General features: G+C 32.6%; 52 protein-coding genes and 3 tRNA genes (1 of these 55 only partly in view). 20 read left to right on the forward strand and 35 right to left on the reverse strand.

Annotated features, from left to right (window positions below):
* Nucleotides 1–25 precede the first annotated feature (25 nt).
* Both B0A81_RS00630 and B0A81_RS00635 read right to left on the reverse strand, forming a co-directional pair.
* Complete coding sequence (locus tag B0A81_RS00630) at nt 26–883, reverse strand: SdiA-regulated domain-containing protein (RefSeq protein ID WP_089056211.1); 858 nt, start codon at nt 881–883, stop codon at nt 26–28.
* Between the two features lie 78 nt (nt 884–961).
* Nucleotides 962–2,014, reverse strand: coding sequence for a hypothetical protein (locus B0A81_RS00635; protein ID WP_089056212.1), 1,053 nt, complete (start codon nt 2,012–2,014; stop codon nt 962–964).
* 108 nt (nt 2,015–2,122) lie between these two features.
* On the opposite strand from B0A81_RS00635, the gene B0A81_RS00640 reads away from it, so the two are divergent.
* From B0A81_RS00640 to B0A81_RS00650, 3 genes are read left to right on the forward strand one after another with little or no spacing between them, the layout of a single operon-like run.
* A complete protein-coding gene (locus B0A81_RS00640; protein ID WP_089056213.1) occupies nt 2,123–3,034 on the forward strand; it encodes an ABC transporter ATP-binding protein in 912 nt (303 codons plus the stop codon).
* Nucleotides 3,035–3,037: 3 nt separating this feature from the next.
* Entirely contained in the window at nt 3,038–3,874 is an 837-nt protein-coding gene (locus B0A81_RS00645; RefSeq protein WP_089056214.1) for an ABC transporter permease, read from the forward strand.
* A 15-nt stretch (nt 3,875–3,889) separates the two neighbouring features.
* Entirely contained in the window at nt 3,890–6,235 is a 2,346-nt protein-coding gene (locus B0A81_RS00650) for a T9SS type B sorting domain-containing protein (protein WP_089056215.1), read from the forward strand.
* A 122-nt stretch (nt 6,236–6,357) separates the two neighbouring features.
* Here the strand turns inward: B0A81_RS00650 and typA are convergent, their stop codons facing one another.
* Nucleotides 6,358–8,154: a translational GTPase TypA gene (gene typA, locus B0A81_RS00655; protein WP_089056216.1), complete on the reverse strand. Its 1,797-nt coding sequence runs from the start codon at nt 8,152–8,154 to the stop codon at nt 6,358–6,360.
* A gap of 168 nt (nt 8,155–8,322) precedes the next feature.
* On the opposite strand from typA, the gene B0A81_RS00660 reads away from it, so the two are divergent.
* Nucleotides 8,323–10,032: a PAS domain-containing sensor histidine kinase gene (locus B0A81_RS00660; protein ID WP_089056217.1), complete on the forward strand. Its 1,710-nt coding sequence runs from the start codon at nt 8,323–8,325 to the stop codon at nt 10,030–10,032.
* 6 nt (nt 10,033–10,038) lie between these two features.
* Complete coding sequence (locus tag B0A81_RS00665; protein ID WP_089056218.1) at nt 10,039–10,455, forward strand: response regulator; 417 nt, start codon at nt 10,039–10,041, stop codon at nt 10,453–10,455.
* Between the two features lie 166 nt (nt 10,456–10,621).
* Here the strand turns inward: B0A81_RS00665 and rpsT are convergent, their stop codons facing one another.
* From rpsT to proS, 5 genes are all read right to left on the reverse strand, one after another.
* The gene (gene rpsT / locus B0A81_RS00670) at nt 10,622–10,873 is read right to left on the reverse strand and encodes a 30S ribosomal protein S20 (RefSeq protein WP_089052957.1); all 252 of its coding nucleotides are present in this window, start codon (nt 10,871–10,873) and stop codon (nt 10,622–10,624) included.
* A 153-nt stretch (nt 10,874–11,026) separates the two neighbouring features.
* Nucleotides 11,027–11,098 (reverse strand) — tRNA-Glu (locus B0A81_RS00675).
* Between the two features lie 44 nt (nt 11,099–11,142).
* Nucleotides 11,143–11,214, reverse strand: a tRNA-Glu gene (locus B0A81_RS00680).
* Between the two features lie 39 nt (nt 11,215–11,253).
* A tRNA-Glu gene (locus B0A81_RS00685) sits at nt 11,254–11,325 on the reverse strand.
* Nucleotides 11,326–11,405: 80 nt separating this feature from the next.
* The gene (gene proS / locus B0A81_RS00690) at nt 11,406–12,884 is read right to left on the reverse strand and encodes a proline--tRNA ligase (protein WP_089056219.1); all 1,479 of its coding nucleotides are present in this window, start codon (nt 12,882–12,884) and stop codon (nt 11,406–11,408) included.
* Between the two features lie 101 nt (nt 12,885–12,985).
* Here proS and B0A81_RS00695 point away from each other — a divergent pair, with 101 nt between their 5' ends.
* The 5 genes from B0A81_RS00695 (at nt 12,986) to B0A81_RS00715 (ending at nt 18,603) form a co-directional block, all read left to right on the forward strand.
* Nucleotides 12,986–13,990 carry a hypothetical protein gene (locus B0A81_RS00695; protein ID WP_089056220.1) on the forward strand — a complete coding sequence of 335 codons (1,005 nt, stop codon included), beginning with the start codon at nt 12,986–12,988 and terminating at the stop codon, nt 13,988–13,990.
* A gap of 47 nt (nt 13,991–14,037) precedes the next feature.
* A complete protein-coding gene (locus tag B0A81_RS00700) occupies nt 14,038–15,543 on the forward strand; it encodes an OmpP1/FadL family transporter (protein WP_089056221.1) in 1,506 nt (501 codons plus the stop codon).
* A 201-nt stretch (nt 15,544–15,744) separates the two neighbouring features.
* Nucleotides 15,745–17,055 (forward strand): 30S ribosomal protein S12 methylthiotransferase RimO, encoded by a 1,311-nt coding sequence (gene rimO, locus B0A81_RS00705; RefSeq protein WP_089056222.1) that lies wholly within the window; start codon nt 15,745–15,747, stop codon nt 17,053–17,055.
* Nucleotides 17,056–17,097: 42 nt separating this feature from the next.
* A complete protein-coding gene (locus B0A81_RS00710; protein WP_089056223.1) occupies nt 17,098–17,664 on the forward strand; it encodes a hypothetical protein in 567 nt (188 codons plus the stop codon).
* A gap of 33 nt (nt 17,665–17,697) precedes the next feature.
* On the forward strand, nt 17,698–18,603 hold the full coding sequence (locus B0A81_RS00715) for an N-acetylmuramoyl-L-alanine amidase (protein WP_089056224.1): 906 nt from the start codon (nt 17,698–17,700) through the stop codon (nt 18,601–18,603).
* 329 nt (nt 18,604–18,932) lie between these two features.
* Here the strand turns inward: B0A81_RS00715 and B0A81_RS00720 are convergent, their stop codons facing one another.
* The 4 genes from B0A81_RS00720 to B0A81_RS00735 all read right to left on the reverse strand — a co-directional run bounded on the left by B0A81_RS00720 (nt 18,933) and on the right by B0A81_RS00735 (nt 24,059).
* Nucleotides 18,933–20,003: an outer membrane beta-barrel protein gene (locus tag B0A81_RS00720; protein WP_089056225.1), complete on the reverse strand. Its 1,071-nt coding sequence runs from the start codon at nt 20,001–20,003 to the stop codon at nt 18,933–18,935.
* Nucleotides 20,004–20,803: 800 nt separating this feature from the next.
* On the reverse strand, nt 20,804–21,760 hold the full coding sequence (locus tag B0A81_RS00725) for an aldo/keto reductase (RefSeq protein WP_089056226.1): 957 nt from the start codon (nt 21,758–21,760) through the stop codon (nt 20,804–20,806).
* Between the two features lie 170 nt (nt 21,761–21,930).
* Entirely contained in the window at nt 21,931–22,497 is a 567-nt protein-coding gene (locus B0A81_RS00730; protein ID WP_089052948.1) for an HdeD family acid-resistance protein, read from the reverse strand.
* 233 nt (nt 22,498–22,730) lie between these two features.
* Entirely contained in the window at nt 22,731–24,059 is a 1,329-nt protein-coding gene (locus tag B0A81_RS00735; RefSeq protein ID WP_089056227.1) for a sialate O-acetylesterase, read from the reverse strand.
* A 139-nt stretch (nt 24,060–24,198) separates the two neighbouring features.
* Between B0A81_RS00735 and B0A81_RS00740 the strand changes: the two genes are divergently transcribed.
* Complete coding sequence (locus tag B0A81_RS00740; RefSeq protein ID WP_089056228.1) at nt 24,199–24,708, forward strand: C40 family peptidase; 510 nt, start codon at nt 24,199–24,201, stop codon at nt 24,706–24,708.
* 84 nt (nt 24,709–24,792) lie between these two features.
* On the opposite strand, the gene B0A81_RS00745 is transcribed toward B0A81_RS00740, so the two are convergent.
* Together B0A81_RS00745 and B0A81_RS00750 are read right to left on the reverse strand one after the other, a co-directional pair.
* On the reverse strand, nt 24,793–26,373 hold the full coding sequence (locus B0A81_RS00745) for a L,D-transpeptidase family protein (RefSeq protein WP_089056229.1): 1,581 nt from the start codon (nt 26,371–26,373) through the stop codon (nt 24,793–24,795).
* 186 nt (nt 26,374–26,559) lie between these two features.
* Nucleotides 26,560–26,973 carry a DUF1573 domain-containing protein gene (locus B0A81_RS00750; protein WP_089052944.1) on the reverse strand — a complete coding sequence of 138 codons (414 nt, stop codon included), beginning with the start codon at nt 26,971–26,973 and terminating at the stop codon, nt 26,560–26,562.
* A gap of 165 nt (nt 26,974–27,138) precedes the next feature.
* On the opposite strand from B0A81_RS00750, the gene B0A81_RS00755 reads away from it, so the two are divergent.
* The 3 genes from B0A81_RS00755 (at nt 27,139) to B0A81_RS00765 (ending at nt 29,958) form a co-directional block, all read left to right on the forward strand.
* Nucleotides 27,139–28,401, forward strand: a complete 1,263-nt coding sequence (locus B0A81_RS00755) for a sensor histidine kinase (RefSeq protein WP_089056230.1) — start codon at nt 27,139–27,141, stop codon at nt 28,399–28,401.
* Nucleotides 28,398–29,084: a response regulator transcription factor gene (locus B0A81_RS00760; protein ID WP_089056231.1), complete on the forward strand. Its 687-nt coding sequence runs from the start codon at nt 28,398–28,400 to the stop codon at nt 29,082–29,084. Before B0A81_RS00755 ends, B0A81_RS00760 begins: the two co-directional genes overlap by 4 nt.
* Before the next feature lie 109 nt (nt 29,085–29,193).
* Nucleotides 29,194–29,958, forward strand: a complete 765-nt coding sequence (locus B0A81_RS00765) for an MBL fold metallo-hydrolase (RefSeq protein ID WP_089056232.1) — start codon at nt 29,194–29,196, stop codon at nt 29,956–29,958.
* Nucleotide 29,959: 1 nt separating this feature from the next.
* Here B0A81_RS00765 and B0A81_RS00770 read toward each other — a convergent pair whose 3' ends face one another.
* Entirely contained in the window at nt 29,960–32,176 is a 2,217-nt protein-coding gene (locus B0A81_RS00770; protein ID WP_089056233.1) for a B12-binding domain-containing radical SAM protein, read from the reverse strand.
* A 135-nt stretch (nt 32,177–32,311) separates the two neighbouring features.
* Between B0A81_RS00770 and B0A81_RS00775 the strand changes: the two genes are divergently transcribed.
* Complete coding sequence (locus B0A81_RS00775) at nt 32,312–36,379, forward strand: DUF7948 domain-containing protein (protein ID WP_089056234.1); 4,068 nt, start codon at nt 32,312–32,314, stop codon at nt 36,377–36,379.
* A gap of 89 nt (nt 36,380–36,468) precedes the next feature.
* On the opposite strand, the gene B0A81_RS00780 is transcribed toward B0A81_RS00775, so the two are convergent.
* From B0A81_RS00780 to B0A81_RS00795, 4 genes are all read right to left on the reverse strand, one after another.
* A complete protein-coding gene (locus tag B0A81_RS00780; protein ID WP_089056235.1) occupies nt 36,469–37,833 on the reverse strand; it encodes an alpha/beta hydrolase family protein in 1,365 nt (454 codons plus the stop codon).
* A 41-nt stretch (nt 37,834–37,874) separates the two neighbouring features.
* Nucleotides 37,875–38,537 (reverse strand): SdpI family protein, encoded by a 663-nt coding sequence (locus B0A81_RS00785; RefSeq protein ID WP_089056236.1) that lies wholly within the window; start codon nt 38,535–38,537, stop codon nt 37,875–37,877.
* Between the two features lie 3 nt (nt 38,538–38,540).
* The gene (locus B0A81_RS00790) at nt 38,541–38,795 is read right to left on the reverse strand and encodes an autorepressor SdpR family transcription factor (RefSeq protein ID WP_089056237.1); all 255 of its coding nucleotides are present in this window, start codon (nt 38,793–38,795) and stop codon (nt 38,541–38,543) included.
* A 100-nt stretch (nt 38,796–38,895) separates the two neighbouring features.
* Complete coding sequence (locus B0A81_RS00795) at nt 38,896–40,173, reverse strand: MFS transporter (RefSeq protein WP_089056238.1); 1,278 nt, start codon at nt 40,171–40,173, stop codon at nt 38,896–38,898.
* 269 nt (nt 40,174–40,442) lie between these two features.
* On the opposite strand from B0A81_RS00795, the gene bshC reads away from it, so the two are divergent.
* From bshC to B0A81_RS00810, 3 genes are all read left to right on the forward strand, one after another.
* A complete protein-coding gene (gene bshC, locus B0A81_RS00800; RefSeq protein ID WP_089056239.1) occupies nt 40,443–42,032 on the forward strand; it encodes a bacillithiol biosynthesis cysteine-adding enzyme BshC in 1,590 nt (529 codons plus the stop codon).
* A 210-nt stretch (nt 42,033–42,242) separates the two neighbouring features.
* Nucleotides 42,243–43,514: an acyltransferase family protein gene (locus tag B0A81_RS00805; RefSeq protein WP_089056240.1), complete on the forward strand. Its 1,272-nt coding sequence runs from the start codon at nt 42,243–42,245 to the stop codon at nt 43,512–43,514.
* A 222-nt stretch (nt 43,515–43,736) separates the two neighbouring features.
* The gene (locus tag B0A81_RS00810) at nt 43,737–44,156 is read left to right on the forward strand and encodes a nucleoside-diphosphate kinase (RefSeq protein ID WP_089056241.1); all 420 of its coding nucleotides are present in this window, start codon (nt 43,737–43,739) and stop codon (nt 44,154–44,156) included.
* Between the two features lie 107 nt (nt 44,157–44,263).
* Here B0A81_RS00810 and B0A81_RS00815 read toward each other — a convergent pair whose 3' ends face one another.
* The 15 genes from B0A81_RS00815 to B0A81_RS00885 form a co-directional block, all read right to left on the reverse strand.
* A complete protein-coding gene (locus B0A81_RS00815; protein ID WP_089056242.1) occupies nt 44,264–44,725 on the reverse strand; it encodes a hypothetical protein in 462 nt (153 codons plus the stop codon).
* Between the two features lie 29 nt (nt 44,726–44,754).
* Nucleotides 44,755–45,051 carry a DUF721 domain-containing protein gene (locus tag B0A81_RS00820; protein WP_089056243.1) on the reverse strand — a complete coding sequence of 99 codons (297 nt, stop codon included), beginning with the start codon at nt 45,049–45,051 and terminating at the stop codon, nt 44,755–44,757.
* Entirely contained in the window at nt 45,032–45,472 is a 441-nt protein-coding gene (locus B0A81_RS00825) for a hypothetical protein (protein WP_089056244.1), read from the reverse strand. The genes B0A81_RS00820 and B0A81_RS00825 overlap by 20 nt, the downstream gene beginning before the upstream one ends.
* Before the next feature lie 287 nt (nt 45,473–45,759).
* On the reverse strand, nt 45,760–45,939 hold the full coding sequence (locus B0A81_RS00830) for a hypothetical protein (protein ID WP_089056290.1): 180 nt from the start codon (nt 45,937–45,939) through the stop codon (nt 45,760–45,762).
* Between the two features lie 7 nt (nt 45,940–45,946).
* On the reverse strand, nt 45,947–46,900 hold the full coding sequence (ftsY, locus tag B0A81_RS00835; protein ID WP_089052932.1) for a signal recognition particle-docking protein FtsY: 954 nt from the start codon (nt 46,898–46,900) through the stop codon (nt 45,947–45,949).
* Nucleotides 46,901–47,168: 268 nt separating this feature from the next.
* A complete protein-coding gene (locus tag B0A81_RS00840) occupies nt 47,169–47,321 on the reverse strand; it encodes a DUF4295 domain-containing protein (protein ID WP_071634818.1) in 153 nt (50 codons plus the stop codon).
* Nucleotides 47,322–47,392: 71 nt separating this feature from the next.
* Nucleotides 47,393–47,575, reverse strand: coding sequence for a 50S ribosomal protein L33 (rpmG, locus tag B0A81_RS00845; protein WP_008253902.1), 183 nt, complete (start codon nt 47,573–47,575; stop codon nt 47,393–47,395).
* 27 nt (nt 47,576–47,602) lie between these two features.
* Entirely contained in the window at nt 47,603–47,839 is a 237-nt protein-coding gene (gene rpmB, locus B0A81_RS00850) for a 50S ribosomal protein L28 (RefSeq protein WP_008468080.1), read from the reverse strand.
* Between the two features lie 71 nt (nt 47,840–47,910).
* Nucleotides 47,911–49,164, reverse strand: a complete 1,254-nt coding sequence (locus tag B0A81_RS00855) for a competence/damage-inducible protein A (protein ID WP_089056245.1) — start codon at nt 49,162–49,164, stop codon at nt 47,911–47,913.
* 222 nt (nt 49,165–49,386) lie between these two features.
* Entirely contained in the window at nt 49,387–49,731 is a 345-nt protein-coding gene (locus B0A81_RS00860) for an Hpt domain-containing protein (protein WP_089052930.1), read from the reverse strand.
* Nucleotides 49,731–50,342 carry a fumarylacetoacetate hydrolase family protein gene (locus B0A81_RS00865; RefSeq protein ID WP_089056246.1) on the reverse strand — a complete coding sequence of 204 codons (612 nt, stop codon included), beginning with the start codon at nt 50,340–50,342 and terminating at the stop codon, nt 49,731–49,733. Before B0A81_RS00865 ends, B0A81_RS00860 begins: the two co-directional genes overlap by 1 nt.
* Nucleotides 50,343–50,418: 76 nt before the next feature.
* Complete coding sequence (locus B0A81_RS00870; RefSeq protein WP_089052928.1) at nt 50,419–51,189, reverse strand: 3'-5' exonuclease; 771 nt, start codon at nt 51,187–51,189, stop codon at nt 50,419–50,421.
* Between the two features lie 210 nt (nt 51,190–51,399).
* Nucleotides 51,400–52,707: a dihydrolipoamide acetyltransferase family protein gene (locus tag B0A81_RS00875; protein WP_089056247.1), complete on the reverse strand. Its 1,308-nt coding sequence runs from the start codon at nt 52,705–52,707 to the stop codon at nt 51,400–51,402.
* An 84-nt stretch (nt 52,708–52,791) separates the two neighbouring features.
* Nucleotides 52,792–53,955 carry a glycosyltransferase family 2 protein gene (locus B0A81_RS00880; RefSeq protein WP_089056248.1) on the reverse strand — a complete coding sequence of 388 codons (1,164 nt, stop codon included), beginning with the start codon at nt 53,953–53,955 and terminating at the stop codon, nt 52,792–52,794.
* Between the two features lie 31 nt (nt 53,956–53,986).
* Nucleotides 53,987–55,168 carry a BamA/TamA family outer membrane protein gene (locus B0A81_RS00885; protein ID WP_244281194.1) on the reverse strand — a complete coding sequence of 394 codons (1,182 nt, stop codon included), beginning with the start codon at nt 55,166–55,168 and terminating at the stop codon, nt 53,987–53,989.
* A gap of 116 nt (nt 55,169–55,284) precedes the next feature.
* On the opposite strand from B0A81_RS00885, the gene B0A81_RS00890 reads away from it, so the two are divergent.
* Nucleotides 55,285–55,875, forward strand: a complete 591-nt coding sequence (locus tag B0A81_RS00890; protein ID WP_089056249.1) for a hypothetical protein — start codon at nt 55,285–55,287, stop codon at nt 55,873–55,875.
* A 35-nt stretch (nt 55,876–55,910) separates the two neighbouring features.
* On the opposite strand, the gene B0A81_RS00895 is transcribed toward B0A81_RS00890, so the two are convergent.
* The gene (locus B0A81_RS00895; protein ID WP_089056250.1) at nt 55,911–57,101 is read right to left on the reverse strand and encodes a DUF5009 domain-containing protein; all 1,191 of its coding nucleotides are present in this window, start codon (nt 57,099–57,101) and stop codon (nt 55,911–55,913) included.
* A 197-nt stretch (nt 57,102–57,298) separates the two neighbouring features.
* Between B0A81_RS00895 and B0A81_RS00900 the strand changes: the two genes are divergently transcribed.
* A protein-coding gene (locus B0A81_RS00900) for a hypothetical protein (protein WP_089056251.1) crosses the window boundary here: on the forward strand, nt 57,299–57,671 show its beginning. Its footprint extends 596 nt past the window's final position; 373 of the gene's 969 nt are visible here — the first part of the coding sequence; it begins with the start codon at nt 57,299–57,301; the stop codon falls past the right edge of the window.

Genomic DNA, 57,671 nt, shown 5'->3' on the forward strand with positions numbered 1-57,671 from the left:
CCTTTGCCACTCTGAACCTTAGAACCTATAATTTAAACTCATAAACATTTCCTCCTGTCTTGTTCGCTTTTTCATCAGCGATAAGCAAAGTGGCATTGTCTTTAAAAGCAACGGCTTCTTTTTGAGAAAAATGATTGAGATCAATTTCAGTATGAGTTCCTTTGTGAAATAAATCTCCTTTAAAATCTTTAAATAAAACAATTTTGTCATGGCTTAGCAAAACCACTTTTTTCCCGTCAGGACTAATTGCTGCACTGGTAAGAACGCAATGATTATAGTTATCGCAGGTCTTAAACTCTCCTATTTTGACTGCTTTTTGAGTTCCTTTTGCATTTTTTACTTTATAGATAAAAGCAGTTCCATCAAAACCTTTACTTCTGTTCTTGGTAAAAAGATAAAAATAGCCGTTGTGCTCAAAAAAACCTTCAACATCATAAAACATTTCTTTTTTCTTTGGAGGAAATTCAGTCTGTTCTGGATAAGAGAATGAAATTTTATATTCGGCGGAAGCCACATCTTTTTCCAATTGAGTTTTATCTAATTTGTAAATACATAAATCTTTACGTTCGTTATCATTATTTCCAAAATCACCAATATAAAGATTCCCTCCTTTATCTTTTGTTATGTCTTCCCAATCTACGTTTACTGCATTTGAAATCGTAATTGTTTTGGCTAATTTCCCGTCAGCATTTAATGCATAAACCTCATTTTTGTTTCCGCTGTCTTCTAAAGTATAAAGTAAATTTGTCTCAGGGAAATAAGTTATTCCAGATACCTCTTTTAACTTTTTTGGAAGTGAATAAAGCGTTTTTAAATCACTATTTGATTGTTGCTGGCATGCTAATAAAACAATAGAAGCTGCTACTAAAAAAGACTTTTTCATAAGACTGTTTTTTTTGAACCATATAAGTGATATAAGAAAATTTAAGTTTTGCTTTGTGAACTTATCTGGTTTATTCTTTTAAACTAAGTTTGTATTTTTAAAATTACGGGTAATAAATTCGAATGCTGCATGCATAATATGCCCCATGGATTTGGCGTTTTTAAATTTCATATCGTTTGTATATCGATACAATTCCATTTTCAATTGATTCAAATGCTCTTCAGTTGAAATGGTATCGTGACACATTATATTCAGCAATTTATGTATTCTCGTTTCGGCTGAATGTATACGTTTTGCCAAAATAGCTCTTTCTTCGTCTTTATATTGAATAATGGAACGATCTTCTAATTTCTCTTTTATAAGCTGCATCATCGGATAATTTTCTTTAAAAAACTGCGGACGATACACTTTAAAATTTCCTTCGTAACACTGCTGATCGAAATCAATAGGACGAATTTTATACACTACTTGATCAAAATCGTGAATAGGCACAATTACATAATTATAAGCTCGCATATCTCCCAAAAGCCTGATCATACAACGTTCATTAAACTTTACAAACTCTTTTGCAATCTGAGATTTTTCCGTTTCAGTACAATTGTGCAGTAAAGTATCCATAAAAACATCACCCGGAATCCCTATAATATGTTCTTCGATCAAGGTATCTTTATAGACCAAAAAGTTTATTTTATCCGGTGAAAGAATATCTTCCAATTCAAGTCCGTAAATCCTAGAAGCATCTGCTTTTTTAATGTAAAAATGAACATAATTGTCATTCAGAATATTTCTAACCTTAATTCGAAACGGTTTTGAATTTCCAAAAGTACAATAGTCAATTGCATCAATATTTAGAAACTGAATGATATCACTATTTCCATCAGAATGTAAAAGCGAATAAATTTTCTTTAGATTCAAATCGATTTCATTTCTTTCGAACTCGCTGTAATAAACCCGAATCCACAAAGTATCCGTTTCATTTTTATCATATACATTGACCGAGCCGGAAAAACGCAATAAGTCATCATAGAACACAGATACTTTCGAAATACGTTCGTATCGTTCTAAATAACTTAATAATGGACGTGTTAAAGGATAAGTAGGTTTCTTTAACACCATTAAAGGTTCGCTCATTTTGAATATCTTTATTACAAATTTACACGAATAAGATGATAAAAATAAATTTGGCGTAACAATATCCAACTTGCTTCGTCTTACTAAAAAACTAAAACCACAATTAACTTGGAAACCATATTAACTATCGAGAATCTCAGTAAAAGATACGGACGCATTCATGCGCTTCAAAATGTATCTTTTAGCATTAAAAAAGGACATGTTTACGGAATTTTAGGTCCAAACGGAAGCGGAAAATCAACGACTTTAGGAATCGTTTTGAATGTTGTAAACAAAACTTCCGGCGATTACAAATGGTTTGACGGCAAAGTGCAAACGCATGAAGCTCTAAAAAAAGTTGGCGCTATTATAGAACGTCCCAACTTTTACCCTTACATGACTGCCGAAGAAAACCTTAAACTGGTTTGCAAAATAAAAAGCATTGATTATTCTAAAATAAATGAAAAACTTACCCTTGTAGGTTTAACCGAAAGAAAAGACAGCAAATTCAGCACTTTTTCTTTAGGAATGAAACAACGTCTTGCAATTGCATCGGCATTATTAAATGATCCAGAAATTCTAATTTTAGACGAACCTACAAATGGCTTAGATCCACAGGGAATTCATCAGATTAGAGATATTATTAAAGAAATTGCATCGCACGGAACAACCATTTTATTGGCTTCGCATTTACTAGACGAAGTCGAGAAAGTATGCTCGCATGTTGTTGTTTTACGCAAAGGCGAAATTTTATATTCAGGCTCAGTTGATGGCATGTCTGCCAATGAAAGTTTCTTTGAACTGCAGGCAAATGACAATTTAGCTTTAAAATCAGTTTTAACAGAGCATCCAGCTGTAGATAAAATCAAGGAATCCGATGGGAAAATTTTGGTACATCTGAAATCCGATTTATCAGCTTCTGAACTGAATTTGTATTTGTTTTCTAAAAATATTGCTTTGAGCCATTTGGTAAAACGTAAAAATAGTTTAGAAGCTCAATTTTTAGAACTTACACAAAAAGCCACTATCAAAAAAAACTAAGCCATGAACAGACTTGTCTCTATAGAATTACAGAAAATCTGGAAAAACAAAGCCAGTAAAATTCTTACTTTAACTTATTTTATCCTTCTTTCATTTATAGCATTAATTGCATCTATAAAATTTGACTTGGGTGTTTTTAAATTTCATTTGGCAGAAATGGGAATCTTTAACTTTCCTTTTATCTGGCATTTTAACACTTATATCGCAGCATGGTTGAAATTTTTTCTAGCTATTGTAATTGTTTCAATGATGGCAAATGAATACAGCTATGGCACATTAAAACAAAACTTAATTGACGGTTTAAGCAAAAAAGAGTTCATTTTATCTAAGTTTCTTACGGTTGTACTTTTTGCATTATGCTCTACCATTTTTGTTTTTATAATGAGTTTATTGCTTGGATTAAGTTTTTCATCGTACACTGAATTTGATGTCATTTTCATGGATTTAGATTATTTGCTTGCCTTTTTTGTAAAACTAGTTGGATTCTTTTCTTTCTGTTTGTTTTTAGGAATCTTGGTGAAACGATCTGCATTTGCTTTGGGATTTTTATTAGTCTGGAGTATTCTTGAAGGTATCGCAAAAGGTTTATTAGTTTTCAAACTATTTCCTGAAAGTACAACAGGATATACCATAATGAAGTTTTTCCCGCTGGAAGCGATGTCAAATTTAATTATAGAACCCTTTTCAAGACTTTCAGTTATCAAAAATATCGGAGCACAAATGGGCGTAAATGATGTTAAAGATTACAGCGTAAGTTATACTTCGATATTGATTGTTTTAATCTGGACTTTCTTGTTTATATACTTTTCTTACAAACTATTAAAAAATCGAGATTTATAGTATATTTGTTATACTATGATTCCAGTAAAACGTTTTTTATTTATTCTATTTTTATGCTGTTTATCTGCAAAGATGAATGCGCAGGTAATCACTATTGACGACACAAAAACACCAACTCAGTTAATTGAAAATATCTTAATTAATAGTTCTTGTGCCAATGCCTCGAATTCGACAGGTCGCGGCGATACTTTTAGACTTGGAAAACAGAGTTTTGCTTATTTTAACAGTAACGGAAGCAGTTTCCCTTTTAGAGAAGGAATCGTTTTAGCCACTTCAACAGCTCAAAGTGCAATCGGCCCCTTTGTTAGTAACCCAAATGATGGTTCTGATGATAGTATTTCATGGGGTCGTGACACCGATTTGGATCAAACACTTGGCATTAATTCAATAAATACAACGGTTCTGGAATTTGATTTTATTGCGAACACAAGTTCCTTGAGCTTTAATTATATTTTTGCTTCTAATGAATATCAGTATGATTTTCCATGCAGATATTCTGATGGATTTGCTTTCTTAATCAAAGAAGCTGGAACTGCTGATCCTTATAAAAATTTAGCCGTAATACCTAATACAAATACGCCGGTTTCTTCTGTAAATATTCATCCAAAAATTGATCCGGGATCAAGTGTTGGAGGCATTAGTTATCCTGGTTGTGCAGCTTCAAATGAAAGTTACTTTAACGGGCGAAATACAAATACAAGTCCAATAAATTTTGCTGGACAAACTGTCGTAATGACTGCTAGCAGTACAGTAACTGCAGGAAAAAAATATCATGTAAAACTTGTAATCGGCGATGCTGACGTTAGATACCAAACTTCAGCAATTTTCCTTGAAGCAGGAAGTTTTGCTTCTAAAATTGTTCTTGGAGAAGATCGAACAATTGCAAATAATAATCCTGCCTGTTTTGGAGAAAGAATTACTTTAGACAGTAAACTATCAGCTGCAGATTATACTTTTAAATGGTATAAAAAAGACAATCCTTCTGTTACACTAAGTACAAATCCAACTTATGAAGTTACAGACGCAGGAAATTATGTAGTTGAAGCCACTGTAATAAGTACAACGTGCATATTATCTGGAGAGATAAAAATAGACTATGCTTCAGAAATCCAGTCAACAGATACCTCTTTACTACAATGTGACGATAATACAGACGGTATTTCTATTTTTGATTTAAGCAAAGTAAACAATATTGTAAAAAATAATGTTGCTTCGATTTTAAATGATGGCTTTTATGAAACACTGACTGATGCTCAGAACAAAACAAATAAAATTGCAGTACCAAACCGATATGTAAATAATGCCCCTAATCAAATTGTTTACGCCCGTCTTGAAAATCAATTTGGATGCTCTAAAATTGCTCAAGTAACTTTAGAGATTGCAAATACATCTATGGCTGATCCAAATCCGATAAGCATTTGTGACCAAGATCAAATTCAAGATGGATTGTATCAATTTGATTTGAATAATGAAGTTACTCCGCAGCTTGGTCTTGCAACTGGATTAACTATTAATTACTATGCAACCGCAAATGATGCTGTAACAGAAACAAATCAGCTGCCAAATATTTTTAGAAACACGACTGCATTCAATCAAACTATTTATGGCAGAGTTGTAAATGGACCAGATTGTTACGATATTATTCCAGTTCCTCTTGTGGTAAACACATTTGACCCGCCAAATTTTGCAAATGAATCTGTTTTTATATGTAAAAATAGTGATGTGACACTAACTGTAGATTCTGGTTTTAGCAGTTATTCTTGGAATACGGCACCTGGAAACACCACAAATTCATTAACTGTTACTGCTCCGGGAGATTACGCTGTAACTGTAACAAATGCAAATGGCTGTAAAAAAACTAAAACCTTCAAAGTAATTTTATCAGAACCTGCAACATTGACAGGAGCGACTGTAAAAGATTTTTCAGGAAACGATAATTCAGTTTTGTTAGAATATACTGGAGTTGGAGACTACGAATTCTCATTAGACGGTGTTACGTTTCAAGATGATCCGTTATTTACCAGAGTAGCTGCCGGCACTTATAATGCTGTTGCCAGAGACAAAAATGGCTGCGGATTATCAAGCAATATTACTATATATGTATTAGATTATCCAAGATTTTTCACACCAAACGGAGACGGATATAATGATTTATGGTTTATCAATGACATCGAACATCTTCCTAATTTTAAAATTTATGTTTTTGATCGCTACGGAAAATTACTAAAAGAAATGAATCAAAACAGCATTGGATGGAATGGAATTTTTAATGGCCAGCAGCTTCCATCTGATGATTACTGGTTTACTTTGACTTTTGTAAACGGCAAAAGCGTGAAAGGCCACTTTACTTTAAAAAGATAAAATATTAAAATCCATTACTTAAATTCCGAATTCAAATTGCTTAAAATTCGGATTTAGACCATAAAGAAAATCCCAAACTCTATAATGGAATTTGGGATTTTTTATATTGAAATTTAAAATTACTAAACTTTAAATCTTTTTCTATCAGTTTCAGTCAAATAGATTTTTCTTAAACGAATAGATTTTGGTGTAACCTCTACGTACTCATCTTTTTGAATGTACTCTAAAGCTTCTTCAAGAGAGAAAATAATTGGAGGAATAATTCTAGCTTTTTCATCATTTCCAGATGAACGAACGTTAGATTGTTTTTTCTCCTTAGTTACGTTTACACACATATCATCACCACGTGAATTTTCTCCAATTACCTGACCTTCATAAATTTCAGCATTTGGTTCAACAAAAAACTTACCACGATCTTGTAATTTATCGATAGAATAAGGAATAGCTTTTCCTTTTTCCATAGAAATCAATGAACCTTTGTTACGTCCAGAAATTTCTCCTTTGTAAGGCTCATATCCAATAAAACGGTGTGACATAATAGCTTCACCAGCCGTAGCTGTAAGCAATTGATTTCTTAAACCAATAATTCCACGAGAAGGAATATTGAATTTAATGATCATACGCTCGCCTTTAGTCTCCATACTTAACATTTCACCTTTACGAACTGTTACGAATTCAACTGCTCTACCTGAAAGATTTTCTGGTAAATCGATTGTTAATTCCTCAATTGGCTCACATTTTTTACCATCAATTTCTTTGATAATAACTTGCGGCTGACCAATTTGTAACTCATAACCTTCTCTTCTCATTGTTTCAATAAGAACAGATAAGTGAAGTACTCCACGACCAAAAACCATGAATTTATCTGCAGAATCAGTTTCACCTAACTTCATCGCTAAGTTTTTCTCTAATTCTTTTGTCAATCTTTCTCTAATATGACGAGAAGTTACAAATTTACCTTCTTTACCAAAGAAAGGTGAATCATTAATTGTAAACAACATACTCATTGTAGGCTCATCAATAGCAATAGAAGCTAAACCTTCAGGGTTTTCGTTATCAGCAATAGTATCACCAATTTCAAAACCTTCAATACCAACTACAGCACAAATATCACCTGCAATTACTTCTGCAACTTTTTTACGTCCAAGACCTTCAAAAGTATGTAATTCTTTGATTCTTGATTTTGTAACAGTACCATCTCTCTTTACTAAAGATATTGCCATACCTTCTTTCAAAATACCTCTTTCTAAACGACCAATAGCGATACGCCCAGTAAAAGCAGAGAAATCTAAAGATGTAATTAACATTTGAGGAGTACCTTCAGAAACTTTAGGAGCTGGTACATTAGCAATAACCATGTCTAATAAAGGCTCAATGTTTTCTGTTTGGTTTTTCCAATCGTCAGACATCCAGTTGTTTTTAGCAGAACCGTAAACAGTTGGGAAATCTAACTGCTCTTCTGTAGCACCTAATTCAAACATTAAGTCAAAAACTTTTTCATGAACTTCTTCAGGAGTACAGTTTTCTTTATCAACTTTATTGATAACTACACAAGGCTTCAAACCTAAATCGATAGCTTTTTGTAATACAAAACGAGTTTGCGGCATTGGCCCCTCAAAGGCATCCACTAATAAACATACACCATCGGCCATGTTCAATACACGTTCTACTTCACCTCCAAAATCCGCGTGGCCAGGAGTATCGATAATATTGATTTTTGTTCCTTTATATTGAACAGAAACGTTTTTAGAAGTAATAGTAATACCTCTCTCACGCTCTAAATCGTTATTATCAAGAATTAAATCACCTGTATTTTCGTTGTCACGAAATAATTGACAGTGATACATAATTTTATCAACCAAAGTGGTCTTACCGTGATCGACGTGGGCAATAATTGCAATATTTCTAATAGATTCCATTTGTGTTTTTTAATGGGTGCAAAAGTACACTTTATTTTCTAAAAAAAAACGTTTCTGTGATAGTTTGCGTATATACAAGTAATTAGTTCATTAAATCAATGTTAAATTAGGCATCAAAATGAACTTTACTTATTGTTTAGTTATGGTTAATTTAACTATATTTGAGTAATGAAAAGTAAAACTCTCCTAATTACTCTTGTTTACGTTATCATATCACTAATTATGGCAACAGTGTGCCATAACCTACTCATTAAATACTTTTTTCAGTCAAAATATTCTTATTTATTTTATTTAAAGGACATTTTTCTTATCCTTACTACAGGACTTATTTTCAAATACATACTCACCAAAAATGAAAATAGAAATATTTCTATTTTTAAAAAATTAAAAAAAACAAATCAAGAAATTAAAGAATCTAACGAAAAATATGATATCGTTGCAAAAGCAACAAGCGATACCATTTGGGATTGGAAAATACAAGAAGACAGTATAAATTGGAACAAAGGAATTGAAGGCGTTTTTGGATATAACCCTGAAGAAGTTGGAAAAACTTCAAAATGGTGGTTTGACAAAATTCATCCTGAAGACAGCATTAGAATGTCTATTAAATTATACTCTTTTATTGAACAAAAAACAGAAAAATGGCAGGATCAATACCGTTTTAGATGCGCTGACGGAAGCTACAAATATGTTTTAGACAGAGGTTTTTTACTAAAAGATGAAAACGGAAGAGCCATCAGAATGATTGGTGCCATACAAGATATCACTAAACAAAAAGAAGAAGAACAGCGATTAAAACTTTTAGAAACTGTAATCACACAATCAAAAGATTCAATTTTAATTACCGAAGCCAATTCTGTCGATCGAAAAATACCAAAAATAGTTTACGTTAATCCAGCTTTTTCCCAAATGTCTGGTTACCAATCAAATGAAATAATCGGAAAATCGCCAAATATTTTCAAAGGACCAAAATCAGACTCAGATGAACTAAAAAAACTCTTAAGAGCCATAAAAAATGAAGAAGAATGTTTGATAGAGACAATCAGTTATACTAAGAAAAAAGAAGAATACTGGGTACGCTTCTCTATGATTCCAATTTTTAACAATGAAGGCTTAATATCACACTGGATTTCTATTCAAAGAGATATTACCGACGAGAAGACATTGGAAACTGAAAAAGAACATTTAATTCGCGAATTAACACAGAATAATAAAGACTTAAAACAATTCTCGTACATTACATCACATAATTTAAGAGCTCCATTATCTAACTTAATCGGACTTTTAAATCTTATCGAAGATATTCCTATTGAAAACATTGAACTTCAAGAGATTTTAGGAGGCTTCACAAAATCAACTCATTTATTAAACGAGACTATTAATGATTTAGTAAAAGTCATAATCATAAAAGACAATCCTTCTATGCAAAAAGAAGAAGTTTCGTTAAAAGAAGTTTTTGAAAACGTATTCAGTCAACTTTCTTTTCAAATTGAATTACACAAGCCAATTATTAAATTGAAATTCGAAAAAGTACCTTTACTAAATACAAACAAAGCTTACATCGAAAGTATTTTACTTAACCTGCTTACGAACTCAATAAAATACAAGTCTGAAAACCGTAAACTAAAAATATCAATAACTGCAGAACAAATTGATCAACAAGTTACATTAACCTTTAAAGACAATGGAATTGGAATAGATCTAGACCGAAATCGCGATAAGGTTTTTGGCCTTTACCAGAGATTTCACAACTATCCAGACAGTAAAGGATTAGGTTTATATCTTGTAAAATCTCAAGTAGAAACCATGGGAGGAACGATTAGTATTGAAAGCGAAGTTAACAAAGGCACAACATTTACGATAACATTTAAAAACTAAAACATCATGCTTGAGCAAATTTTATGCATTGACGACGACCCAATTACATTAATGTTATGCAAAAAAGTAATTTCAAAATCATCATTTTCACATGAAATTATCACTGCTCAAAATGGTGAAGAAGCACTACTCCATTTCAATACCTTAAAATACACCAACAATAAAAATAAGGTAAATAAAAAACCAGAACTGATTTTTTTAGATTTAAACATGCCCGTTATGAGCGGATGGGAATTTCTAGATCATTTTATTTCGGCTGACTATAAAGAATTCAACAGCGCAAAAGTCATAGTACTATCTTCTACAATTGATCCTGACGATTTAGCCAAAGCTAAAAAATACCCTATAATAATCGATTTCCTTTCAAAACCAATTACCCTAGCTATGTTAGAATATCTCAAAAAGAAAATAGACATCGCTTAAATCCTTACCACTACTAACTCCTAAGACCCAACAAAAAACATATTTAAAAAGTATGAAATTCAAAAATTCAACATTCAAGTAAAACTGAATTTAAGATTTTCATTTTTAAACAACAAAAAAGTCCTCTAAAAGAGGACTTTTTTAATATTTAGGAAATTGTAATTAATTACAATTTAGCAACATGTTTCGTTAATTTAGACTTCAAGTTAGAAGCTTTATTATCATGAATGATGTTCTTTTTAGCTAATTTATCAATCATAGAAATTACAGTTGATAATTTTGCAGTAGCATCAGATTTATCAGTAGCTAATCTTAATGCTTTAATAGCGTTACGAGTAGTTTTGTGTTGATATCTGTTAAGAACTCTTCTTTTTTCGTTACTTCTGATTCTTTTTAATGCTGACTTATGATTTGCCATTTTTTTTAATTTTAGATGTAATAATTATTATAAATACTAGTTAAAAAAGAAAAACCTCCCACAATTGCAAAACAATCACTTTGGTTTTAACTAATAAAACAAAAACCGAGACACCAATTTTCATTTTACAAAACTTATTTACAACTAATTTTGTAGTCTGTAAGGGAATCGAACCCCTGTTACCAGGACGAAAGCCTGGAGTCCTAACCCCTAGACGAACAGACCAGCTCTCTTCTAAGTTTTCTTCAATTTAAAACAAATTGAAATTGTAGTCCGTGGGGGAATCGAACCCCCCTTACCAGGATGAAAACCTGGCGTCCTAACCGATAGACGAACGGACCAATACATCAAGTTAAATAACTTATTCGCAGAAAAAAAAGTAGTCCGTGGGGGAATCGAACCCCCCTTACCAGGATGAAAACCTGGCGTCCTAACCGATAGACGAACGGACCATGTATTTCTCTAATGCGGATGCAAAGATACATCTATTTTTTAGTTGCACAATAGCTGATGCAAAAATTTTTATTTTTTTTTAATACGCCTTAGCAAAAAGCACTCTTTTCGAAGATGGATTACCAGTAAACACACAGACTCCCGCCTCTTCAACAGCGTCTAAAGGAATACAACGAATCGTCGCTTTTGTCAAATCTTTTATCTTCTCTTCGGTCGCTGCAGTACCATCCCAATGAGCAGAAACAAATCCTCCTTTTCCTTCTAAAACTTCTTTAAATTCCTCAAAACTATTTACTTCCGTAATATGAGTATTTCGATACTCTAATGCCTTATTAAATAAATCCGTTTGAATCTGCTCAAGCAAGTCGTTTACGTACTCAACAATTTTCTCACCAGCAACAACTTCTTTTGTCAAGTTATCACGTCTTGCAACTTCAAAAGTTCCGTTTTCTAAATCTTTCGGACCAACTGCAATTCTTACCGGAACACCTTTCAACTCCCACTCTGCAAATTTAAACCCAGGTTTTTGAGTTGTTCTATCATCATATTTCACAGAAATCTTAAGCTTTCTTAACTTAGCCGTTAACTCATTAACTGCCGCTGTAATTTCAGCCAACTGCTCATCTGTTTTGTGAATTGGAACAATCACCACTTGTATTGGTGCTAAATTAGGAGGAAGCACTAATCCTTGATCATCTGAATGCGTCATAACCAAAGCTCCCATCAAACGAGTAGAAACCCCCCAAGAAGTTCCCCATACGTGTTCTTGCTTTCCTTCGGCATTTGCAAACTTTACATCAAAAGCTTTCGCAAAATTCTGTCCCAAAAAGTGAGACGTTCCAGCTTGTAAAGCTTTTCCATCCTGCATCAATGCTTCAATGCAATACGTTTCATCCGCACCTGCAAAACGCTCTGTTTCGGTTTTAAAACCTTTTACAACCGGAATTGCCATGAAGTTTTCTGCAAAATCAGCATAAACATTCATCATTTTTTCAGATTCTTCTAGAGCTTCTTCTTTTGTCGCATGAGCCGTATGCCCTTCTTGCCACAAAAACTCTGCAGTTCTCAAAAACAAACGCGTACGCATTTCCCAGCGAACTACATTTGCCCACTGATTAATTAACAACGGTAAATCTCTATAAGATTGCACCCATCCTTTATATGTAGACCAAATAATTGCTTCACTTGTAGGACGAACAATAAGTTCTTCTTCTAATTTAGCATTTGGATCAACCATTAATTTCCCTGGTTTATCAGGATCATTCTTTAATCTATAATGCGTAACAATAGCACATTCTTTTGCAAATCCTTCTGCATTTTTTTCCTCAGCCTCAAACATGCTTTTAGGAACAAACAGAGGAAAGTAAGCATTTTGATGCCCTGTTTCCTTAAACATTCGATCTAACTCAGCCTGCATTTTTTCCCAAATCGCATAACCGTATGGTTTGATTACCATACAGCCTCTAACTCCTGAATTTTCAGCTAGATCCGCTTTCACAACCAGCTCGTTATACCATTTCGAATAATCTTCTGATCTTGTAGTGAGGTTCTTACTCATATTATATAGTTTGGCACAAATTTTGTTTTAATTATTTTAACTAAATAGTTTGACAAAACTAACTATTTTTGTAATGTGCAACAATAAAAAACACCACAGATATGAAAACTTATATTACTCTACGTCAAAACTCAAGTCATTTTTACTTAATTGGACTATTGAGTTTTCTGCTTGCGTCATGTGGTTCTTACCAAAACACATCTTATAATGATAATGACGGAGTCTATGGTAATTCCAGTACTAGATACGTTCAAACAAACACATCTAACGCAAACAACCAATACAAAGATTATTTCAGATCTCTTCAAGACGACAACCAGCCTACGGAAATTTTTACAGATGTAGACAGCTACGGAAACTACTCTCAAAACGACAGTACACAAGTTGCCGCAAATGTTTATCCAGCATGGGGAAGCAGTCCATCTGAAGTTTCTGTAAATGTATATTCTGACCCAACATGGTCACTTGGATTTGGTTTTGGTTTTGGATACCCATACTATGGCGGATACTGGGGATACCCAGGTTACGCTTGGGGCTACCCAGGATACTGGGGACCTGGATGGGGCTATCCTGGATGGGGTTACCCTGGATATTGGGGACCACGTTATTACGGAAACTATTCTTACAATTACGGAAGAAGAGGTTCTGCAGCATACTACGGAAGCGGCAGAAACTATAGCTCAAACAGAGATTTTTCATCCGGAAGAAACTATTCTTCAAACAGAAATTATACTGACAGAAGTTTCAACAACCGAAGTTATAACAACAGAAGCTATACAACAGATAGAAACTACACGAACAGAACAAACAGCTATTCTGACTACAGAAGAAGCTCTAGTACAAACGGCAGAAACTACACTACAAGCCCAACGTTTACAAACAGAAGAAGTACAACACAAGGACAAAGTAACAGCTATGATTATTCAAACAGAAGATCAAGCTCTACAACTAATAGAAGCTACAACAACACCAATAGCAGCCCATCTAGAACCTACTCTCCTAGCCCATCGCGCTCAATGAACAGCAGCGGCGGAAGCATGAGATCATCTGGCGGCGGAGGCGGTGGCGGAAGATCTTATGGCGGAGGCGGAGGAGGAAGAAGATAACCTCCTTCTCCCTTTACCAATCTAAAATCACACAAAAACGTACCAAAATGAAAAAAATATTTTTCCTATTAATTACAGGACTAACTGTCAGTATCTTACATTCTCAGGAAGTTTCTGACGCTTTACGCTTTTCACAAGACAACTTAACTGGAACAGCGCGATTTAGAGCAATGAGCGGAGCATTTGGAGCTTTAGGAGGCGACCTATCTTCTATTAGCGTTAACCCTGCGGGATCTGCTATTTTCATAAACAACCAGATGGGAGTAACTTTTAGTAATCAAAATATTAAAAACAACTCTAATTACTTTGGAACTCAAACTTCAGACAAAGACAATTCATTTATCCTAAATCAAGTGGGCGCGATTTTTGTTTTTAATGACAGAAATCCAAACAACAATTGGAAAAAAATTGCCATTGGAGCAACCTATGAAAACACCAACAATTTCAACAACAATGTTTTCTCAGCTGGAACAAATCCAACTAATTCAATAGACAACTATTTTCTAACTTATGCAAACGGAATTCCATTAGGAGACATCACTGGAATACCTTATAAAAATCAGTTTTACGATGAGCAGCAAGCCTATTTTGGGTATTATGGTTTTGTCATAAACCCTGTAAATCCATTAGACAAAAACAATACTCAATACACTTCTAATGTTCCTGCAGGCGGAAACTACTATCACGAAAACGAAATTTACGCTAGAGGATACAACAGTAAATTAAGTTTCAACATTTCAACTTCTTACAAGGATCGTATTTATTTTGGAGCAAATTTAAACGCACATATTACTGATTATAGAAGATCGAGCAGCTTTTATGAAGACAATTCAAACCCATTAGAACCGACTGAAACCATTTCTAATCTACGTTTCAACAACGAACTTTACACATACGGAAACGGATTCTCTTTTCAACTTGGTGCAATTGCTAAAGTAACTGATTCTTTCAGACTTGGATTAGCCTACGAATCAAATACTTGGTACGAACTTTATGATGAAGTTTCACAAAGCCTTCACACTACCACACAAGCCGCAAATGGACCTGAGAAGTACGCAGATATAAATCCTAAAATCATCAATGTTTACGAATCATACACTTTACAAACTCCTGGAAAAACAACTTTTAGTGCAGCGTATATATTCGGAAAATCAGGTTTAATCAGTGTTGATTATGCTATTAAAGATTATGGAAACACAAAATACAAACCTACTAACGATCCAGGCTTTAGAGGTGTAAATAATGAAATCAGTAATCAGCTGACTAATAATGGAGAATTAAGAGTTGGAGCTGAATACAAAATAAATCAATTGAGCTTAAGAGGCGGATACAGATATGAAGGAAGCCCGTATAAAAACAAAACTACTATTGGAGATTTAAACAGTTATTCTGGTGGATTAGGTTATAATTTTGGAGGTACAAAACTAGACTTAGCTTATTCTTATGCTGAAAGAAAATCAAACCAAGGTTTCTTTTCGAAAGGTTTTACAGATGGCGCCAACATCACATCAAAACTTAACAATGTCACATTGACTTTATTATTTGAATTGTAATTTAAAAATAAACCGAATAATAAAACTTCCGTCAGGTTATTGCTTGACGGATTTTTTTTTACTCCTGACAAAAGAAGCCTATTTCAACAGGAAAAAACACAGTATAAAGCGCAATTTGCTTCACAAAAAACACCTAAATAGAACCGAAACAAGCGCTGTTTGAATAAAAAAGTGTAATTTTGCACTCCAATTTATAAAAGTATGAGAACCAAGTCTTTAAAAAAGAACAAAATTAACGTAATCACTCTTGGGTGTTCAAAAAATGTATATGATAGTGAAGTGCTTATGGGACAACTTCGTGCAAACGGTAAAGAAGTTACTCATGAAGCCACTAAGGATGAAGGAAACATTATTGTAATTAACACTTGCGGGTTTATTGATAATGCAAAAGCAGAATCAGTTAATATGATTTTGGAATATGCTGACAAAAAAGACAAAGGGTTAGTTGATAAAGTTTTTGTAACTGGATGTTTATCGGAACGTTACAGACCAGATTTAGAAAAAGAAATCCCGAATGTAGATCAATATTTTGGCACAACTGAATTACCTCAGCTGTTAAAAGCTTTAGGAGCCGATTATAAACATGAATTATTAGGCGAAAGATTAACAACAACTCCTAAAAATTATGCATATTTAAAAATTGCCGAAGGCTGCGACAGACCTTGCAGTTTTTGTGCTATTCCGTTGATGCGTGGATCACATATTTCACAACCAATTGAAAAATTAGTTAAAGAAGCACAAGGTTTAGCAAAAAATGGCGTTAAAGAATTAATACTAATCGCTCAAGACTTAACATATTACGGCTTAGACCTTTATAAAAAGAGAAATCTTGCCGAATTATTAGAAGAATTGGCTAAAGTTGAAGGCATTGAATGGATTCGTTTGCATTATGCTTATCCTACTGGTTTCCCGATGGATGTTTTGGAATTAATGAAACGCGAACCTAAAATTTGTAATTATATTGATATTCCATTACAGCATATTTCAGATTCTATTTTAAAATCAATGCGTCGTGGTACAACACAAGCTAAAACAACTCAATTATTAAAAGATTTCAGAGCTGCTGTTCCAGGAATGGCAATTAGAACAACTTTAATCGTTGGATATCCAGGTGAAACTCAGGAAGATTTTGAAATTTTGAAAGATTTTGTTCAGGAAATGAAATTTGACAGAATGGGATGTTTTGCTTATTCTCATGAAGAAAACACGCATGCATATTTATTAGAAGATGATGTTCCAGACGACGTGAAACAAGCAAGAGCTAATGAAATTATGGAATTACAGTCTCAAATTTCATGGGATTTAAATCAAGAAAAAGTAGGACAAGTTTATAAATGTATTATCGACAGAAAAGAAGGTGCACATTTTGTAGGAAGAACGGAATTTGACAGCCCTGATGTTGACAATGAAGTTTTAATAGATGCATCTAAACATTATGTAAAAACAGGAGAATTTGTTAATATACGCATAATTGAAGCTACAGAATTTGATTTATACGGAGAACCTGCTTAAATTTACCTAAATAATTATCAATTTTAGATAAAACCTTTTTATATGAAACCTACACAATCTTTATTTCTTTTGGTTTTCACCATATTCTGTTTCAATTCTGTTTCAGCTCAATACGGAAACGGATATAATAATGGCTATGGAAATGGTTACGGAAACGGTTATGGAAATGGCTACGGACGAGGCGGCGGAATGGGAATGGACAGAAGTATGATGCAAGGACCACAAAGCACCCCAAGCAAACCTAAAGAAGTTCCTGTAGAAGAAACTGCTTCACTAATTGTTGAGCAAATGAAACCAGCTGTTAACTTAGATGAATTGCAAGTAATTGCAATAACAAATGTTTTAGCAGACAGTATGAGAGAGCAAGGTATTCTTTTAAAAAATGAAAGCAGCAGTCAAGATGTAAAGATTGAACAAATAAAAGCTTTAAGAGACAGTACAAATAAAAAAATAGCTGCTTTTTTAAATCCTGATCAAGTTACAAAGTACACTACTTTCATGGAAAACTTTAAAGAGATCAAAAAACCTTCTAAATCAAAAAAGAAAAAAGATTCAAAAGATAACAAAGAAAAAGAAGAAGATAAACCTGTAGAAAAAGCGCAAGAATAATTGCTCATCCTTCATCATAAAATGCAACTAACCATGGCAAAAAAACATTTTTGTTATCTATTTTTAGCAATTATAATTACTTCTTGCTCAACAAACCCATACAAGAATACCGAAAAAGTTTATGATCAACAGCTTAAAACACTGGAGAATCAAATTACAAGCAAGGAACCACAATCTATTCCGCCAATAACACCCGTAATCATTGATACTTCGTATGCTGCTCAACTAGGCATCATTAAAGATACTTTATCAAAAACCGGATCTACTGCTTTACAAAATGGAATAAATACAGAATGGGTTGGTACGGTAAACTTCAATTTAAGAAAACCCAGCTTTATTATTATTCATCACACTGCTCAAGATTCACTTCAGCAAACGATAAATACGTTTACAAAAGTTAAAACACAAGTAAGCGCACACTATATTATTTCTGAAAACGGAAAAGTAGTTCAAATGCTAAACGATTATTTAAGAGCTTGGCACGCAGGAAATGCTACTTGGGGGAAAAATACTGATTTGAATTCGACTTCAATTGGGATCGAACTTGACAACAATGGATTCAAACCGTTTACGGAAGCTCAAATTAGCAGTTTAGTTGCTCTTTTAACAAAGCTTAAAAAAGATTACAATATTCCAACTCAAAACATATTAGGACATGCAGATATTGCTCCTGGCAGAAAACAAGACCCAAGTGCATTGTTTCCTTGGAAAACTTTAGCTGAAAAAGGTTTTGGAATTTGGCCGGATGCTGTATTAGAAGAAGCCCCTTTTGACTTTAAAATAGAGCCTGCACTAAGAATAATAGGATATAACACTAAAAATCTTTCGGCGGCTATTATGGCATTTAAACTGCATTACATCCAAACTGATGTGACTGCCACTTTAGACCGAAAAACAATAGACACTATTTATTCGATTTATAAAAAACAAGTTCAATAAATAGTATTCACAAAATACAAAAGCGCATTTCTACAATTTTAGAAATGCGCTTTTTTTTATTTCTTTTATTCGTCATTATTCGCCAGCATTAAAAACAATTAGCAAAACCTAAAAAATGAGTTTAAGTACAGATTAGAAGTCCTCATACTATGTACTTTCTTGATTACCTATAATTAACGTACTACGATAAAACATCAAATAAAGCATGTACAACTTTTTCAATTCTTTGATCTGCAGTAAAAGGGAAAGACATCCAAATAAAAAAGCTGCCAAAACATTAATATGTTTCGACAGCTCCAAAAAAAAAAAAAAAATATCAATCTTTATCTCTAGAAAGAGTATGTTGTTGCAAGGAGAGCGTAGAATGATCCGCCAGTTGGAGCAGCATCTTTATCTAAAAAGATATCCTCTGACGCAGCATCGTATCTTATCTCTGGAATAATAGTTAGTTTTCCAACTTTATAATTTAAAGAAGCTGTATTAGCAAAAACATTTGATCCTGTAAGAGTTCCCAAACTTGGAGCAGCACTTTTCGCATCAAAATATTCCATTCTATAAGCTAAAAGTAATGATGGAGAAAATGCATAGTTTGCATAACCTACTAAAGAAAACCACTCACCATCATCTACACTTGAAATATCATTTGTAGTTTTAGCGTAAGTTGCATTAAACCCAAGTCCAAAGCTGTCACTTATTGTTTTTGACGCAACAAAATCAAATTGTGTTTTATTCTCTAAAGAAGATGGATTACTGCTTCCTGAAGTAAAATTCAAATAAGCACTTCCAGTTTCACCAATATAACCCAATTGGCCTATATAAGTTTTTTGAGTAGAACCTGCATCCATTGCCGATTTAAAATCAGTAGGATTTGTTATACCAAACATCGCTGTAAACTTTCCTGAAGTATATTGTGCTTTTACACCAGTATTAAAAAATGGACCATAAGAAAAAGCATAAGACATACTGTAGTTTTTATTATCGACAGCATCTAAAACTTCGTATCCAATATGAGTTCCAAAACTACCTGCTACCACTTTAAATTTATCTGTGATTTGGTAAGTAAAAAACAATTGTTTTATCAAAAATTTTGCTGTTATATCTTTATCAGTTGTTTCATTATAGGAGAACTCTCCTGCTCTTTTTCCAAATCCTAAGTCTACAAAAACAGAAGCTTTTCCAAATGTATGCCCCGCCTCTATCGACGCCATTCCTAATTCAAACGAATCCTGTGAGTTGGTAAAGCTCGTTAATCCGTTCATTTGTTTCGAAAAATCATATTTATAGTAAGCATCTGCAGACCCTCCCCAAGTTGTTGCCGGTGAAGTTTTCGTTTCATCATCTTGGGCAAAAGCAAAAGAACTCGTTAACGTCGCGGCTAAAATGTAAAATACTTTTTTCATGTGTTAATTGGTTTTTAGTTATTAATTGATTTTGGTTAGTTAATCTTTTATATATCTATTTAATAGTATAAGTCATTTTTAAAACCCTGAATCTGCCTCTAAAACCTCCTCATTTTCATTAGCGAATTTATTAACTTTTGTATGAGTAGAATAATTGAAAACTACTTTTTTGGCTTTTTAAACGAAGAATTACGGATTACAAAAATTAAAACATCAATAATCATTATTTGACATTTATAAGGTTTCGTTTTTAAAAATTCAATAACCACATTTCACAAATTATAACGTAAAAACAATAGTAAAAACCAAAAACATCAAAAATTAAACACCAAAAACAACAATTTTAAACATCAAAAAGCAATTATACCCATTAAAAAATAGGGGTACTAAAAAAATAACTAAAAACAAGAATAAAAAGTCATTTTTATAAAACAACACAATAGGTAAAAAACAAATCGTAAAAATTCCTACAAAATCAAAAGACTTTAATACTTAAAAAAACACTTTTTAAAAGACCAAATCTCCTTTGAAAACAAAAAACCTGTCCAAGATTTGAACAGGTTTTCACATCGCAAAAAACAACTTTATTCTTAGCTATTATACTTATTTAAATTTCACTCCATTTTATTCTATACTCTTTGTCTCTGCAAAAAACAGAAACAGTATTAAAACGAAAAGTCTTCAAAACTTAAACAGCAACAACGGAAATGCAATTAAATAAAGTAGATCATATTATACCAATAACCAAAAACGCACTGCTATTGCAGTGCGTTTTACTTTTATCTAAATTAAATATTTTTCTATGCTAGTATTTTTTCAATGGCATTCAATTCATCAGATGTAAATTCTAATTTTTGCAAACAATCTATATTATTATTTAATTGTTTTACTGAACTCGCACCAATCAAAACAGACGTAATTCGTTTGTCTTTTTGCAGCCAAGCCAATGCCATCTGTGCCAAAGATTGATTTCTATTTTTAGCAATTTCATTTAATTGAATCAGTTTTTGAATACGTTCCTGTGTAACCTCATCTTCCTTCAAATGTCCGTTTGGATTGTGGGCTCTAGAATTTTCAGGGATTCCGTTTAAATATTTGTCCGTTAAAAGTCCTTGTGCCAAAGGCGAAAATGCAATACAGCCTACTCCTTTCTCTTCTAAAACATCCAACAATCCATTTTCAACCCAGCGTTCTAACATGGAGTATTTTGCTTGATGAATTAAACATGGTGTGCCTAATTGCTTTAAAACATCGACCGCTGCACGAGTTTGCTCTGCCGAATAATTACTAATTCCAACATAAAGTGCTTTCCCGCTTCTTACAGCATAATCAAGCGCCATCATTGTTTCTTCAATTGGTGTTTCAGGATCTGGACGATGAGAATAAAAAATATCTACATAATCAACTTTCATCCTTTTCAAACTTTGATCTAAACTTGACAACAAATATTTTCTAGATCCCCAATCACCATAAGGACCATCCCACATTGTATAACCTGCTTTTGTCGAAATGATAATCTCATCACGCAAATTCCCTTGAAAGTTATGCCACAAAATTTTACCAAAATTTGTTTCAGCAGAACCCGGAACTGGTCCGTAATTATTAGCCAAATCATAGTGTGTAATTCCTTTATCGAAAGCTTCTACGGCGATGCTTTCAGCATTTTCAAAATTATCTACCGACCCAAAGTTATGCCATAATCCTAAGGAAATTTCAGGCAGCAATAAACCGCTTTTTCCACATCTGTTGTATTTCATTATTCAAAATTGAAATTAAAAATTCTATCAAATAAACTTAAAAAACTTTTAAACCCTTTTAAGTTTAACCATCGAAAGATACTTATTTTTTTATTTCGACTCAAAAAACAAACGCGACAGATTTACAAAAATCTGTCGCGTTTGTTTTATCCTTAAGAATTAAGATTTTCTTAATGCATATCGTGTATTCTCTTTAATTTGAAAGAAAAATAAATATAAAAAATTCCAAGAGCAATAAAAGCAAAAGCTGTCCAATACACTAAAGAAAGCCCGGCAAAAACAGGATTCCATAATAATACAAACGAAAATATAGTTCCGAGTATTCCTAGAATCAAAAGATTTCCCCAATCAGAAACGGCATAACTCTTTAAATTAAAAGCAATAACTATAGCCATTATAGAACGAAATAAAATTACAAAACCCACATAAAGCGGCAGCAAAGTAATTGAGATCAGCGGATTAATAACCAACAATATTCCCACTACTAAACCTATAATCCCTGATGCTAATGTCCATCCCCAATTATCGATTTTCTTTCTGTTTGAAAGAGCAAAAATGATTTCAAAAATTCCGCTTCCCAAAAACGAAACACTAAAAAGAAATGCAAGAGTTAAATAAGCTGCCAACGGTGTCATAAATGACCAAATTCCGATTCCAACAAACAGTAATCCTACCAATAAAGGAATATACCAGTAATCAATAGCTTTTTTTACTTTTTTAAATAAAGAATTTTCCATAAGTATACTTTTAAAATCGTGCCTACTCTATAAAGTTTTCAGCTTACCTTTAAAAATCAACGCTATAAAACTGCTTTTCAGACTTTCTTACATCGTTGTTTCTCAAAGATATAAATAAAAAACTGACAAATAAGTATTATTCACTGCCAGTTTCAACTTCATCTTAGCTTTCAAAAAACAAACAACGAATTCATTCTAATTCCTTAAATCTGCAAAAAACCTTTAAATTTCTTCTACTCTGTAATAAAACAAGAAGCTGGCAGATTTGCTGCATTAAACAGGTCAGATTGTATTGTATTTCCCCAAGCAAATCTCACTTTCACAGGACTCTTCACTTTTTTGCATACCAAAATAACTTGATTGTTTTTAATTGATGCTTTGGCAAAATAGAAAACTCCATCAGCACCAGCGACTTCAAATTGTTTCGAATTTTCATTCTTGAAATACAACCCTTCAGCATAGTCAAAAAAAACTTCTATTGTATTTTTCTCCATTTTAATTTCTTTAAAAAGCGGCCCGTTAACTAAATCCGAATTGATTTTATACGTTTCAGCCAAGGCTAAATTTGCTAAACGGATTCCAACTTCCTTTTTATTTTTTGGATGAATATCAATTACATCTGAAATGTCAGAAGTCAGAACCATTCCCGTTTTCGAAACTTCTTTTAGAATTTTTCTTTGAGAATTTCTAATTATAACATTAGAAAAGTTATTTGCTCCTGATTTAAAAGGAGCGATTTGTACAAAGTAAAAAAGAAATTCGTTATTCCATTTCTTTCTCCAAGAATCGATCAAAGCTGATAATGTCTTATCATAAACCAAAGAACCAACATTTGATTCTCCTTGATACCAAAGTGTTCCCGCAATTTTAAATCCTGTAAAAGGATGAATCATTGCATTGTAAGCGCGTCCAGGCAAATGTGGATCGTATTCTTGCTGATTTAATTTCTTAGCGTTTTCCAATAAAATTGGATCATTCTGCACGACTTCTTCCGGCATCCAGATCTCGGCAGGAGTTCCTCCCCAATTTGAAGAAATCAATCCGATTGGAATATTTTTTAAATCTTCCTGCAAGCGTTTGGCAAAGAAATAACCGATAGCACTAAAATTTCTCATGGTTTCTGGAGTCGATTCAACCCAATTTCCAGATAAATTATGCTGCGGAGTTGCGGCTGTTGATTTTGGAACAGTATAAAAACGGATATTTTTATTTGCGGCATTCTGTGCTTCTTCCTCGCCGTCATCGATTCCCCAATTTACAGACATTTCCATATTTGATTGTCCTGAACAAAGCCAGACTTCACCAATCAAAATATTTTTTAAAACAACTTCACTATAACCTTTTATTGAAATTGTAAAAGGTCCGCCAGCTTCGGGTGTTTTAATATAAAGTTCCCATTTAGCCTGATTATCAGCAACAGTTTTATACTCTTGATTATTCCAACTCGAAACCAATTTGATTTCTTCTTTCGGATTTGCCCAGCCCCAAATTTTTATTTCTGAACTGCGCTGTAAAACCATATTATCACCAAAAATATTTGGTAGTGTAACGTTTGCCATCATAATATTGGGAATCAACTAAAATGAAACAAACTTATAAAACTAAATTGATTTACATATTTTATCATTCTTAAAAGTATTCTTTTGATTTACAAAATTTAGAGGTTATCTTTATCGATTAACTTTTTCTTAGTCACAAAAAATGAAATCGCACCTTTTTACAGCTTTATTATCTATTCTTTTATTTTCTTCTTTTACTTTTAAAAAAAACGAGCCCAAAAGTGTTGTTTCTAATCCAAAAATACAAACAGAAATTAACCGAGATTCAATCATTGAATACGCTAAGAAAAACTTAGGCATACCATACAAATATGCCAGCAATGATCCTAAAAAAGGATTTGACTGTTCTGGTTTTGTCGGTTATATTTTTAAAAATTTCGGTATGACTTTACCAAGAAGCTCCAGCGGTTACAAAAATTTAGGAACTTCTTTAAAACCTGAAGAATTTAAAGTTGGTGATGTTTTAGTTTTTTATGGATACAAGAACAAAAATATAGTTGGCCACGTTGGAATAATATGTGAAGCAAACGGAATGCAGTCTAAATTTATTCACGCTTCATCTGGAAAAGCGCAAAAAGTTACCATTACAGCTTTGGATACAGAACATTATACAAAACGCTTTTATAAGTGTATTGATATCTTGAGTAAATAATTTTTACTGCGAATTGCGCTGATTTACAGGCCACAATTTAGTTTTAAATCATCTGATTCGCAGCTTGAACTTTTATATTTATTCTTATTCTTCGGTCAATAGTTTTATCAAACTTTCATCTCTTTGATAAATATCTTTATAAAAATTCATATTACCATCACGATCAACCCAAGCTGTAAAATATCCGATGTAAACAGGTATTTTATTTTTTAGTGTGTACCAGCTTTCTTTGCCAGCGTGCATGGCTTTGTCTATTCTTGCAGGAGTCCATGAAGGATCTTGCTTTAATAATTCAATTGCCAGTTCACGAGGTTTTGCAACACGCACGCATCCATGGCTGAACGCTCTGCTTTCTCTTTCAAATAAACTTTTTGAAGGTGTATCATGCAGATAAATATTACTGGAATTCGGAAATAAAAACTTCACTAAACCTAATGAATTGTTTTTCCCAGGAAGCTGACGAACAGCACCATTATTCCATTCTAAATTTTTCTCTTTTAAATAATTTTTATTTTTGGCCATTCCCGGTTTTATCTCTTTATTGATAATACTTGTTGGAACGTTCCAATAAGGACTAAAAACAATATTGTTCATCATTCCGCTAAAAATAACCGTTTTTGTCATTGCTTTTCCTACTACAACAGCCGATGTAAAAGCAATTTTACCATCCCGAATTAAATACAATTTAAACTCTGGAATGTTCACCTCTAGATATTCTTTGCCTTTTTCTAATTCTGGATCAATCCAGCGGCAGCGTTCCATGTTGGCAATTATCGTTTTAATTCTATCTGATACAGGAACATTCATTTCATCAATATGTTCTCGTAAGATTATATTTTTGGGAGATAAGCCATGATGCAATTCGTAATTTTTAATCGATTTTATTAAAACAGAATCGCATATTGCACTTTTCGTATCCTCTTTAAGATCTTTTGTAATATAAAGTCTTTCTCTAATTTGAGCTATTACTTCAGACGAATCTCCTAATTTAAGATTTTTATAATTTTCATCTATTTCAATAGTTTTCCAGCCTCCTTTTTTTTCAATTTCTCTATATTCACGAAGAACATCACGCAGTTTATAATACTGACTGAACATTTTACTTTTTCGATCGTCGTTTATGGCAGATTTTTGAAAAATAGAATCCGAGAAAACCTGATAATTCATTTTTTTTCGAGGAAGAAGCCACTCTAAAGATCTAGTTGTTTTTTCATCAAAACCACGATATACTTTTTCTCCGTAATAAAAATACAAATTGGTTATCATCAAGTCAGTATTCACCTGCGACAACTTGTTATCGGCATTGCCTTCAAAAATAAAATTGAGTTCTTTGTATGGAAAATTAGCTTTTAAACCTTCATTATCTAATCCTTTGTATTTGTTATACAACGTGTTTCCAAACTCTACCACACCTTTATTATCAAGCCATAATTGTCTCGATTCCTTATTTTTATATAAAGAAAGAACTTCTTCTTGAAAATTCTTTAATTTCGGATAGGTTTCGTAAAAATCAGCAATTGCAGTGCTGTCGATAGTAAGTTTAAGTTCAGGAACAACCACCTTTGCTGTTTTTGTTTGATTTTCTTCTTTTTTATCCGCTTTAGAATTACAAGAAACAACAACTGCAAGAAGCATAACTGCAATAAAAGAATACCAAATTTTCATACTATTTTTTGTATAAAAATAGAAAAGTTTTACTGAAAACAAACCAATTGCAAAAAAATAAATTTCATTCTTTTTAATGCTGCTTTTATAAAAAAAGTAACAGAATTGAAAACAAAAAAAAACTCCAAATACTTAATGTATTTGGAGTATCCACTTTATATAACTAACCTCTAAAAATAAACTTATTTAAATAACAGTTCCTTTTAATGTAAGCACTTTTGGAGCTGTTTCAGCACTTGTTGTTACTGTAACTGTTTTTGTAAATCCTCCTTTGTTTGCAGCATTGTAAGTTGCAGTAACTTTTGCAGATTTACCAGGTAAAATTGGCTCTTTTGTATAATCTGTTGCAGTACAACCGCATGAACCTTTTACATCTGTGATTACTACAGCTGTTTTTCCTGTATTTTTAAATTCGTAAACAATCGCTTTTGGAGTACCTTGAGGTATCTGTCCAACATCTATTGTTTCTGCTTTCCAAACAATTGTTGAAGCTGCTTCAATTACTGTTGTTTCAGAAACTAATGATTGTACTGGTGCAATAGCTGAAAAAGACATTAAGCCTAAAGCCAAAGCAAGCATAGAAATTTTAATGATTCTCATAGTCAAATATTTTAAATGGTTTATAGTTCTAATTTTATATTTCAAAAGTAATCCAGACAAAAACAAATCGCTGTTAACCAGTTTCAAATCTTTGTTAACGACTTGTTAATAGCTGTTTTTAACTGTAATTTTGATTAATATTACACTTTTTTAAAGTCTCTTTTCTTGAAAATAAACAAACTAAATAGCATTATAATATTAGGATTGGTTGCCATAATCAGCATTTTGGTCGCGCAATTGCTTTGGACGAAAGAAGCTTTTACTATTGAACAAAAGAAACTCAACCAAAAAGCACATATTGCCTTGCTGGAAGTGGCAAAAAAACTATACGAAGGCACAAATCATGAAATGCCAACCCAGATCTCGGTTCAAAAAATTGCAAATGATTATTATATCGTAAATGTTGAGAATGATTTTGAACCTGATATTTTAGAATTCTACCTAAAATCTGAATTCAAAAAAATGAATATTACGACTGATTTTGAATACGCGATGTACAATTGTCAAAGCGACGAAATGGTTTATGGAAATTATATTTCACTATCACAAAAAGGTAAAGAGAAAAAAACGGTTCATTTTCCTAAACACAAAAATTTAGTTTACTATTTTGCTGTTCGTTTTCCCAATGAAACCAGCTATTTATTTAGCTCAATGCGATTTTGGTTCGTTCTTTCGATTGCCTTAATTTTGGTTTTACTAATTTACGTTTATTCTATTTTTACACTCTTACAGCAAAAAAAATATTCTGAGCTCCAGCGGGATTTCATTAATAATATGACTCATGAGTTTAAAACGCCTTTATCTTCCATTTTAATTGCCTCAAAATATCTGAGCGATCAAAATCCGATTAAGGAAAATAAAAAACTTCATACTTATACGGAGATCATTATCAACCAAAGCAATAAGTTGAATCACCATATCGAAAAGATTTTAAATATTGCTAAATCTGATTACAGACCTTTAGAATTAAAAAAGGAAACTGTCCTGATTGTTCCGATTATTGAAGAAGCAATTGAAAACATTCAGCTGAAATATCCTGAAGCGGTCATCAAAATCGAAACGCTTTCAAAGGAATACTTATTAGAAACAGATGTTTTTCATTTTTCTAATATCATCTATAATCTTTTAGATAACGCGGTAAAATACTGCAATAAAAAACCAGAAATCACAGTTAGAATATCAGACGAAAAATCAATTTTACGAATTGAAGTGATTGACAACGGAATTGGAATTTCTTCTAAAAAAATATCCTTTATATTTGATAAGTTTTATCGGGTTCAAAATGAAAAAAGCAATGAGGTTAATGGTTTTGGACTTGGTTTATATTATGTAAAAGAAATTTGCGGATTGCAAAACTGGAAAATAAAAGCCGAAAACAATACAACAAACGGAGTTACTATAACTTTATCTATTCCTTATAAAAAATGAAACATTATAAAATACTTTATACCGAAGATGATGAAACATTAGCCTTTTTGACCAAGGATAATCTCGAACAAAACAATTACGAGGTTGTTCATTGTATTGATGGCAAGTCTGGCTTGGAAACTTTTAAGAAAGAGAGTTTTGACATTTGTATTTTTGATATTATGATGCCAAAAATGGATGGTTTTGAACTGGCTTCAGAAATAAGAAAAATAGATTTAGATGTGCCTATTATTTTTTTATCGGCAAAAACTTTAAAAGAAGATCGTATAAAAGGACTTCGTTTAGGAGCTGATGATTATTTGGTAAAGCCTTTTAGTATTGAAGAATTAATGCTTAAAATTGAAATTTTTCTAAAACGCTCTCAGCGAAATATCACGGTCGAGAAATCGATCTACGAAATTGGAAAATACCAATTCGATACTAAAAATTTCATTCTCTTTAATGATGGTGAAAAAATTGGACTTACACAGCGTGAAGCCGAATTATTAAAACTTTTTCTCGACAATAAAAACTCCGTATTAAAAAGAGAACAAATCCTAACCTCGCTTTGGGGAACTGATGATTATTTTATGGGACGCAGTCTTGATGTTTTTATTTCGCGGCTTCGTAAAATTCTATCAAATGAAAAAGGTATTTCGATCGAAAATCTTCACGGAATTGGTTTCAGATTTTCTATTGAATAAATTCCCGAAAATTCTGAATTTAAACGCTAACAATTTTATTAAAAACAAAGAGAAATCTATAAATTAAATTTGAAAAATCTTTGTATTTTTAATATCTAATTTTCCAGATATGAAAATACATCATTTGCGAAATGCGACTTTAGTTATTGAAACAGAGAAGCATGTAATTTTGGTTGATCCAATGTTAGGAAAAAGAAAAACGATTCCTCCATTTACAATCTTTCGATACAAACCAAAAAGAAATCCCTTAGTTTCTCTGCCTAAAAACAGCCGAGAAATTTTGAGCAGAGTAACTCATTGTTTAATTACTCATTTACATCCTGATCATATAGACAAAGCTGGTGAAGTCTTTTTAAGACGAAAAGGAATATCTGTTATTTGCAGCACAAAAGATGAAAAAGAGTTAACGAAAAGAGGACTTAACATTGTTCAAACTTTAAATTACTGGGAACCTCAATCTTTTTTAGATGGAAAGATTATTGGCATTCCGGCGCTTCATGGTTATGGTTTTGTTGCAAAATTAATGCGCAGCGTAATGGGATTTTACATCGAACTCGAAAATGAGAAATCTGTTTACATAAGCGCTGACACCATTTTTACCAATGATGTACAAAAAGCTCTCATAGAACTAAAACCTGATATTGCAACTGTTGCCTGCGGAACTGCCCGATTAGATTTTGGACAGCCTTTATTAATGCGAATGAATGATATTTTGAAATTTACAACACTTGCTCCTGGAAATGTTTTTGCAAATCATCTTGAAGCTTTAAATCATTGTCCAACAACTCGTGAAGAACTGAAAACAGCTCTTGCTGAAAACAACCTTCTCTCTAAAACTGCAATTCCAAGCGACGGAACTTTTGTCGAATATTGATTTATAAAACTAATAGTCCAAACTCGCGTAAAGTGTTTATTGGTTTTGAATACCAAAACAATTCAAAATCTTCTAAATGAGTTTCAAAGTCATTTTTCACTTCTTGAAAAGTACAACTTTTAGAATTTGAAACTGAAATTTTAGTTAAAATTTCGATTAACCATTTACCTTCTTCATTACTGGTTTGAATAGTAAAACTTTGTTTTTTGTCATGAAAAGTCAGCGACATCATTTCCCAGCTTCTGCCTTTTTTAGATTTAGTAAAAATCTCCGTTGAAGGTTTTCCACCAAGCCAAACCACTTTTGCATTTGGCTTCGTACTGAAATCATTTTGCTCTTCAAGTGCATTAAATATAAAATCGGGATGAATTTTTGTCTTCGGAATTTTGAAATCAAACCAATCTTGAAGCTCATAATCAAAACAAATTCCATGCATGAAATTAAAAAGTGATTTCTTTAACCCAAAACTAAATTTATCGTGATTGATTCCTGTTGAATCTGTGTATTCAATATCATTATTAGCAAAAGTTCCAATAGCTTCAGTAGCCTTAGTTACACCAAATTTTTCAGGATATAATCCAACAGGACTATGAGCCGTTAATGCAAACTGATGCCAAAATCCAGATTGCAAAACTCCCGCTTCAAACAACTGACGAACCATTTCAAGACTATCAACTGTTTCTTGGATCGTTTGTGTTGGATATCCATACATTAAATACGCATGAACCATAACTCCTGCTTCAGTAAAATTGCGGGTTACTTTTGCAACTTGCTCCACGGTTACACCTTTGTCTATTAATTTCAATAATCGATCTGAAGCAACTTCTAAACCGCCTGAAACGGCAATACAGCCAGAGGCTTTTAAAAGAAGACAAAGATCTTTAGAAAAACTTTTTTCAAATCTAATATTCGTCCACCATGTAACTGCAAGTTTTCGCTTTATTATTTCAAGCGCCAAAGCGCGCATTAAAGCTGGCGGCGCAGCTTCATCGACAAAATGAAAGCCATTTTGACCTGTCTGCAAAATCATTTCTTCCATTCGATCACAAAGTAAACTTGCCGCAACTGGTTCGTAAACTTTAATATAGTCTAATGAAATATCGCAAAAAGTACATTTTCCCCAGTAACAGCCGTGTGCCATGGTAAGTTTATTCCAACGTCCATCGCTCCACATTCTGTGCATTGGATTCACAATTTCAATTACAGAAATGTATTTATCCAAAGGCAGATCTGAGTAATCTGGAGTTCCTACTTGTGATTGTTTATAATCGTGTTTTAAAGAGTTATTTTTATAAACTACTTCTCCGTTTTCTAGTAAAAATGTTCTTTTATAATGCTTCTCGTTCCTCGACTCCGCTCGGGATGACATATTTTCAATAAGTTCTTCTATTGGAACTTCACCATCGTCTAAAGTGATGAAATCGAAAAATTCAAAAACACGTTTATCTGAAAGGGATCGCAGTTCCGTATTTGGGAAACCACCGCCCATTGAAATCTTAATTTCGGGATGATTTTGTTTTACCCATTGAGCACTTCTAAATGCGCTGTATAAATTTCCTGGAAAAGGAACAGAAATCAAAAAAAATGTAGGCTTTACAGCTTCAATTTTTTCTTTTAGAATAGAAATTAAAACAGAATCAATATAAGTTGGTTCTTGTTGTAAAGCATTGTACAATTCATCAAAAGAATTGGCGCTTCGACCTAAACGTTCTGCATATCGGCTGAAGCCAAAATTTTCGTCAACACATTCTACAATAAAATCCGAAATATCTTCAAGATATAAAGTCGCCAAATGTTTGGCTTTATCTTGAGTTCCCATTGTTCCAAAAGCCCAATCTAGTTCTTCCAACTGTGCAAAACGAGAAGCTTCGGGCAGAAAATCTTCCTGACAAATCTGCAAAGCCAAAGTTGGATTTTTTCCCTGCAAAAACTGAATGACAGCATCAATTGTTTTGATGTATTCATCCTGTAAAGCAAAAATACGTTTGGAGTTATCTGAGATTTCAAAACCAGAAGTCTCAAACTTAAAACTTGAAGTTTTAAACAAATTATTTAATCCTTTCTTCGAAAACAATTCCAAAATCACATCAATACCCAAATCTGCCTGAACCGACTCGATATTTTTGGTATTCAAAAAACCTTTTATATAAGCCGTTGCCGGATACGGAGTATTCAGTTGTGTAAAAGGCGGCGTAATTACAAAAAGTTTCGTTTTCAAAGGGAATTATTTTTTTGCAAAAATACGAGATATTTAGTGACTTTTATGGGAAAGATTTTATAAGCACACGTTTTAATTTTTTGATTTTGTTTTGTAAGATATTTAATTAATTTTACTTCTATCCAAAACAAACCTATGAAACACAAATTACTTTTATTTTTTTTGTTCATTGCAATTCAATTATATTCTCAAAACAAAAACCAATCTATAGGTTTTAAAGAAAATAAAGGTCAAATTGTAGATCAAAAAGGAAAACCCAATACAGCTGTAAAATATTTATTGAATTCTAATGGATTAAATGTTCAATTAAAGAAAAATGGATTCTCATATGATATTTACGAAGTAAAGAAAACACCTATTGTTTGTTCTAAAACAGCAAAAACACTTCCAGATTTAACTTCTGACAAGGAAAATAAAGAAAACCAAGAGTTTAGTTTAGAATATACATACCATAGAATCGATATTGAATTTGTAAACTCAAATTCAAAAGTAGAATTAGTTACTAAACAGAAGTTAACCGATTTTGACAACTACTACAATATTCCTAATAAACCTGAGGGAATTACCAACGTATATCAATTCAAAGAAATTACGTATAAAAACATTTATCCAAATATCGATATTGTTTTTACAATTCCTGCCGATCCTCAAAAAACAGTCGAATATAATTTTGTAATTCATCCAAAAGGAAAAATTTCTGACATTCAATTAAAATTTACTGGAGCTGAAACTAATTTAGTTGATAATAAAATCCAAATGAATGTTCGTTTTGGAAAAATGGAAGAAACGCTTCCTGCGAGTTGGATTGAAGACGGAAATAGTAAAAGGGAGATTGAGGTTGGATATAAAAAAATAAATAAAAACACTTATGGATTTAATTCAGTAGATTGTTCTAATGAAAAAACGATTGTAATTGATCCTGTGCCAATAAGATTGTGGGGAACATATTATGGCGGTGCAGAGTTCGATTATGCAACCTCAATTTTCACAAAAGACGATTTTGTCTATATGGCTGGAGTAACCTACAGCATCAGCAATATTGCTTCTTCTGGCTCCTTTCAAACATCTTATTATTCAAGCACAGACTATGATGCTTTTTTTGTTAAATTTAATCCTGATGGCACTCGTATTTGGGGAACTTATTTTGGCGGGAATTTTGCTGATCAAATTATGAAAATTAAAGTCTCAAATAATGACAACATCTATATAGCTGGTAAAAGTCTAAGCCCTACAAATATTTCAACTTCAGGAACTCACCAACCAGTAAAAAATCGTTATTTTGATGGTTTCGTGGCAAAATTTGATTCGAACGGCATTAGAAAATGGGCAACTTATTATGGAGGAGCAAAGAACGAATCTATAAATAGCATTTTAATTGATTCAAATGAAGACTTTTACATTTGTGGAGAAACTAATAGTATCGCAGATATTGCGACACCCAATTCTCATCAAAGTAATGCTGGAAATACATCAGATGATACACAAGATGGCTTCATAGCTAAATTTAATATTGCAGGTGTTCGTCAATGGGCAACATATTATGGAGGAAGTAAAGCAGATGCAATTTTTGATGCCGAATTTGATTCAGATGGAAATATTATTATTCTTGGCTCTACAGGAAGCAGCAACAATATATCAACAGTAAATTCTTATCAAGAAACAAATCTTAAATCAGATGGCTTCTTAGCAAAATTCACACCAAATGGAAGTATACTATGGGGAACCTATTTTGGTGGAGAAGGTGATGATTATTTTGTCAACATAGGAGTAGACTCAAATCATAACATTTATTGTTTTGGAAAAACAAACAGTATCCAAAACATAAGCACTTCAGGTGTTTTTCAGGAAACCTATCTTCGAACTCAAATTTCAATTAATCAAAATACTAGTAATGGTTGCATTTTTAAATTCAACGATAATGGTCAAAAGATCTGGGGATCTTACTTTTTTCCAGAAACATTAGGAGGATCTGTTTCAAAAAATGGCTCTATTTACTTTGCAGGACGGGCTGAAAATGGATTTTTACCTACAATAAATGCTTACCAAGAAACCCGTAATCCCGGAACAGAGTCCTATCTTGTAAAATTCAATACAAATGGACAAAGAGAATGGGCAACATACTTTGGCGGAGAAATGGCAGATAATGCATTGATCACAGATGTAGATAACAAGTCAAATATTTATTTGGCAGGAGCAACAAATAGTACAACAAATATTGCAACCCCTGGTACATATCAACTAAATCTATATCCTAAAATTAATAGTTATACACCAAATATTGGAGATGCTTTTCTAGTAAAATTTAAAGATTGCCAATCGAACTTAACGGCCTCTAGTAACTCACCTGTATGTATTGACAAAACATTAGAACTTACAGCCTCAGGAGGAACAAACTATTCTTGGACAGGACCAAACGGATTTGTATCTACTGATCAAAACCCAAAAATTACAAATGCAACAACTTCAAACTCCGGTGAATATTCATGCACAATTACGGGAAGTGGAGACTGTGATGACATTAAAAAAATCAATGTTATAATTGGTGATATAGAAGCTCCAGTTCCTAACATAAATATTTTACCAATAATAACTGGAGATTGCAACACTGTAATAAATACAATTCCAAGTGCTATAGATGCATGTGCCGGACAAATTACTGGAACAACTACAAGTCCATTATCTTACAGCTTATCTGGAACTTACACAATTGTTTGGAATTATAACGATGGAAATGGAAATTCATCAACTCAAAATCAAGTTGTAGAAATTACAAGTGCTCCTATTCCTACAGCAAATTCTACTCAAGACTTCTGTATACAGCAAAATGCAACATTAGCCAATATTCAAATTACAGGAAATACTATAAAATGGTATAACGCCCTAACGGCTGGAACACTTTTATCAGATACAACTTTACTTCAAAATGGAATAACGTATTATGCATCGCAAACCATTAACGGCTGTGAAAGCGAAAGGACTCCTGTAACAATTACAATTCAAAATACTCTAGCACCAACAGCAACTGCAAATCAGCCTTTTTGTACAAGTCAAAATGCCACAATTGCCAATATTCAAGTCATCGGAACTTCAATAAAATGGTACGATGCATCAACTAATGGTTCTTTGTTAGCAGAAACAACAAATTTGATTAACGGAAAAACCTATTATGCTTCACAAACAATTAATAATTGTGAAGGTCCGAGATTTGGAGTTACTGTTTCAATTGTAAATACACCTTCTGCTCCAACAGGAAACGGCAATCAGTCTTTTTGTAAAAACGAAAATGCAAGCTTAAACAGTGTTCAAATTTTAGGGCAGAATATAAAATGGTATGATACCAATATGTCTGCAGCCACTTTACCAAACACTACTTTATTAGAGGACAACAGAACGTACTACGCTTCTCAAACTATTGGATGCGAAAGTGATAGAACTCCTTTTTTAGTTAGAATTTATGAAACCTCATTGCCAACAGGAAGCAGTAATCAACAATTTTGTATAGATGAAATTGCTACTATCGAAAATTTAAGTATAAATGGAACCAATATTAAATGGTATGATGCTGCAACAAGCGGAAATATTTTACTAGAAACCACTTTATTACAAAATGGTATTTATTATGCAACTCAAACATTAAATAACTGCGAAAGTCAGCGGCTTGCCATTACTGTAAAAATACAAGACACTCAAATTCCAATTGCTGATTCACCGCAAAAATTTTGTATTCAAAAAAATGCTGTAATAGATGATATTGATATTATTGGACAAAATATAAAATGGTACGAAAATACATCTTCAAATATAACTTTGGGTAAGTCAACAACTCTACAAAACGGAATCACCTATTACGCTTCACAAACTGTAAATAATTGTGAAAGTGACAAAATACCTATTATCATCAATATACTTGAAGCAACAACTGGAGATTGTATCAATTTTGTTGATGAACTACCTTTTCCAAAATTCTTCACCCCAAACAATGATGGCTATAATGATTATTGGACAATTGATTTTGCTTATTTGGCGCCAAATACAGAAATCAAAATATTTGATCGTTACGGAAAATTCATAAAAGAACTAAATAGCAATACTGGCTGGGATGGAAATTATTTGGGACAACAACTCCCTACATCTGATTATTGGTTTGTTGCTACCCGATTAAACGGGAAGGAATTTAGAGGACATTTTAGTTTAAAAAGATAAATTCAGTTACAAGTTTACATTGATTAAGAAATTGCAAATAAATATAAGTTCCTTTTTAATCAATGTAAACTTTAATTAGTAATGTGATATTATTTAATCTGCAATAAAACCCAGCTTGATATTTCTTCTAAAGCTATTGGAGAGAAAGTCTGTTCAATTTTTTCATATTCATCTGGCGAACCTGTTTTACACTCCTGAAATAAATGGTTTAAATTAGGTAAAATTTTAGCCGTGACTATTTTATTTCCCGCTTTTGCTAAAGTCTTTTCTATAACTTGTAAATTAACTTCTGCCGGAACTTGCAAATCTTTACTTCCATTAAGCGCTAAAACTGGGCATTTTACTTTTGCTAAAGCAACTGCTGGATCCATTTTTATAAAAGTGTACCACCAATTACTTGTAATTTGGTTCGTCGCCGCTTTTGCTTGATTCTCATCAAATTTTGAATTAAAATAAGTGCTTACACTATTTTTGAAATTTTCATCATTTGCAGAAGAAGCCACAACAAGATCGTAAGCCCCTTTTAAAATCTCTTGTCTTTTTTTAATTTCCTCGTTAGAAACACCACTTTGTCTCTCTATTAATTCAGTTTGCAAAAGCAATAATGTGTCGCCGCGAAGGCCCGGACCTGCCAATAAAACAATAAAATCGATATCTTTAGAATTTCCAGCTATAATAGGTGCAATTAGTCCACCTTCACTATGACCAATTAATCCAATTTTCTTTTTATCAATTTCTTTTCTTGTTTTTAAATAATCAACTCCAGCCTGAACGTCTTTTGAAAAATCAATTGTGGATGCTTTTGAAAAATCTCCTGTTGATTCGCCTGCACCACGATCATCAAAACGTAATACCGCAATGCCTTTTTTAGTCAAGTAATCCGCTAAAACGAGAAACGGTTTATGTCCCAAAAGTTCTTCATCTCTATTTTGTCTGCCGCTTCCTGTAATTAAGATCACAGCTGGAAAATTACCCTCTTTTTTAGGAAGAGACAAAGTTCCTGCTAAAACGACGTTATCTGTTTTATTCTCAAATTTAACCTCTTCAGTATAATATGGATAAGGCTTTTGCGGTTCCTGAGGTCTTGCATAAACTTGTTTTTGAATAGTTTCCTTTGATAAATCCAGTTCTAAAGATTGTCCGCCCTGCGTAAATTTTCCAACAACAATATTATCTTTATTCAAGGCACCTTCATAAGAAATTTGAGCACTTGGAATTTCCAATTTTAAAATCGAATTTTCAAAGGCAACTTTCCCCAAAGGAATTCCTGTTACTTTCTGATCCGGACTATCCATTGTCCCATTATATCCATTTTCTGTTTTGTTGACATGAAAAATCACTCTTAACTGTCCGTTCTGAACCTTCAAAAGTCCATTCCATTGTCCTGTAATTTCTTGTCCGTTCATTATAAAAGAAATTAAAGCTGTAATTAGAATAAGTATTGTTTTTAACATTTTTATTTGAATAAGTGAATGATTTAATTGATTTTCAACTGTTACAGTTTTTCTTCCTTTTTCTCTAATTGCTTGAATTTTATAAAAGAATATGCGATCGGTACAAATGCTAAAACAACTCCGATAGCAATGAAAGCTTTAGCGAAAATAGGACCTGAAAAAATAAGTGCTCCTAAAATGATAATAAGACCGCCGCAAAACCAAAGCTTACCTGCAAATACATGAGTAGCTTTCCAAACTTCAGGATTTTCTAAGGTCCATGGTGTTCTAATTCCGATAAAATAATTGGGTTGAATTACTTTAAAATAATTCCCTAATGCCATTAATAAAGCACCAATCAAAACGTACATTAAATTCGGGTTTGAAAAAGTTTGATTTTTTGAGATGTATATTAAGAACAATGCAAGCAAAGACATAATCAAAACCAGAAAAAACTTCAATTGATAAAATTTAGAACCCATTAAAGAAATCCTTTTTTTAGGATCAAACTTTGCAGCAGCAATCGTAATAAGATACATTAAGCCCGGCAGCATAAAAACCAGTACAATCAAGAAAGATTTATTTCCCCAATCGTCAATTTGTCCATTAATATTCCAATGTATTGGAACTCTTTCGGGAAGACTGTTCCAAATCACACCTAAATACACAAAAGGAGCCAATACAATTCCAATAATTGGAAGCTCTTTTTTCAATTCTAAATTCATTTTTTATTTTTTAAAAGTTAATATCCATTGCAAGACATCCTCCATTATGGTGGTATTGATGGAATAAATGATGAATTGCCCTTTTTTTTCGGATGTAATTAAATCCGCTCGTCTTAAAATATCTAAATGATGCGAAATACTTGGTTTTGAAATATTAAAAGCATCTGCAATTTCGCCTGCAGACATATCTTTCTGTCTTAAAAGCTCAAGAATCTCTCTTCTTGTTGCATCATTTAATGCTTTAAAAATATCGTTCATTCTATTTATATATTTAGACAAATATCTAAATACTTTTTAAACTGACAAAAAAAAGCAGTAATTTTTAAAATTACTGCTTTCATATATCTTTAAAAAGATTCTAAAACTTATGCTCCTCTTTACTGATTACTAAAAATGAAAATAATGAAATACAAGCAGCGGCTGTTAAATACAACCCTACATAACTTACACTATAAGTAGACGCTAAATAAATGGCAATCATTGGAGCAAAAGCAGCTCCTAGAATTCCTGCCATATTAAAAGTCAAAGAAGCACCGGAATAACGAACATTTGTTGGAAACAACTCTGATAAAAATGTTCCTAGAGGACCATAAGTAAACCCCATTAACCCCATTCCGATGCAAGCAAAAGTGGTAATTAAAGCAATATTTCCAGTACTCAGAAAGTACGAAAAGAAAAAACCAAAAACTGCAATAGCTCCCGTAGCAATAATAAGCATTTTACGACGTCCAATTTTATCAGCAACTACCGCTGAAACTGGAATAAAAGCGGCGAAAAACAGCACCGAGAATAATTGAACCAATAATGCATCTCTCTTTACGATACCTAAATCTGAAGTCGCCCAGCTCAATGTAAAAACGGTCATTAAGTAAAAAACTAAAAAAGTTGTAATGGCAGCAAATGTTCCAAAAATCAACTGATTTTTATATGATTTTACAAGTACTAAAAAAGGGATTTTAACTTCTTCCTTCTCTTTTTTAGAATTTTCGAATGAAGGTGTTTCAGTAATTTTTGTTCGAATATAAAAACCGACTACAACCAAAAGCGAACTGGCAATAAATGGAATTCTCCATCCATAATCCATAAAATCTTCATTACTCATTGAATCGGTCAGCAATAGAAAAGTTCCTCCCGAAAGTAATAATCCAATTGGAGCTCCTAATTGCGGAAACATTCCGTACCAAGCACGTTTGTTTGGCGGTGCATTTTCTATAGCCAGCAAAACTGCTCCACCCCACTCGCCGCCAAGTCCAACACCTTGTCCAAAACGACAAAGCATCAACAATAATGGCGCCGCAACACCTATACTGGCATAACTTGGTAAAAACCCAATAGTAACAGTCGAAATACCCATTGTTAATAATGCTGCAACTAAAGTAAACTTACGTCCGATTTTATCACCATAATGGCCAAAAAAAGCGGAACCTAAAGGACGTGATAAAAATGCAATTGAAAAAGTCGCTAACGATTCCAGAGTCGCCATAGTCGAATCTGAACTTGGAAAAAATAATTGTGGAAAAACTAATACAGCCGCATTAGCATAAATATAAAAATCAAAAAATTCAATTGTAGTGCCAATCAGGCTTCCAAAAAGAACGTGTTTTAAAGAGTTCTTCTTTTTTGGGTTCGTTTCCATGTAAAATAGATATATATTTTTCTGCTACAAAAATAGGTTTTCACCTCTAATAATTCAATGATATACAAATTAGTTTTAAACCATTTACACATTATTAACAAATTTGATGCATTTTATCATTTTTAAGAACAGCCAAAAACCGTAATTAAAAAACTGATTTTAAGACATTTATCTTAAAATTTAAAAATCAATTCTTAAGCAATCGTTAAAACCAATTTTGACTGTATATTTTCATTAAATTTACAGCTGTCAAAAATAAATTTCAAATTATGCCTACAGACTGTATAAGCTATCAAACTTCAGGATATTTTTCTAAACTAATACAAGATTATTTAGATCAAAAATCAGAATTAAAGCCGCTGTACAATCATTTTCCTGCTTTAGAAAACTTTCAGAAACAAATCGCTGAAAAAACTGCCAACTTTGACAATAACAATCGAATTCCTTTAGTTGAGACTTTAAAAAAACAATATCAAAACATAGAAGTTTCGAATTCTACTAAACAGAACATTGAGCTTCTTGCACTCGAAAACACCTTTACAATTACAACTGGACACCAATTAAACTTGTTTAGTGGTCCATTGTATTTTTTATATAAAATTATTTCGACCATTAATCTTACTAAAGAATTAAAAGCGAAATACCCATCGCACAATTTTGTTCCGATTTACTGGATGGCAACAGAAGATCATGATTTTGAAGAAATTAATTACTTTAATTTTAAAGGAAAAAAATTCAGATGGAACAAAGAAAGTAACGGTCCAGTTGGAAGACTTTCGACTGAAGGTTTGGCAGAGTTTTTTGAAATTTATGCTTTAGAATTAGGCTCAAGTACAAATGCCAATGTATTAAAAAAGCTCTTTGCTGATGCTTATTTAAAACACGACAATCTAGCCGATGCAACTCGATTTTTAGCCAACAGCTTATTTGCAGACTATGGTTTAGTAATCTTAGATGCTGATGATGCACACTTAAAACGTGCCTTTATTCCTTATGTAAAAGAAGAATTAGAAAAACAAACTTCATACAAAGCTGTTCAAAAAACAATTGAACATCTGGCAGCATATACTGTTCAGGTAAATCCGCGCGAGATTAATTTATTTTATATTGAAGATCACTTACGCGAAAGAATCATTTTTGAAAATGACAAGTATTTTGTGAACAATACGAAAATCTCGTTTTCAAAAGAAGAGATTTTCAAACTTCTAGAAAGCAATCCAGAAAAGTTCAGCCCAAATGTGATAATGCGTCCGCTTTATCAAGAAATTATCCTGCCTAACTTATGTTATATTGGCGGAGGCGGAGAAATTGCCTATTGGCTTGAATTAAAATCTTTTTTTGATGCGGTAAAAATTACATTTCCAATGCTTTTAGTTCGTAATTCAGTTCTTTTAACAACAGAAAAACAAGTTAAAAAAGCAGATCAGCTGAATTTAAGCTGGAAAGATTTATTTACCAAACAGGAGAAATTAGTCAACACAATCACACATAAAATTTCGACATTTCCTATTGATTTGACTCCGCAAAAAGACATTTTGAAAACACAATTTCAATATCTTTACGAACTGGCAGATCAAACTGACAAATCATTTTCGGGAGCTGTTAAAGCACAGGAAATAAAACAGACAAAAGGTCTTGAAAATTTAGAAAAGCGTTTATTAAAAGCACAAAAACGAAAATTACACAATCAATTACAACGTGTTATTGATTTACAATGCGAATTGTTTCCAAACAATAGTTTACAAGAACGCCATACCAATTTTTCTGAGTTTTATTTAGAAAAAGGCGAAGAATTAGTACCCCTTTTATTGGAGAACTTGAAACCATTAGAAATGAATTTTAACATCATAACAATATAAAAAGTCAGCCGCAAATTGCGCTAATTCAAACTAATTTCTAGTTGTAAAAAAGCAAAAAGTAATTAGACAAATTCGAGCAATTCGTGACTAAAAAACAATAAAGGAATAATTCTGAGAACCAAATAACCACCTTCTTCTCGAAATTATTGCCTCTCTAAACCAAATAGAAAAATTTTATAAAAGCAAAAATTAACCTATTTACCAAAAATTATGACCAGAGAGCGCTTGATTTCGTTAGATGTCTTTAGAGGACTCACTATTTTATTGATGACTATTGTAAACAACCCCGGCGATTGGGGCAATGTCTATCCGCCTTTATTACATGCCGATTGGAATGGATGCACACCTACTGATTTGGTATTTCCGTTTTTCATTTTTATAATGGGAGTTGCCGTCCCGTTGGCAATGCCGGATAAATTTTATGACGACTCCACTTTTAATAAAATCCTAGTTCGTTCTTTGCGAATGCTTTGTTTAGGGATTTTCTTTAACTTCTTTGGAAAAATTCAGTTATTTGGATTAGAAGGAATTCCACTTTTAATTGGCCGATTAGCCATTACAATTGCTGTAGGTTATGCCTTAATGGGAAGTTTCAGTTCCAAAGTCAAAAACATACTAGCCTTTTCAATTCTCTTTATCTATCTATTTCTAGCTTACAGCGGTATTGAAGCTTATAGCAATGTAAGACTTCCAGGAGTTTTACAAAGAATTGCAATCGTTTATTTTGTCGTTTCTCTTTTATACTTAAAAACGTCTCAAAAAACACAAATCATAACTGGAATCCTATTACTATTTGGCTATTGGGCAATCATGACTTTAATTCCTGTACCTGGAATTGGTGAAGCTAACCTTGAAAAAGGAACAAATTTAGCTTCTTGGATTGACAGTGTTTTACTAGAAGGACATATGTATCGCGGAACCATAACTTGGGATCCTGAAGGAATCTTAAGTACAATTCCATCAATCGTGAACGGAATTATCGGTTTATTAATTGGGCAGGTTCTACAAGCAAATACTATAAAAATACAAAAAGCACAAAAAATGGGTATCATCGGCACGATACTTATCTTTTTTGGCTTAATCTGGGACATCGTTTTTCCAATAAACAAATCACTTTGGACAAGCAGTTATGTTTTGTACACTACAGGATTAGCCACCGTATTTCTAGCGATTTTATATTATATAATTGATATTGCTAATTACAAGAAAGGCTTCAAACCATTTTTAATTTGGGGCGTAAATCCTATGATTGTTTTCTTTACTTCGCAGATTATTCCGCAGGCTTTAGTAATGATCGAATTTCAGAATCCGCATAATACCTCGGAGAAAATCAACTTATTAAATTACTTGTATAGCTTTGGAATCGCACCATTTTTCAGCAATCCAATGACCGCTTCACTGGCTGGCGCGTTGACCTATGTTTGCATTTGGACGTTTATTTTATGGATATTCTACAGAAACAAATTAATATTCAAAGTTTAAATTCATTAACCATATAAGTAATAGTAAGTTCACTTAAATAACTGCGCGCAAGAAATCTCCGCGAAGCATAACGTATTTATAAAATGAACTTATATCACTTATATGGTTTTAAAAACTACTTTTCTTAGTTAAAACATCATTCTAATATGTTTTAATTATGAAATTATTAAAATCAATTCATAAAAAAAGTATACTTTTGCACAAAATTTAATAAAATAAAAAATGGCAACAAATAGAACTTTTACAATGATTAAGCCAGATGCTGTTGCAAACGGACACATCGGGAATATCTTAGCAATGATCACTAATGGTGGTTTTAAAATCGTTTCATTAAAATTAACTCAATTAACTGTAGCTGATGCACAAGCATTTTACGCAGTTCACTCAGAAAGACCTTTCTACGGAGAATTAGTTGAATTTATGTCACGCGGACCAATTGTTGCTGCAATTTTAGAAAAAGACAACGCAGTAGAAGATTTCAGAACTTTAATTGGAGCTACAAATCCTGCTGAAGCTGCTGAAGGAACTATCCGTAAAGCATACGCTGCTTCTATTGGAGAAAATGCAGTTCACGGTTCTGACAGCGACGAAAATGCTGCAATCGAAGGTGCATTCCATTTTGCTGGAAGAGAGCAATTCTAATTTATGATTTTAGAGTTCAGTATTAATAATTATTGAACTTTGCACATAATAAAAAAGCCGTTTCAAATTTGAAACGGCTTTTCTATTTTATTAATCTATGTAAACAATTAAGCGTTCTCTCTTTTTAAAGTGCTTTCCATTTCGACTAAATCGACTAAGTTCTCTTTCAAGTTTGACTTTAAAGCATTGAAATTAGCATGATAAAAACTAGAAACACAACCTACTCTCTTTCCATCTTCAAGAATAAAAACAGACTCATAAAGACTGCCTTTTCCAGACTCGAACATAGTAGCAAAACCATCTAATTCAGCGTATTTATATACTTTAGATTTTCCTAATCCAAAGTAACGTTTCACACTTATACTGTCTTCATACATTTTTATGCTGTTCGCTCTAGTCTTCAATATAGTCAACCAAAAAACAACAATAAACAATAAAAACAAAATGGCCAATATTGTATTTTCCTTAGGCGAAATAAAACATAAGTAAAAAGCCAAAAGCGGCAATGCGCTCAAATATGAAATTAAAACAATTGGAAAAATTTTAAACTTAGATTTTACGACTATCATAATTTAACTCTCTATAACTTTAAAAAAGTCTATCTTAAAACTACATCTTTTACAACCTCACGACCTAACTCTTCATTAATCATCTTAACGATTTTAGATTTCCCATGACTCAACTCTTCCCTTAAAACGGCTGACCCAAGTTCAACATAAAGCGTGCTTCCTTTTAAAACAACATTTCTGGTATATGTATTCACTCCATTTCCCATCAACTGTCTCCAAGCCTCTTTTACATCGATCTGATCCATTCCAGGCTGCAATTTATTCACCTGAATAATTTGCTGTAAAACATCCCCAATTGTACTTTGATTATTTAGTCTTTTTGCCATTTTCTAAAATATTAACTGGTCCTGCTTTTTTATAATGATATTCTTTATTTTGATCGTTCTTTACAACAAAAGTTTCATCTGAAACAGAGATCAACTCCTCACTCCATTTGGCATAATCAGTTTTATAATCCAAAAAAGTTCCTTTATCTGTAAATCTTACTGCAACATTTTCAAAAGTGTTTGTAGTTAAAAAAGTACCATCTAACTGCGCCATAACTTTCGTACGAGTACCTTTATTTCCTTTTATTTGAAAATAATCAAAGTTCTCATTCATTCCGTATGCTTTTTCTTCACCTTTATCAAAAACCACCTTTTCAATTTCCCAGTAACCATTAAGTTTTTCAATATCTGCGGGTTTTATTTCTTGTTTACAGCTTATAAACAAAAGCGATAAAACCAAAATCATAAAAGTGTTTTTCATAATAATTTATAATATTAATTTGGAGCTGATTCCTGCTGTCTGCTATATCTTTTCCTGCCTAAAGAAGCCAGAAAAAGGATACCGCTCCCATCAGGGCTAGGACTCCCATTTTCAAAAGAAATTTAGTGAATCACAAAGATAAACTTATATAATTCAAAAGAAGTAAGAAGTAAAAAGTAAAATTAATAAAAACAAAAATAAGATTACCATTAAACCATAAGTACAACCAAAAAGGCTGTCTATTATAACTTAACGAAATCTTAGATTCTTAAGAATTAATAAAATACTTAATTTTTAGTACGCAGTCTTTTAAGAACTCCCATAAAAAAGAATCCTATTCCTAGAACAAGCAGAACATAGTAAAAAGAAAGACTGCTGTCTCTTAAAACATTTGCTAAAACAAAACACACCACACTTGCAAAATAAAATACAACTGCCGATATATTTTTTAAAGAAGAAAAACTCATTATTATTTTATTTAAAGAAACTGTCAACGAATTCATATTTATTAAAGACTTGTAAGTCTTCAATTCCCTCGCCAACACCAATATATTTTACAGGAATTTGAAACTGGTCTGAGATACCAATCACAACACCGCCTTTTGCTGTTCCGTCTAATTTTGTAACTGCTAACGATGTTACTTCTGTTGCAGCAGTAAACTGCTTAGCTTGTTCAAAAGCGTTTTGACCTGTTGAACCATCTAAAACTAAAAGCACATCATGCGGCGCATCTTCAACCACTTTCTGCATAACACGTTTCACTTTAGAAAGTTCGTTCATCAAATTAACTTTATTGTGTAAACGTCCAGCAGTATCAATAATTACAACATCTGCATTTTGAGCTACAGCCGATTGCAAAGTATCAAAAGCTACAGAAGCAGGATCACTTCCCATATTTTGTCTTACGATTGGAACATCAACACGATCAGCCCAAACTTGTAACTGGTCTATTGCAGCAGCACGAAATGTATCTGCAGCACCTAAAACCACTTTGTAACCCGCCTTTTTAAACTGATAAGCTAATTTACCTATTGTAGTAGTTTTTCCAACACCGTTTACTCCAACCACCATTAAAACGTATGGTTTTTTATCTTTTGGAATATCAAACTCTGTTCCTTCGCCTGTATTGGTTTCAGATAATAAACCACCTATTTCATCACGAAGAATTTGATTTAATTCGGCTGTACCTAAATATTTATCTTCGGCAACGCGTTTTTCAATTCTTTCGATGATTTTCAATGTAGTATTTACACCAACGTCTGAAGCTACCAAAACTTCTTCAAGATTATCTAAAACGTCGTCATCGACTTTCGATTTTCCTGCAACAGCTTTGCTTAACTTAGAGAAAAAAGTAGTTTTCGTTTTTTCAAGACCTTTATCTAAAGTCTCTTTTTTTTCGGTAGAGAATAATTTTTTAAAAAAACTCATTTTTTATTTATTGTTAGTTGTAGATTGTTTCTTTAGGGCTTTAAAACAATCCTAATGCTTATAGAATACCTTTTGCTTTTAATTTAACCCCGACAGGAACGATATCCTTTGCTTGCCTTCTTTAGGCGAGTAAAGATAAAGAGTATGGCGGGAACTAATGTTTAAAAAAAACACAAATTGTATGGTTTCTACAAATTTTTAAACAAATATAAAAAATAAAAAAGCTACTTCCGAATGAAAGTAGCTTTTCTATATATTGTAAATGTAATTATTTCTTTTTCAAGAAATTATCAACTTCTTCAGGAGCCATAATAGATTCTACGAATGTATATGCACCAGTTTTAGGAGATTTCACCATTTTGATGGCTTTTGATAATCTCTTAGAAGATGTTTGTAACGATGCTACGGTTTTCTTTGCCATGATTCAAATGTTATTTGAAGTTTTATAAAACTCAAATGGCCAAACCACTGAGACTTATAAATCTCTAATTATTACTTAATTTCTTTATGAACAGTTACTCTTTTTAAGATTGGATTAAATTTTTTAATCTCTAATCTGTCTGGAGTATTTTTTTTGTTCTTAGTTGTAATGTATCTAGAAGTTCCTGGAACACCAGAAGTCTTGTGCTCAGTACATTCTAAAATTACTTGGATTCTATTACCTTTCTTTGCCATCTTGCTATATATTTATTTAGGAAAAGATTATTTGATAAATCCTTCTGACTGTGCTTTTTTCAAAACAGCAGTGATTCCATTTTTATTAATTGTTTTTATCGTAGATGCTGCTACTCTAAGAGTAATCCATCTATCTTCTTCTGGAAGATAAAAACGCTTTTTAACTAAGTTTACAGAAAACTTTCTCTTAGTTTTGTTCATAGCGTGAGAAACGTTATTTCCTACCATCGCTCTTTTACCTGTAAGGTCACAAACTCTTGACATTATACTTATCTTTTATCGTTATTCAAAATCAGGGTGCAAAGAAAAGAAAAATAAACCATTGTAGCAAAAAATTATTGCACAATTTTTAAAATTTCTTTCTGTAAAATTTCCAAACTCTTAATCGTGGCTCTATCTATCACTTTTTCACGTGGTTGGCCAAAGTTAAATTCTTCTACAATTATCTCAGTTGGGGTAGCCAAAGCTATAAAAACAGTGCCAATTTCAGCATCTGAATCACCTTTTGAGGGTCCGGCGTTACCAGTTGTCGCAATTGCATAGTCCGTTTTCAGTATTTCTTTCACATTCAAAGCCATAGCCGATGCAACCTGCGCACTAACTACCGAATATTCATCTATCAAATCCTGCGAAACACCGAGAACATTGACTTTAGCTTCTGTTGCGTACGAAACAACACTTCCTTTAAAATATTTCGAAGAGCCTTCAACCGAAGTCAACAACGAAGCAATTCTTCCTCCGGTACAACTTTCTGCTGTTGAAATCGTTTTATTTTGTCTGGAAAGAAATTTAGCGATTACAGTTTCTATTGTTTCATTTTCTTCGTAACCAACTATTATATCATGAATTATAGCATCTAAAGATTTTACATTCTCTTCTATTGCTTTTTCTAACTCGGCTTTATCAGTTCCTCTGGCTGTTAATCGCAAACGCACTCTGCCCGGATTTGGCAGATAGGCTAATTTTATAAAATCAGGCAGATTATTTTCCCAAGCTTCTATACGTTCCGCAACTAAACTCTCTCCTTGACCATAGGTCAGAATAGTTTTATGAATGATATAGGGACGCTTATATTCTTTAACTATTTTTGGAATTATCTCTTCTTCGACTAAATATTTCATCTCATACGGAACTCCGGGAAGCGAAATAAATACGGTATTTTCTTTTTTCATCCACATACCCGGCGCAGTACCCACTTGATTATGAAGCACTGTACAAGTTGACGGAACAAGAGCCTGATCTTTGTTTAATTGCGAAATTGGTCTTTTATAAAAACCTTCTATTAATTGTGTTACATGCGCCAAAACTTCTGGATTAACAACTAACTCGTCATTAAAATACTCGCAAAAAGTTTTCTTTGTAACATCATCTTTTGTAGGCCCTAAACCGCCAGTCACTATAACAACATCAACTTTGTTTTGCAATTGCTCAAAAGTATCTAAAATATGTTTTTTGTCGTCACTGATCGAAATCATTTCCGCAACTTCAACACCAATTCGATCGAGTGATTTAGCAATAAAACCGGAGTTTGTGTCAATAATTTGACCTATCAAAATTTCATCTCCAATAGTTATAATAGCTGCCTTCATATAAATATTATTTTCACTTGCCGTACTGCAAGTTGTTATTAGAAAGTAGATTGCTGTTTTTGCTTTATTTATAAGGAAATAAAAACTGGATTCTTTTCACAACAAATACCAGATGTGTGTTAAACGAAGTTTTTAGAAACTAAAGAATAACCTCAACAATAGAAGAAATCCTTAATTCTTATTCTTTTCTTAAAAAAAATAAGAATTAAGGAAGTTTAAACCTTACAAATCAAAATCTTTCTTGATTTCTTTGATTGCATCTTTAACTTGTACTTTTATACTTTTAAAAGTCTCTATAATATCTTTTTTCTTCCCCTCGGCTTTTGTCCAAGCTTCTACTTGCAGAATCTCTTCAAAAGCAACATTTAACCCCATTAAATCTAATGTAGGCTTTATTTTATGAGCATAAGAATAGGCATATTTGTGATCCTTTTTCTTAATTCCTTCTTTAATCTGTTTTAAATCTTCAGGGACTTCTGTAACAAATAAATTAAGAATTTCGTTTACAAATTCAGGATCGTTATCTGAAAGCGCGTACACTTTCGAAAGGTTATACTTTAAGGCCATTATTTTACTTGTATTCTAAATAATTTTTTATCTTCTAAAAAGCCTTCTAAAATATCATTAGGCTTAACCGATGCAACACCCGCAGGCGTCCCAGTAAAAATAATATCTCCAATTTTTAAGGTGAAAAATTGTGATACGTACGAAATCAGTTCATCAATTTTCCAAAGCATAAAGCTTGTATTTCCTTTTTGAACGGTTTCATTATTATTCTTGAGTTCAAACGTAAGATTTTCTAACGAAACAAAATCACTTTTAGGCAAAAAATCACCAATTACCGCAGACCCGTCAAAAGCTTTTGCTTTTTCCCAAGGCAATCCTTTTGCTTTTAATTTATCTTGTAAATCTCTGGCTGTAAAATCAATACCTACACTAATCTCTTCGTAATATTTGTTCGCAAACTTTGGCTCAATATATTTTCCAACTTTATTAATCTTCACAATTACTTCTAATTCGTGATGAACTTCTTCAGAAAATTCTGGAATTACAAACGGATGCTGTTTCAATAAAACTGCCGAGTCTGGTTTCATAAAAACCACAGGCTCATCTGGTCGTTCATTTTTTAACTCCTCAATATGATTGGTATAATTTCTACCGATACAAATAATCTTCATCTTTTAAAGGTGCTGAGATCCTGAAGCACTAAGACACTAAGAAGTTCGACTCTTAGAATCTTGGCGTCTTAGAACCTTATTTCGTATTTAGTTTTCTTAATTTAATTGCTGTTAAAACTTTTTTGGTATACAAAGGAAAGTCTGCATTTTGAATCCAGCTGAAGTAACCTGGCTCTGATTCCAGCACTTTCTCTACTTTTGCTCCTTTATGTTTTCCGAAAGTAAAAATCTCTTCATTGTCTTTATCAAAAGCAATCATTCCCGCAAAGTCTGCTATTTTTTTTCGGGTTGTAAATTCAGACAATGATTTCATATCATTCTCTAATTCTGGATAACGATCTAATTGTGCTTTTAAAATTTCGTAAGTTGCCATTGTATCTGCTTCTGCAGAATGGGCATTTTCAAGACTTTTTCCACAATAAAACTTCAAAGCCGCGCTTAATGTACGCTCTTCCATTTTATGAAAAATAGTCTGAACATCTACCGAAACTTTATTTTTCATATCAAAATCAACTCCTGCACGAAGCAATTCTTCCGCTAATAATGGAATATCAAAACGATCTGAATTAAAACCTCCCAAATCACTGTCTTTAATCATATTGTAAACCTGCGGTGCTAACTCTGTAAAAGTTGGCTCATTTGCCACTTTCTCATCAGTTATACCATGCACAGCAGTTGTTTGCGGCGGAATTGGAATAGTAGGATTAACTAACCAAGTTTTACTTTCTTTATTTCCGTTTGGAAAAACTTTGAATATCGAAATTTCTACAATTCGATCTTTACCAATATCAATTCCAGTAGTTTCTAGATCAAAAAAACAAATTGGTTTGTTAAGCTTTAATTCCATTTTTAAATTTTATAAGTTTACAAATGTAATTTTTAAAGCGGAATTTCCTTTGCAAATTTTTATTTTTTTCCCCTAAATAAGTCCCTTTTTTACATTTTAACATCAAAATTTAGCAGCGAACAATTTCTTCTTAATCATATCTTCTTATTTTCCTACAAACAAAAAACCCGGAAAAACTAATTTCCGGGTTTGTATCTAAATATCGATCGATTAAAAATCGCGATCTACATCAAAAGCTTCTAAATACTCTGCTACTCTTTTTACAAAACTTCCTCCCAAAGCTCCATCAACAACTCTATGATCGTAAGAGTGAGACAAGAACATTTTTTGGCGGATTCCGATAAAATCACCTTCTGGTGTTTCGATAACTGCAGGTACTTTACGAATCGCTCCAAGAGCTAAAATACCAACTTGAGGCTGATTGATAATTGGCGTTCCAAAAACACTTCCAAATGTTCCAACATTCGTTACTGTATAAGTTCCACCTTGTGTATCGTCTGGTTTTAATTTTCCTGCTTTTGCACGGTTTCCTAAATCGTTGACAGCTTTTGCCATTCCAACAAGGTTTAACTGATCTGCATTTTTAATTACAGGCACAATTAGATTTCCGTTTGGCAATGCGGCTGCCATTCCTAAATTAATATTTTTCTTTTTGATGATATAATCTCCATCAACAGAAATATTCATTCCTGGGAAATCTTTTAATGCTTTCGCAACTGCTTCCATCATAATTGGCGTAAAAGTAAGCTTCTCTCCTTCTCTTTTTTCAAAAGCAGTTTTAACTCTTTCTCTCCATTTTACGATGTTTGTAACGTCAACTTCAATAAACGACTGTACGTGTGCGGAAGTTTGAACTGAAGCAACCATATATCCTGAAATCAGTTTACGCATTCTGTCCATCTCGATGATTTCATCACCTCCATTAACAGAAACTGGAACTGCCTGCTGACTTTTTTGAACTATTGGCTCTGCAGCTTTTGGTGCAGCTGCAGTTTGCGGAGCAGCAACGCCTGATTTTCTATTTTCTATAAACTTTAGAATATCTTCTTTTGTTACACGTCCATCTTTTCCCGAACCTGCAATATTGTTCAACTCAGCGACAGAAACACCTTCTTCTTTTGCAATATTTTTTACTAAAGGAGAAAAGAATTTATCTGATCCTGAAAAATCTTGCGGTACAGAAACTGCTTCTTTAACCGTTTCTATTGTTTTTTCAATTTCTACTGCTTCTACAGGAACTACAGTTTCTTCAACAGCTTGCGCAGCTGGAGCATCACCTTCTGTTTCAATAATAGCAATGGTTTGTCCTACTTGAACTAAATCGTCTTTACCAAACAATAGTTCAATTAAAACTCCTGACACTTCGCTTGGCACTTCGCTGTCAACCTTATCAGTTGCAATCTCTAGTACAGCTTCATCAGCTTCAATTCTGTCTCCAACTTCTTTCAACCAGTTTGTAATGGTTGCTTCAGCGACACTTTCTCCCATTTTTGGAAGTTTTAATTCAAATCTTGCCATATTGTTATCCTCAAGGGTGATTTTGATTATCAGATTGCGAAATTACTGAATATTTTAAACATAAATTACATTTAATATAATTTTTTACTCAATTTCCACAATTTGACCCATGTCATTTCGCGAATCGCTTCCAATTATAAAATTTGTATTTTTAGGGAAAATCTTAAAAGTAATGTTCTTATCTTTAAGAGTTTCTATGATTTTGATACATTTTTTGAATGAAACATACTGATTATCCAAAATAATCTCAACTCTTTTACCCTTAAAAATCAGGGACGAATTTACCATTTTTTCTTTTTTTAAATCGAAAAACTGCACTTTATTTTTTAAAATAGAAGGTAATTTTTCAGACAAAATTTGATTTGAGGAGCAAAAAATAAAACTTTTCGGCGATGGTTTTACTTTTATTTTCCCTTGAAACATTTTGAAAAATGAAAAAGCAAAACTTCCTATTTGAATAAAAAATGTAAAAAACCAAGATTTCTTAAAGTGCTTTTGATAAAAATAATTCATCGCTTCTTGAAAACGCTTCAAATATTTTTCATCCTTTACTGTACTTTCTCCTTTATAATGCAAAACAGTGGTTTCATGAAAATAATAATTTGATTTTTGAATCAAAAGTGCACGATAAGACAAGTCAATATCATCTGCATACATAAAGCAATTTTCATCGAAACCCTTAAGTTCAAGGTAAAGATCTCGTTTCATAAACATAAAAGCACCCACCAAAATCTCAACTTTTCCGCTTTGATCTTTATTTAAATGCTGCGCATAATAACGGTTAAATATGCTTGTTTTTGGAAATACTTTATACAAACCAAAAATCTTTGTAAAAGCAACCCAAGGAGTTGGAATACCACGTTTACTTTCTGGCAGAAAACTTCCCGTGCCATCAATTAATTTACAGCCTATTATTCCTAAATCTTTTTTTTCTTCGGCGAAAGCCAAAATTTTAGTAAATGTGTCTTCTGCAACAACTGTATCTGGATTTAAAATACAAATGTATTTTCCAGCTGCATATTGAACTCCAATATTATTGCCTTTTGGAAAACCAAAATTGCGATTGTTCTGAATTAATCTAACGTTAGGAAATTTATTTTTCATCATCAAACAACTATCGTCAGATGAATTATTATCTACTACAATAATTTCGGCATCAAGTGTTAAAAGTGCTTCTTGAACACTCAAGACGCATTGTTCGAGAAAGTAACGCACATTATAATTAAGTATAACAACCGATAATTGCATGAAATTTTAAGTAATTTGATTTTTGGGGAAGTTAGAAATTTTCGGTCAAACCTAATCGCAGCGACCAATCGTTTTTACTAACTCCAAAATCCAGCACCAAATTACTATTATTCTGTTTATTCCATTTGATACGTAATCCTGTTCCAACAGCCGGATTCCATTTACTAAACTGATAGGTGTCTAGTTTTGAAACTGAGGAAATATTGGTAAAAAATACGGCGCCCCAAAAACCATTTTTTGAAATATCAGTTCGATATTCGGTTTCAAAATAAATAAGCGCATTACTTCTAAATCTATTTCTAGTAAAACCGCGACCCGTTTTCCCATCTCGATCCCAGCCAATACTTGGCAGATCAAGATAATGCGGTTTCCCTCCAAAAGTCGACCAATAAAAAGCTCTGTACGCCAGAACTCGATGTTTGTGTTTGTTAAACGAATGATATTTTCTGGCATCAAAATAAATAGAATTCCATTTTTTACCATCAACTCCACTTGTATTCATTCTGTAATCTGCCTCAACATACAAGCCTTGTTCCGGATTTACATTGTTTTCTCTGGAGTCATACAAACCTTGAACCGCAAATCCTAACGAAGTTTCATCTGTAAAATCGCCGTTCATATATTTAGAATAATCCGTTTCTTCATCTATATAGGAATCCTCAGAAATATTTTGATAATTATCAAACAACACACCTAATCCCATTCTGAAATTACCAATAACTTTTCGGGTTACAAACTGATAAAACCTCCACTGCTGATAATCTAAGGTCGACATTTTATCTTCGGTATTATGCCCGCCCAAACCATAAGTATCTTGCGGATAAATCATATAACGATAATCTCCAATAAAATTCCACTTATTATCTGCCGTATAAATATAAGACTGCACTGGAAAGACGTACTGTTTGGTGAAACTAAAATAAGGAGAAAAGGTAATTTGAGACATTCGTGTTGTTTTGCTGTCTCCTAAATAAAATGTGGTTAAAAATGACACTACTAATCCGGCACTTTTATTAGCATCTATAGGAACTGGAAGCAAAGAAAAAGCTACTTTTTTTTCTGATTTTATTCGAATAGAATCGTTTTTATGAAAAAGCTTATACAATACATCTAAAATGTCTTTCTGATTATTCGAAATGGAATCATTTTGCGCGTAACAAAATGACATCCCAAAAAAGAAAAATAAAACAAGTACTGATTTTGCTTTTTTCATTTCGTAAAGTTTTCGGAAACAACCTCTTACAAATTTAAAATTTTATTTAGAATAGGTAACTCTTTCAAAATAATAAAAAAGAAAATTATATTTTTGATGGTGAAACATCTTCATTTATGAAAAACAAACCGTCGATTATCCTGAACTATTTTCTTTTTTCTTTAATCTTACTGTTATCATACAGTTTTTCACCATTAACCGTTTTTTCGAGCTCAAACTTAGATCTTGTAAAAACTTCGACATGGTTTATTGCAGGTCCAACAAAAGAAACGCAGGAAACTATTAATAAAATCAGAAAAGAAAAGGGCATAATCAGAGTTACGGCAAAAGAAAATCCGACGGGTGAAATTGAACTGAATGTGATGATTTCAGAATCTAATTCGAATGATGGCGCTCCCACAAATTTATCCAAAAACTCAAAATACGTTAGTATTACCTATAGGTCAAATGAATTGATAAAACTGCAAGCTCGTGAAGGAAATGAAGATGGCATTGGATGTGTACATGGCGGCTCACACCCAAGAGTCGATCTTCCGATATCGGCTAAAGATTTTACAACAATAAAAATTCCGTGGACAGAATTCAAGCAAGATGGTCTTGCAAACGGAAAGGTTTTAAACATTCATAACCTTTGTAAATTCAATTTTGTAAACTACAATCCAACATCAAACGCAGTTTTAGAAATAAAATCTGTTCGTATTCATTAACCGTTTATTACAAATAGAATCTCTTGTTTGACTTACTATAAATGAAGCTGAATTTTATACTTATTACATACTTTCATAACAAAAAGCATAATTGTCGAAAATACAAGTGACCAAATTATTCCTGGAACTCCTACTCTAAAATAACCCGGAATAATATGAAATCCCAAAGCTTTGCAGAAATAGTAAATTACTCCGGGAAGAATGTAAATCAATAAAGGATTTGCTGCGGCCGGCATAAAAAACGAACTCCATTTTGTTTGTTTCTTAACTTCCATTAACCAATACAAAAAGTAAAACAGGACGGTACAAATTCCAGCAGAAAACATAGTCCAAGACGGAGTTCCTTTTATTTTTGAAATTCCAAAATAAGGGCGTAAAAAGTACCCAATTGCAAAAAACAAAATAGCAAAACCAATTACGGGCCAGTTTATTTTTTGCTGCGTTTTCCTGTCAAAAAACAATAACGAGATTATTACTCCTGCGCTCACTAAAGCAGCGTGCGTTAAATGTCCGGCAATAAATTTAAACCAAGGCAAATTTGAAAGTGGAACATCGGCACTTAGATTTATTGAATTTGCAATTACACAAATAAACAAAAATGCGATCATTGCCCATAATCGTCCTGAAACAAGCCAATAATAAATTACCGAAAATAGATACGCCCAGCCAATTAACCCTAGAATTCCCCACCATTTAGGTGTTATTCCAATTTCTCCAGTATCTTGTACATACAAAAAGTAAAGAATAACCAGAACGAGCATTCCGCCGTAATGAAGACTGTATTTTAACCAAACTGGAAAATCTTTAGGATATTTATTCCAAATAGGAATTGGCATTGCGTAGGCCAAAAGTGCCCAAAGCACTGGAGAAATAATCATTTTTGAAGCATCAAAACCATATTCGGCATTAACCATAAAAACGCCAATAATGATTAAAGCCAAAGCTCTTTTTAAAGTGTGAATCCAAATTACTTTAGGACTATCTCCTTTTAGCAATCTTGCATTGAAAGCAAATGGAATTGACATGCCGACAATAAACAAAAAGGCAGGAAAAACTACATCAACAAAAGTCATCGCATCGGCATCTGCAGGCATATGTCTAAGCCATTGCGGAACTTCTTTTATACTAGCCAATTCATTTACAAATATCATTACAAAAATGGTAATTCCGCGCAATGCATCTATCGATATAATCCTTTGATTGTATAAATTTTCTTTAATTTTCATAAAGCACTTTGTTTTTGGTACTAACAAATTTAAAATAATAGACGAAATCTCGTTTTATTTCTAAAAAATATTTCAAAAAGAATCTACCTCGAAATAAAATCTAGAATTAACTGTAAAATCAAAATGCAACAAAAAAACCTTTTTTATGTTAATCTCTTAATAGTGTACTTTTGTTTTTTGTTAATGTCTATTTGTAGATGAAAAAAGTAATTTTCTTTTTCTTTATAGTTTTCACCTCAGCTTATTCTCAGGTTTCTGGCTGTACAGATCCTCTTTCGAAAAATTACAATCCAAAAGCGACTCAAAATGACGGAAGCTGTCTTTATAAAAGCATAAAAGTAAAACCTGAATATTCAATTAAATTAAGCGACTCTGTTAAAGAAACTTCAGGACTAATTGCATTCGACAATTTATTATGGACACACAATGACGATCATGACAAAACGATCTACGGATTGGATTCTATTGGAAAAATTAGACGAAAAATTATTCTTGAGCACACTGTGAATAATGATTGGGAAGAAATATCACAAGACAGCACACATATTTATATTGGCGATTTTGGAAATA

This window comes from Flavobacterium plurextorum (assembly GCF_002217395.1).
In the GTDB taxonomy this organism is placed as follows: Bacteria; Bacteroidota; Bacteroidia; order Flavobacteriales; family Flavobacteriaceae; genus Flavobacterium; species Flavobacterium plurextorum.

Coding starts and splice junctions, on each gene's coding strand:
- B0A81_RS00715 (WP_089056224.1), top strand. CDS start 17,698: ATGGCAAAAAAACATTTTTGTTATCTATTTTTAGCAATTATAATTACT.
- B0A81_RS00650 (WP_089056215.1), top strand. CDS start 3,890: ATGATTCCAGTAAAACGTTTTTTATTTATTCTATTTTTATGCTGTTTA.
- typA (WP_089056216.1), bottom strand. CDS start 8,154: ATGGAATCTATTAGAAATATTGCAATTATTGCCCACGTCGATCACGGT.
- B0A81_RS00780 (WP_089056235.1), bottom strand. CDS start 37,833: ATGTTAAAAACAATACTTATTCTAATTACAGCTTTAATTTCTTTTATA.
- B0A81_RS00840 (WP_071634818.1), bottom strand. CDS start 47,321: ATGGCAAAGAAAACCGTAGCATCGTTACAAACATCTTCTAAGAGATTA.
- rpmB (WP_008468080.1), bottom strand. CDS start 47,839: ATGTCAAGAGTTTGTGACCTTACAGGTAAAAGAGCGATGGTAGGAAAT.
- B0A81_RS00865 (WP_089056246.1), bottom strand. CDS start 50,342: ATGAAGATTATTTGTATCGGTAGAAATTATACCAATCATATTGAGGAG.
- B0A81_RS00810 (WP_089056241.1), top strand. CDS start 43,737: ATGGCAACAAATAGAACTTTTACAATGATTAAGCCAGATGCTGTTGCA.
- B0A81_RS00805 (WP_089056240.1), top strand. CDS start 42,243: ATGACCAGAGAGCGCTTGATTTCGTTAGATGTCTTTAGAGGACTCACT.
- B0A81_RS00895 (WP_089056250.1), bottom strand. CDS start 57,101: ATGAAAATTAAAGAAAATTTATACAATCAAAGGATTATATCGATAGAT.
- B0A81_RS00665 (WP_089056218.1), top strand. CDS start 10,039: ATGCTTGAGCAAATTTTATGCATTGACGACGACCCAATTACATTAATG.
- B0A81_RS00730 (WP_089052948.1), bottom strand. CDS start 22,497: ATGGAAAATTCTTTATTTAAAAAAGTAAAAAAAGCTATTGATTACTGG.
- B0A81_RS00745 (WP_089056229.1), bottom strand. CDS start 26,373: ATGAAAATTTGGTATTCTTTTATTGCAGTTATGCTTCTTGCAGTTGTT.
- B0A81_RS00825 (WP_089056244.1), bottom strand. CDS start 45,472: ATGAAAAACACTTTTATGATTTTGGTTTTATCGCTTTTGTTTATAAGC.
- B0A81_RS00750 (WP_089052944.1), bottom strand. CDS start 26,973: ATGAGAATCATTAAAATTTCTATGCTTGCTTTGGCTTTAGGCTTAATG.
- B0A81_RS00645 (WP_089056214.1), top strand. CDS start 3,038: ATGAACAGACTTGTCTCTATAGAATTACAGAAAATCTGGAAAAACAAA.
- bshC (WP_089056239.1), top strand. CDS start 40,443: ATGCCTACAGACTGTATAAGCTATCAAACTTCAGGATATTTTTCTAAA.
- B0A81_RS00635 (WP_089056212.1), bottom strand. CDS start 2,014: ATGAGCGAACCTTTAATGGTGTTAAAGAAACCTACTTATCCTTTAACA.
- B0A81_RS00630 (WP_089056211.1), bottom strand. CDS start 883: ATGAAAAAGTCTTTTTTAGTAGCAGCTTCTATTGTTTTATTAGCATGC.
- B0A81_RS00820 (WP_089056243.1), bottom strand. CDS start 45,051: ATGGCAAAAAGACTAAATAATCAAAGTACAATTGGGGATGTTTTACAG.
- B0A81_RS00795 (WP_089056238.1), bottom strand. CDS start 40,173: ATGGAAACGAACCCAAAAAAGAAGAACTCTTTAAAACACGTTCTTTTT.
- B0A81_RS00695 (WP_089056220.1), top strand. CDS start 12,986: ATGAAAACTTATATTACTCTACGTCAAAACTCAAGTCATTTTTACTTA.
- rpmG (WP_008253902.1), bottom strand. CDS start 47,575: ATGGCAAAGAAAGGTAATAGAATCCAAGTAATTTTAGAATGTACTGAG.
- B0A81_RS00660 (WP_089056217.1), top strand. CDS start 8,323: ATGAAAAGTAAAACTCTCCTAATTACTCTTGTTTACGTTATCATATCA.
- ftsY (WP_089052932.1), bottom strand. CDS start 46,900: ATGAGTTTTTTTAAAAAATTATTCTCTACCGAAAAAAAAGAGACTTTA.
- B0A81_RS00710 (WP_089056223.1), top strand. CDS start 17,098: ATGAAACCTACACAATCTTTATTTCTTTTGGTTTTCACCATATTCTGT.
- B0A81_RS00785 (WP_089056236.1), bottom strand. CDS start 38,537: ATGAATTTAGAATTGAAAAAAGAGCTTCCAATTATTGGAATTGTATTG.
- B0A81_RS00765 (WP_089056232.1), top strand. CDS start 29,194: ATGAAAATACATCATTTGCGAAATGCGACTTTAGTTATTGAAACAGAG.
- B0A81_RS00830 (WP_089056290.1), bottom strand. CDS start 45,939: ATGAGTTTTTCTTCTTTAAAAAATATATCGGCAGTTGTATTTTATTTT.
- B0A81_RS00740 (WP_089056228.1), top strand. CDS start 24,199: ATGAAATCGCACCTTTTTACAGCTTTATTATCTATTCTTTTATTTTCT.
- rpsT (WP_089052957.1), bottom strand. CDS start 10,873: ATGGCAAATCATAAGTCAGCATTAAAAAGAATCAGAAGTAACGAAAAA.
- B0A81_RS00760 (WP_089056231.1), top strand. CDS start 28,398: ATGAAACATTATAAAATACTTTATACCGAAGATGATGAAACATTAGCC.
- B0A81_RS00890 (WP_089056249.1), top strand. CDS start 55,285: ATGAAAAACAAACCGTCGATTATCCTGAACTATTTTCTTTTTTCTTTA.
- rimO (WP_089056222.1), top strand. CDS start 15,745: ATGAGAACCAAGTCTTTAAAAAAGAACAAAATTAACGTAATCACTCTT.
- proS (WP_089056219.1), bottom strand. CDS start 12,884: ATGAGTAAGAACCTCACTACAAGATCAGAAGATTATTCGAAATGGTAT.
- B0A81_RS00875 (WP_089056247.1), bottom strand. CDS start 52,707: ATGGCAAGATTTGAATTAAAACTTCCAAAAATGGGAGAAAGTGTCGCT.
- B0A81_RS00775 (WP_089056234.1), top strand. CDS start 32,312: ATGAAACACAAATTACTTTTATTTTTTTTGTTCATTGCAATTCAATTA.
- B0A81_RS00885 (WP_244281194.1), bottom strand. CDS start 55,168: ATGAAAAAAGCAAAATCAGTACTTGTTTTATTTTTCTTTTTTGGGATG.
- B0A81_RS00880 (WP_089056248.1), bottom strand. CDS start 53,955: ATGCAATTATCGGTTGTTATACTTAATTATAATGTGCGTTACTTTCTC.
- B0A81_RS00860 (WP_089052930.1), bottom strand. CDS start 49,731: ATGGCCTTAAAGTATAACCTTTCGAAAGTGTACGCGCTTTCAGATAAC.
- B0A81_RS00700 (WP_089056221.1), top strand. CDS start 14,038: ATGAAAAAAATATTTTTCCTATTAATTACAGGACTAACTGTCAGTATC.
- B0A81_RS00855 (WP_089056245.1), bottom strand. CDS start 49,164: ATGAAGGCAGCTATTATAACTATTGGAGATGAAATTTTGATAGGTCAA.
- B0A81_RS00720 (WP_089056225.1), bottom strand. CDS start 20,003: ATGAAAAAAGTATTTTACATTTTAGCCGCGACGTTAACGAGTTCTTTT.
- B0A81_RS00790 (WP_089056237.1), bottom strand. CDS start 38,795: ATGAACGATATTTTTAAAGCATTAAATGATGCAACAAGAAGAGAGATT.
- B0A81_RS00815 (WP_089056242.1), bottom strand. CDS start 44,725: ATGATAGTCGTAAAATCTAAGTTTAAAATTTTTCCAATTGTTTTAATT.
- B0A81_RS00870 (WP_089052928.1), bottom strand. CDS start 51,189: ATGGAATTAAAGCTTAACAAACCAATTTGTTTTTTTGATCTAGAAACT.
- B0A81_RS00725 (WP_089056226.1), bottom strand. CDS start 21,760: ATGAAATACAACAGATGTGGAAAAAGCGGTTTATTGCTGCCTGAAATT.
- B0A81_RS00735 (WP_089056227.1), bottom strand. CDS start 24,059: ATGATGGCAAACGTTACACTACCAAATATTTTTGGTGATAATATGGTT.